General features: G+C 60.4%; 50 protein-coding genes and 2 tRNA genes (1 of these 52 running past the window's edge). 24 read left to right on the top strand and 28 right to left on the bottom strand.

Annotated features, from left to right (window positions below):
- The 3 genes from G5380_RS05870 to G5380_RS05860 form a co-directional block, all read right to left on the bottom strand.
- Positions 1–333: the beginning of a methyl-accepting chemotaxis protein gene (locus tag G5380_RS05870; RefSeq protein WP_421210118.1), read on the bottom strand. 1194 nt of this gene lie to the left of the window's left edge; 333 of the gene's 1527 nt are visible here — the first part of the coding sequence; it begins with the start codon at positions 331–333; its stop codon lies off the left edge, out of view.
- Positions 334–373: 40 nt separating this feature from the next.
- Positions 374–1105: a substrate-binding periplasmic protein gene (locus G5380_RS05865; protein WP_227342193.1), complete on the bottom strand. Its 732-nt coding sequence runs from the start codon at positions 1103–1105 to the stop codon at positions 374–376.
- Positions 1106–1655: 550 nt separating this feature from the next.
- The gene (locus G5380_RS05860; protein ID WP_005347636.1) at positions 1656–2894 is read right to left on the bottom strand and encodes a uracil-xanthine permease family protein; all 1239 of its coding nucleotides are present in this window, start codon (positions 2892–2894) and stop codon (positions 1656–1658) included.
- A 305-nt stretch (positions 2895–3199) separates the two neighbouring features.
- Here G5380_RS05860 and G5380_RS05855 point away from each other — a divergent pair, with 305 nt between their 5' ends.
- Both G5380_RS05855 and G5380_RS05850 read left to right on the top strand, forming a co-directional pair.
- Entirely contained in the window at positions 3200–4396 is a 1197-nt protein-coding gene (locus G5380_RS05855) for a hypothetical protein (protein WP_421352510.1), read from the top strand.
- Entirely contained in the window at positions 4393–4734 is a 342-nt protein-coding gene (locus G5380_RS05850) for an RT0821/Lpp0805 family surface protein (RefSeq protein WP_216953134.1), read from the top strand. Before G5380_RS05855 ends, G5380_RS05850 begins: the two co-directional genes overlap by 4 nt.
- Before the next feature lie 87 nt (positions 4735–4821).
- On the opposite strand, the gene G5380_RS05845 is transcribed toward G5380_RS05850, so the two are convergent.
- Positions 4822–6537, bottom strand: a complete 1716-nt coding sequence (locus G5380_RS05845) for an NAD-dependent malic enzyme (RefSeq protein WP_064339679.1) — start codon at positions 6535–6537, stop codon at positions 4822–4824.
- Positions 6538–6811: 274 nt separating this feature from the next.
- Between G5380_RS05845 and G5380_RS05840 the strand changes: the two genes are divergently transcribed.
- Positions 6812–7576, top strand: a complete 765-nt coding sequence (locus G5380_RS05840; RefSeq protein ID WP_421265247.1) for a substrate-binding periplasmic protein — start codon at positions 6812–6814, stop codon at positions 7574–7576.
- A gap of 87 nt (positions 7577–7663) precedes the next feature.
- On the opposite strand, the gene G5380_RS05835 is transcribed toward G5380_RS05840, so the two are convergent.
- The 10 genes from G5380_RS05835 to G5380_RS05790 form a co-directional block, all read right to left on the bottom strand.
- Positions 7664–8074 carry a hypothetical protein gene (locus G5380_RS05835; RefSeq protein WP_013723543.1) on the bottom strand — a complete coding sequence of 137 codons (411 nt, stop codon included), beginning with the start codon at positions 8072–8074 and terminating at the stop codon, positions 7664–7666.
- 159 nt (positions 8075–8233) lie between these two features.
- The gene (locus G5380_RS05830; protein ID WP_421352509.1) at positions 8234–9202 is read right to left on the bottom strand and encodes a formate dehydrogenase subunit gamma; all 969 of its coding nucleotides are present in this window, start codon (positions 9200–9202) and stop codon (positions 8234–8236) included.
- A complete protein-coding gene (gene fdh3B / locus G5380_RS05825; protein WP_005353752.1) occupies positions 9199–9858 on the bottom strand; it encodes a formate dehydrogenase FDH3 subunit beta in 660 nt (219 codons plus the stop codon). Before fdh3B ends, G5380_RS05830 begins: the two co-directional genes overlap by 4 nt.
- A 4-nt stretch (positions 9859–9862) precedes the next feature.
- Positions 9863–12739: a formate dehydrogenase subunit alpha gene (locus tag G5380_RS05820; protein WP_374879105.1), complete on the bottom strand. Its 2877-nt coding sequence runs from the start codon at positions 12737–12739 to the stop codon at positions 9863–9865.
- A gap of 23 nt (positions 12740–12762) precedes the next feature.
- Entirely contained in the window at positions 12763–12966 is a 204-nt protein-coding gene (locus G5380_RS05815) for a transcriptional initiation protein Tat (RefSeq protein WP_005303194.1), read from the bottom strand.
- Between the two features lie 131 nt (positions 12967–13097).
- The gene (locus tag G5380_RS05810; RefSeq protein WP_421338298.1) at positions 13098–13715 is read right to left on the bottom strand and encodes a TorD/DmsD family molecular chaperone; all 618 of its coding nucleotides are present in this window, start codon (positions 13713–13715) and stop codon (positions 13098–13100) included.
- 10 nt (positions 13716–13725) lie between these two features.
- Positions 13726–15498 (bottom strand): 4Fe-4S dicluster domain-containing protein, encoded by a 1773-nt coding sequence (locus G5380_RS05805; protein ID WP_421352508.1) that lies wholly within the window; start codon positions 15496–15498, stop codon positions 13726–13728.
- A 103-nt stretch (positions 15499–15601) separates the two neighbouring features.
- A complete protein-coding gene (locus G5380_RS05800) occupies positions 15602–16195 on the bottom strand; it encodes a DUF3306 domain-containing protein (protein WP_421352507.1) in 594 nt (197 codons plus the stop codon).
- Positions 16188–16742, bottom strand: a complete 555-nt coding sequence (locus G5380_RS05795) for a DUF3305 domain-containing protein (protein WP_236356184.1) — start codon at positions 16740–16742, stop codon at positions 16188–16190. Before G5380_RS05795 ends, G5380_RS05800 begins: the two co-directional genes overlap by 8 nt.
- Before the next feature lie 425 nt (positions 16743–17167).
- Entirely contained in the window at positions 17168–17836 is a 669-nt protein-coding gene (locus G5380_RS05790) for a hypothetical protein (RefSeq protein ID WP_236342529.1), read from the bottom strand.
- Between the two features lie 265 nt (positions 17837–18101).
- Between G5380_RS05790 and G5380_RS05785 the strand changes: the two genes are divergently transcribed.
- Together G5380_RS05785 and G5380_RS05780 are read left to right on the top strand one after the other, a co-directional pair.
- Positions 18102–18959, top strand: coding sequence for a formate dehydrogenase accessory sulfurtransferase FdhD (locus G5380_RS05785; protein WP_421352506.1), 858 nt, complete (start codon positions 18102–18104; stop codon positions 18957–18959).
- A gap of 15 nt (positions 18960–18974) precedes the next feature.
- Entirely contained in the window at positions 18975–19841 is an 867-nt protein-coding gene (locus G5380_RS05780) for a helix-turn-helix transcriptional regulator (protein WP_104014986.1), read from the top strand.
- 79 nt (positions 19842–19920) lie between these two features.
- Here the strand turns inward: G5380_RS05780 and G5380_RS05775 are convergent, their stop codons facing one another.
- Both G5380_RS05775 and G5380_RS05770 read right to left on the bottom strand, forming a co-directional pair.
- Entirely contained in the window at positions 19921–21999 is a 2079-nt protein-coding gene (locus tag G5380_RS05775) for a sensor histidine kinase (protein ID WP_421352505.1), read from the bottom strand.
- 25 nt (positions 22000–22024) lie between these two features.
- A complete protein-coding gene (locus G5380_RS05770) occupies positions 22025–23380 on the bottom strand; it encodes a sigma-54-dependent transcriptional regulator (protein WP_111900509.1) in 1356 nt (451 codons plus the stop codon).
- A gap of 251 nt (positions 23381–23631) precedes the next feature.
- On the opposite strand from G5380_RS05770, the gene G5380_RS05765 reads away from it, so the two are divergent.
- From G5380_RS05765 to G5380_RS05740, 6 genes are all read left to right on the top strand, one after another.
- Positions 23632–24474, top strand: a complete 843-nt coding sequence (locus tag G5380_RS05765; protein WP_421352504.1) for a substrate-binding domain-containing protein — start codon at positions 23632–23634, stop codon at positions 24472–24474.
- A gap of 64 nt (positions 24475–24538) precedes the next feature.
- A complete protein-coding gene (locus tag G5380_RS05760; protein WP_005347674.1) occupies positions 24539–25240 on the top strand; it encodes an ABC transporter permease in 702 nt (233 codons plus the stop codon).
- A 34-nt stretch (positions 25241–25274) separates the two neighbouring features.
- Positions 25275–25970 carry an energy-coupling factor ABC transporter ATP-binding protein gene (locus tag G5380_RS05755; RefSeq protein ID WP_201907221.1) on the top strand — a complete coding sequence of 232 codons (696 nt, stop codon included), beginning with the start codon at positions 25275–25277 and terminating at the stop codon, positions 25968–25970.
- A complete protein-coding gene (gene mobA / locus G5380_RS05750; protein ID WP_421352503.1) occupies positions 25942–26586 on the top strand; it encodes a molybdenum cofactor guanylyltransferase MobA in 645 nt (214 codons plus the stop codon). Before G5380_RS05755 ends, mobA begins: the two co-directional genes overlap by 29 nt.
- A complete protein-coding gene (locus G5380_RS05745; RefSeq protein WP_421352502.1) occupies positions 26583–28346 on the top strand; it encodes a bifunctional molybdopterin-guanine dinucleotide biosynthesis adaptor protein MobB/molybdopterin molybdotransferase MoeA in 1764 nt (587 codons plus the stop codon). The genes mobA and G5380_RS05745 overlap by 4 nt, the downstream gene beginning before the upstream one ends.
- Before the next feature lie 62 nt (positions 28347–28408).
- On the top strand, positions 28409–29467 hold the full coding sequence (locus G5380_RS05740; RefSeq protein ID WP_236319186.1) for an FUSC family protein: 1059 nt from the start codon (positions 28409–28411) through the stop codon (positions 29465–29467).
- 58 nt (positions 29468–29525) lie between these two features.
- On the opposite strand, the gene G5380_RS05735 is transcribed toward G5380_RS05740, so the two are convergent.
- The 8 genes from G5380_RS05735 to G5380_RS05700 all read right to left on the bottom strand — a co-directional run bounded on the left by G5380_RS05735 (position 29526) and on the right by G5380_RS05700 (position 35223).
- Positions 29526–30080, bottom strand: coding sequence for a DUF3332 domain-containing protein (locus G5380_RS05735; RefSeq protein WP_421352501.1), 555 nt, complete (start codon positions 30078–30080; stop codon positions 29526–29528).
- Positions 30081–30260: 180 nt separating this feature from the next.
- A complete protein-coding gene (locus tag G5380_RS05730; RefSeq protein ID WP_236563661.1) occupies positions 30261–31562 on the bottom strand; it encodes a methyl-accepting chemotaxis protein in 1302 nt (433 codons plus the stop codon).
- 91 nt (positions 31563–31653) lie between these two features.
- On the bottom strand, positions 31654–32133 hold the full coding sequence (locus G5380_RS05725; protein ID WP_421352500.1) for a GNAT family N-acetyltransferase: 480 nt from the start codon (positions 32131–32133) through the stop codon (positions 31654–31656).
- Positions 32134–32230: 97 nt separating this feature from the next.
- Positions 32231–32674 carry a DoxX family protein gene (locus G5380_RS05720; protein WP_257124548.1) on the bottom strand — a complete coding sequence of 148 codons (444 nt, stop codon included), beginning with the start codon at positions 32672–32674 and terminating at the stop codon, positions 32231–32233.
- A complete protein-coding gene (locus G5380_RS05715) occupies positions 32671–33423 on the bottom strand; it encodes a putative DNA-binding domain-containing protein (RefSeq protein WP_421352499.1) in 753 nt (250 codons plus the stop codon). Before G5380_RS05715 ends, G5380_RS05720 begins: the two co-directional genes overlap by 4 nt.
- Positions 33416–34264 (bottom strand): DUF692 domain-containing protein, encoded by an 849-nt coding sequence (locus G5380_RS05710; protein WP_421352498.1) that lies wholly within the window; start codon positions 34262–34264, stop codon positions 33416–33418. Before G5380_RS05710 ends, G5380_RS05715 begins: the two co-directional genes overlap by 8 nt.
- Before the next feature lie 72 nt (positions 34265–34336).
- Complete coding sequence (locus G5380_RS05705) at positions 34337–34600, bottom strand: DUF2282 domain-containing protein (RefSeq protein ID WP_005334862.1); 264 nt, start codon at positions 34598–34600, stop codon at positions 34337–34339.
- A 422-nt stretch (positions 34601–35022) separates the two neighbouring features.
- A complete protein-coding gene (locus G5380_RS05700; RefSeq protein WP_005334863.1) occupies positions 35023–35223 on the bottom strand; it encodes a YbfA family protein in 201 nt (66 codons plus the stop codon).
- A 212-nt stretch (positions 35224–35435) separates the two neighbouring features.
- On the opposite strand from G5380_RS05700, the gene G5380_RS05695 reads away from it, so the two are divergent.
- Positions 35436–35729: a hypothetical protein gene (locus G5380_RS05695; RefSeq protein WP_005347702.1), complete on the top strand. Its 294-nt coding sequence runs from the start codon at positions 35436–35438 to the stop codon at positions 35727–35729.
- Between the two features lie 48 nt (positions 35730–35777).
- Here the strand turns inward: G5380_RS05695 and G5380_RS05690 are convergent.
- Both G5380_RS05690 and G5380_RS05685 read right to left on the bottom strand, forming a co-directional pair.
- Positions 35778–35851, bottom strand: a tRNA-Cys gene (locus G5380_RS05690).
- Positions 35852–35908: 57 nt separating this feature from the next.
- Positions 35909–35984: transfer RNA gene (locus G5380_RS05685), tRNA-Gly, on the bottom strand.
- A gap of 249 nt (positions 35985–36233) precedes the next feature.
- Between G5380_RS05685 and G5380_RS05680 the strand changes: the two genes are divergently transcribed.
- From G5380_RS05680 to G5380_RS05630, 11 genes are all read left to right on the top strand, one after another.
- Positions 36234–39671: an ATP-binding protein gene (locus G5380_RS05680; RefSeq protein WP_421352497.1), complete on the top strand. Its 3438-nt coding sequence runs from the start codon at positions 36234–36236 to the stop codon at positions 39669–39671.
- A 415-nt stretch (positions 39672–40086) separates the two neighbouring features.
- Positions 40087–41772, top strand: coding sequence for an ABC transporter substrate-binding protein (locus tag G5380_RS05675; protein WP_005362139.1), 1686 nt, complete (start codon positions 40087–40089; stop codon positions 41770–41772).
- A 118-nt stretch (positions 41773–41890) separates the two neighbouring features.
- Complete coding sequence (locus tag G5380_RS05670; protein WP_005334871.1) at positions 41891–42874, top strand: ABC transporter permease; 984 nt, start codon at positions 41891–41893, stop codon at positions 42872–42874.
- 46 nt (positions 42875–42920) lie between these two features.
- Complete coding sequence (locus tag G5380_RS05665) at positions 42921–43841, top strand: ABC transporter permease (protein ID WP_005353820.1); 921 nt, start codon at positions 42921–42923, stop codon at positions 43839–43841.
- Positions 43838–44857, top strand: a complete 1020-nt coding sequence (locus G5380_RS05660; RefSeq protein ID WP_005334876.1) for an ABC transporter ATP-binding protein — start codon at positions 43838–43840, stop codon at positions 44855–44857. Before G5380_RS05665 ends, G5380_RS05660 begins: the two co-directional genes overlap by 4 nt.
- An 11-nt stretch (positions 44858–44868) precedes the next feature.
- Complete coding sequence (locus G5380_RS05655; RefSeq protein ID WP_139410701.1) at positions 44869–45861, top strand: ABC transporter ATP-binding protein; 993 nt, start codon at positions 44869–44871, stop codon at positions 45859–45861.
- Positions 45862–45975: 114 nt separating this feature from the next.
- Positions 45976–47709, top strand: a complete 1734-nt coding sequence (locus G5380_RS05650; protein ID WP_421352496.1) for a glycoside hydrolase family 9 protein — start codon at positions 45976–45978, stop codon at positions 47707–47709.
- A gap of 128 nt (positions 47710–47837) precedes the next feature.
- A complete protein-coding gene (locus G5380_RS05645) occupies positions 47838–48710 on the top strand; it encodes a BadF/BadG/BcrA/BcrD ATPase family protein (protein WP_164536303.1) in 873 nt (290 codons plus the stop codon).
- On the top strand, positions 48695–50560 hold the full coding sequence (locus G5380_RS05640) for a beta-N-acetylhexosaminidase (protein ID WP_164536302.1): 1866 nt from the start codon (positions 48695–48697) through the stop codon (positions 50558–50560). Before G5380_RS05645 ends, G5380_RS05640 begins: the two co-directional genes overlap by 16 nt.
- Positions 50561–50772: 212 nt before the next feature.
- Entirely contained in the window at positions 50773–52326 is a 1554-nt protein-coding gene (locus G5380_RS05635; RefSeq protein WP_421210232.1) for a methyl-accepting chemotaxis protein, read from the top strand.
- 66 nt (positions 52327–52392) lie between these two features.
- Entirely contained in the window at positions 52393–52749 is a 357-nt protein-coding gene (locus G5380_RS05630) for an MGMT family protein (RefSeq protein WP_019446729.1), read from the top strand.
- A 16-nt stretch (positions 52750–52765) separates the two neighbouring features.
- Here the strand turns inward: G5380_RS05630 and G5380_RS05625 are convergent, their stop codons facing one another.
- Positions 52766–52930, bottom strand: coding sequence for a hypothetical protein (locus G5380_RS05625; protein WP_005334891.1), 165 nt, complete (start codon positions 52928–52930; stop codon positions 52766–52768).
- A gap of 108 nt (positions 52931–53038) precedes the next feature.
- The gene (gene topA, locus G5380_RS05620; RefSeq protein ID WP_421205502.1) at positions 53039–55660 is read right to left on the bottom strand and encodes a type I DNA topoisomerase; all 2622 of its coding nucleotides are present in this window, start codon (positions 55658–55660) and stop codon (positions 53039–53041) included.
- Positions 55661–56015: 355 nt separating this feature from the next.
- On the opposite strand from topA, the gene astB reads away from it, so the two are divergent.
- The gene (gene astB / locus G5380_RS05615) at positions 56016–57353 is read left to right on the top strand and encodes an N-succinylarginine dihydrolase (protein ID WP_421352495.1); all 1338 of its coding nucleotides are present in this window, start codon (positions 56016–56018) and stop codon (positions 57351–57353) included.
- The last annotated feature ends 318 nt before the right edge of the window (positions 57354–57671 follow it).

Below are 57671 nucleotides of genomic sequence, written 5' to 3'. Positions count from 1 at the left end.
GGGTATGGCCGTTACAGGGGAAATAGTGCCCGCTGCATCGCGGGCAAACCCGGCCACCAGCTTCTCCTTGTTGACCACCAGCAGTGTGCTGAGCATATCGGCCGCCAGCTCGGATTTGAGCGATGCCTCGATAAAGGCCGACTCATAATTCCACAAAGGGCCAGGCAAGGAGAGCTGCAGTCGCTTGATCGCCTGCTCGACCAGCTGAGCCTGTTTGCTGTAGCTCTCTTCCCTCACCGAGCTGTAGTTATAACCACCAAACAGTACCAGTAGCAGACTCACCGAGAGGGAAGTCAGTACGGCAATCCTGAACTTCAGACTTTTCCAATCCATGACTTCCTCCCGGTATTAACGGCAGCAGGAACAGTACAACTTACTGGTACTTGGCGTTGATTTTCTCGATGGTGCCGTCGGCTTTCATGGCTGCCAGAACCTCGTTGAGCTTGTTGATGAGTTCATCGGGCGTATCCTTGTTAAACGCCAAACTCATCTGGGTTTCCTTGAACACGAAGACCGGCTTGGGTGAAGCCACCTTCTCCTTGCTGGCCAGATAAGGCGCCAGATACTGGCCGGTTGCCCAGAGATCGATACGACCGGCCTCCAGTTTTTTCACGTTGGCGGTGTCATTGGCTGCCAGCTGCAACTTGGCAAATCCCTGTGCCTTAAGATACTCGGCTGCCGCATCACCGTTGTAGCCCCCCACCGAATACTGCTTGGCCTCTTCCAGTGAAGAGACTGTGATATTGGCCGTCGAGCTGGAGAAGAACACCCAGTTGTTATTGACCAGCGGCCCCACCCATTTGAACAGCGCCTCACGCTCCGGGGTACGAGTCGTGGAGTAGAGTGCGGTGTTGGGAGTGCTGAGGGTATCTTCATACGCCCGCTTCCAGGGCATCAGGGTCAGCTTGTATTCGACGCCGGCACGCTTGAGCAGCTCTTCGACCACCTCGGTCGATAGCCCGACAATCTTGCCCCCCTCCCCCTGCATGTTGAACGGAGGGTAATCCTCGGTCATCACGTTCAGTGGCGCAGCCTGAACTGCGCTTATCGCCATCATGGAAGAGACTGAAAAAATTGCACTTTTCCACAGCAGTTGATAGTTCATTGCAACCTCGCTTTGCTTGCCATTCATCCCTGAACATCCGCCGTTACCGATGGCGGTGCACATCTGACCCGCTGGGGTCATGCCGGCTTTCACGGCTCGCCGCCCACCCATGTGCAGCAGCAAACAGATCCGGATTTTGCCAGTGCGCAACGAAACGCAATCGGCGGGGGAGGCTCACGACAAATCGAGGTGGAAACATGCCAGGGCAGCATGAGGGGAGTGTGGAGGGGGCGGATAAACCTCTGCCATACAACAGCGCTGTGGCGAAGCAGAAGCGCATCGTTTAATGACCAGGGTCTGAGAGAGAAATGATAGAAAACGCCAACATCCATTTTCCCATACTGCTCGAGGAGACCTCAGAGCCAAACCTGTCCTTTAGCTAAGGTCACGAAAAGAGATACGTCAAATGAGAGTGCTAACCCCCTCATCTACTTCCAAATTAGATTCCAGATGAGCTCCGCAGAGCCGAAAAGTGGCGCGAGAGAACCGAAACAGAGAAGACCACCGCGAGGTGGCCTTCTACAAGTTAACGATGAACGTCTGGCGATACTCAATCCTTGGCGGCGTCCATCACACCTTCTTCGGAGTGCGCAGGCAGGATCAGGTTGAGCAGGATGGCGGCAACGGAGGCCAGGCCAACACCGGCCAGCGCGAAGTCGCCAATCTTCATCTCCAGCGCACCGACACCGACAGTAAGAGTCACGGCGACGATGGCGATATTGCGCGACAGTCCCAGATCCACCTTGGATTCCACCAGCGTCTTGAGACCGATGGCAGCGATGGATCCGAACAGCAGCAGCATGATACCGCCCATCACCGGCATCGGGATGGAGGTGAGCAACGCATTGAACTTGCCGAAGAAGGCCAGAATGATGGCAAACACCGCAGCCCAGGTCATGGTGACCGGATTGAAGTTGCGAGTGATCATCACGGCACCGGTCACTTCGGCGTAGGTGGTCACGGGTGGGCCACCGATGAAACCGGCGAAGCAGACTCCGATACCGTCACCGGCCAGCGTACGATGCAAACCCGGATCCTTGGTGTAATCCTTGCCAGTCACGCCACCAATCGCCAACACGCCACCGATATGCTCGATACAGGGGGCGATGGCTACCGGCAACATGAACAACGCAGCAGCCCAGTTGATCTCCGGGGTTTCGAAGTGGGGCAGCGCCAGCCAGGGGGCGTTCACCATGCCATCGAAACTCACCTGGCCCATGAACACCGCCGAGACATAACCGGCAATCACACCGCACAGGATGGGGATCAGCTTGATCCACCCCTTGCAGAACACAGCTGCAATCAGGGTGACCGCCAGCGAGATACCGGCCAGCGTCAGCGCAGTCCCCGCAGGAACCACCTGCTCACCACCGGCGCGGCCCATCGCCATGTTGCAGGCAACCTGCGCCACAGAAAGACCGATCACCATGATCACCGGGCCAATCACCACCGGGGGCAGCAATTTGTGCACAAAACCCATCCCTTTTGCCCGGATCAGCGCAGCCAGAATGAAATACATGAAACCGGCGGCAAACAGGCCAAACATGGTGGATGGCAATCCCCAAGTCTGGGTGGCGTAGATGATGGGAGCGATAAAGGCAAAGCTGGAACCGAGGAAAATCGGGACCTGGCGGCGGGTGCAGAGCTGGAACAACAGGGTGCCCACACCGGCGCCAAGCAGGGCCATGGAGGGGTTCAGTCCGGTGAGCAGGGGCACCAGAACCATGGCACCGAAGGCGACAAACAGGATTTGCAGCCCGGCGACACTTTGCTTGACTAAGGAAAACATGGATGTCCTTAATTTTTTGATAACTGATGGGGATATTTATCACTTTTCAGTCATCACAAGACTTTTTCAAGGCACAAAATGAACACAAATGCGTCACCTGTTACCTTTTACTGCTTGGGAAGGGCATGAAACTGGCTTTTTAGGCGGGATTCGTTGCTACAAGCATCGAGTATGCGATTTTACGCATTATTGTGACGAACGCCAATCGTTTTTCCATCATGTTTATTGTGTTCATGGTCAAAGATGCCACCGCCAGGGGGCGCTCTATAATGGATCCTGTGAATCAAGATGGACAAGGAGTCCCCATGTCACAGCCCCCATTCAAGGCCAGCCAGCGCAGATTGCTTATTGGCTCGGCCATCGCACTCGCCCTGTTTGCAAACCCGTTCAGTTATGATTTCGCCCACAATGAGTGGCAAATGAATCAGGCCTATGCCAAGTCCTGCTTTATCGCCGGCACTCGCATCACGATGGCCGATGGCTCCACCCGCCCCATAGAGACGCTCCGGGTCGGTGAACGAGTGCTGGATCAACACGGCGGCAGTAACCGGATCCTGGCGGTCGAACGGGTCATACTGGGCAAACGCAGACTCTACGGGATCAATGATCTGCCCCCGTTCTTTACCGCAGAACACCCTCTGCTGACCACGCGGGGCTGGGCAGCCATCTCACCGGCCATGACACGAACCGAAAACCCGCAACTGGCAGTGCTGCCGCTATTTACCGGCATGCAGATAATGTGTCGCCCGGCACCTGTCATGGTGACGGGCAATCTGGCCCTGCAATCCCAGCCGGAATTACTGCTGGTTGAGTCACTCTGCTGGATCGAGGCGCCTCCCACTACCGCACTCTTCAATCTGCTGCTCGATGGCAGCCACAGCTACATCGCCAATGAGCTGATCGTTCACAACAAAGATGGCGATGGTGGCAGTGGGGGCAGCAGCAGTGGTGGTGGCAACAGCGGCGGAGGCAGCAACAGCGGCGGAGGCAGCAACAACGGCGGAGGCAGCGACAGCGGCGGTGGCAGCGATGGGGGCAGCGATGACAGTGGCGGCCAAGGCGAGCATGCCGGCGGAGAGCAGCATGGTGGAGGTGAACGGCATGCTGGTGGAGAAAAACATGCAGGGGGAGAACGCCATGGGGGTGGCCGCGGGTTTGGCAATGGCGTTGATGACAACGGTGTGGATGCCGTCGATGCCAACGGCAACAAGCTCAGAGGCGATGGCACCATCGATGACAACGGCGTAGATGCCGTCGATGCCAACGGCAACAAGCTCAGGGGGGATGGAACCATCGATGACAACGGTGTGGATGCTGTCGATGCCAACGGCAACAAACTAAGAGGTGATGGCACGGTCGATGACAACGGTGTGGATGCTGTCGATGCCAACGGCAACAAACTAAGAGGTGACGGCACGGTCGATGATCGCCAGCAAGTGCTTACCGATGAGCAGGAGCGGGTGCTGCTCAACAACGGTTTTCGCCAACAGGGGCAACCATGATGCGATATCTGTTACCACTCCTCCTGCTCGGCCTCACTGGCTGCGCCACGGTCGACACTCCGCCGCTTTACCATCAGATGGATAAGGCAGATGTTCAACTGGCCAATCAGGCCCTTGCCAAGGCGCTGGAAACCCGTACCAAAGGGCAGAGCCTCACCTGGTTCAATCCGGCTAATCGTCACTCGGGCAGCGTCACGCCGCTACGCACCTTCCGCCATGCCAGCGGGGAGTGGTGTCGCGACTATCGCGAGCAACTCTATATCGGCCAGGCCAGTCAGCAGTGGCAGGATACCGCCTGTCGCAATCAGCAAGGGCGCTGGCGGCCATTGCGAACTTAGTGAATGCCACGGGATAAACGAAAGGGGGTAGCAGCGCTACCCCCTTGTCATCTTTTCCGACCCGTTATCCGAGCGGTGAATACGCGGTTATACCCGACGATAGGGCAGGTAAACCGGCTCCCACATGTGGTTGAGGATATGCTGCTGCAGATCCTGACCGATCAGCGGGTGGGAGGGATCCCGGCGCACGATATCCTTGAGCACGGCGGTCGCCACATGCACCGAGATGCTGCGCAGCTCGCGAATGCGGGGATAGACGGCCCCTTTAGCCAGGTCCACCTCACTCACGCACTCGGCCAGCGCAAAGGCGGCGGTCGTGAAGACATCGGGTGTGATCTCGCGGATCTGGCTGACGATGGCCGCCAGACCTACACCGGGGAAGATAAAGACATTATTGCCCTGCCCGACCCTGAACTCCTGCCCCTCGTAGCTCACATCCTTGAAGGGACTACCGGTCGCCACGATCGCCTTGCCCTTGCTCCAGCGGTAGATATCCTCCGGCAGCGCTTCACAGTTGGCGGTCGGGTTGGAGAGCGGGAACACCATGGGGCGCTCGCAATGCTGCAGCATCAGCTGGATGTGTTCTTCCTGGAAGGCCCCGCCCGAGCCGCTGGTACCCAGCAACACGGTAATGGGCACATGACGCAGTACATCGGCCAGATTGGCCTTGCCGGGCACCTCGGTATCCCAACCCGCCAGCAGCAACCCCGGTTTGGCGTAGCGACGTTTGTACTCGTCAAGCCCGTCCCGGTTGTCGCACACCAGCCCCTGGGTATCCAGAATGTAGATGCGATCGCGGGCCGCCTGCGGATCCATCCCTTCGCGGATCATCCCCGCGCAGATCTGATCCGCGACCCCAACCCCGCCGGCGCCAGCGCCATAGACCAGATAGTTCTGCTGGCCCAGGGTCTCCCCCTTGACCTTGACCGCGCCGATAATACCGGCCAGCACCACGGCACCGGTGCCCTGAATGTCATCGTTGAATGACGGCAGTGCCTGCTGGTAGCGGGCCAGATTGTTGAAAGCATTGGATTTGCTGAAGTCTTCCCACTGCAGCACGGCGTTGGGGAAGTGGCGCTTGACCCCCTGCACGAACTTGTCGATGAACTCTTCATACTCCTTGCCGCGAATACGCTTGTGCGGGCGGCCCAGATACATGGGATCATCGAGCAGTTTCTGATTGTCGGTGCCCACATCCAGCGCGATGGGCATGCAGCAGGCGGGGTGAATACCGGCCCCTAGGGTATAGAGCGCCAGCTTGCCGATAGGGATCCCCATGCCGCCAACACCCTGGTCGCCGATCCCCAGAATGCCCTGGCTGTCGGTGACGACTATGATGCGGATCGATTTGGCATCGAAGTGACGGGCCTGACTGCCCATGTCATCCACGTTGTCCGGGGTGATGTAGAGGCCGCGCGGCTTCTGGAAGCGGTGGCTGAACTCCTGGCACGCCTTGCCCACGGTCGGGGTATAGATGTAGGGAGTCATCTCCTCTACATGGCGTGACAACAGGGCATAGAAGAGAGTCTCGTTGCGATCCTGCAGGGCACGCAGGTTCTGGTACTTCTCGATATCGCTGCAAGCGCTCTTGAACCCCTCATACACTCGCTCGAGCTGGGCTTCAAAAGTTTGCACCTGAGGCGGCAGCAAACCATCGAGATCAAAATCGGCCCGCTCCTGTTCGGTGAAGGCCGTGCCCTTGTTGAGGTATCGATTGTTAAGCAGATCAGTGCCGGTCAGTGCAACGGGGCGAAAATCCTGTCCCTGTGCATCTTTCCACAGCAGATATTGTCCGGTAGCCATAGTCATTCTCTTTGATTTACGTGAAATTGCCGTTCGGCAGGAGAGCAAGACTCATAATGAAATCAATCATATGACGTTTACTCGATCGGTTTTGTGAGCTTGGGCATACCCTGCGGCCAAAATAGGCGCCCGGCGACCCCGGCGAGACAAATATCCACGGCAAGGAATGAGACTCATGTTAGCATTGCGGGCAACCCAGCCCCTTTCACCGCATCACAGCCGGGAGTGATCTGATGCCCTCACCTCTGCCAGCCTGCTCCCCCTTCTTCCTGCCATGCGCCTGATCCCGCTGCTTGCACTGTGGCTATTTCTGACCTGCCAGTCGGCTCTCGCCGCACCGGGCCGGGTACTCAACATCATCGTGGGTGAATGGCCCCCTTTCGTCTCCGAGCAGTCAAAACAGCACGGGCCAGTGGCCCACCTTATCAGCGATCTGTTCAAAGAAGCAGGCTATGAGGTGAAGTTCCACTTCGCCCCCTGGGGTCGGGTCTATTCGCTGGCGGCCAACAGCCAGCTCTACGACGCCACCGCCGTCTGGATGCACAAACCGGAGCGGGAACAGGATTTTCTGTTCAGCGAAGCGGTGCTGCAGGAGCAGTTTGTCTTCTTCTCCCTCAAATCACGGCAGCTGCGGGCCGAGCGCCTTGAGCAGATCATCGGCATGCGGTTGGGGGGTGATATCGCCTATAGCTACGGGCCCGAGCTGGACAAGATGGTGGCCGATGGCAAGGTAACCCAACAGAAAGTCACCGACGTGAAACAGAATTTCGGCAAGCTGCTGCGCGGACGGATCGACCTCTATCCGCAAGAGCTGCGAGTCGGTCTGGCCGAGTTGCAGAGCCAGCTCGACCCCGCCAGCGCGGCACTCATCACCCACAGTCAGACCCCTTTTCTGCGCAACGACAGCTTCGTGATGTTCCCACGCAAGATGCCGGATTCAGCCAAACTGCGGGATCAGTTCAATCAGCAGTTGCAGCAGGCCATCGCCAGCGGACGTTATCAGCGCTACTTCGAACGGCTGGCCCGGGGGGGCTATTAACCTTGGCGAGGCAAAAACAGAGGGGATAAAACAACGGTGACGGCCCTTTGTGGCCGCCACCTCTGTGATGCTTGTCAGCTGCTGGCATTAGCCGCTGATGCCCACCTCCAGCTTGAACGGCGTCTTGGCCTTGCTGCTCTCGGCCGCCCCCATCTGGTAGACCCGAATGGTATAAGTGCCCTTGGCGGGCAGGGTCGCCTCAAAGTTGTTCCCTTCCGTAGAGCCGATAAACATCGCCTCCCCCTTGCTGCCCGGCGGCAGAATATTGAAGTAGGGCTTGCCGGTCAGGATCACCACCATGCTCTGGCCCTTGTTGGCCGTCAGCTTGTAATCGAGGGTCTGGCTACCTTGAATGGTGCCGTTGATGGTTGCCCCTGACTCCCCTTTTTTGAACTGTACCTGCTGGGTCTTGATCCCGTCAGCCGCCTGCGCCACGCCCGCAATACCACCGAAGAGCGCAGATGCACATACCGCTGCCAGCCATGCTTTTCTCATCATTTGTCATCCCTTGTGTGAATGGACCCCCTGTTACTGTTGCTCAAGGTGGCCCAAAAAACCATCGCCGTTTGCGGCATCGCTCAATCAATTTGCCATCACCATCGACCCGCCATCAAAAGGGGCGCCTCAGCGCCCCTTCCCTTTACTCTTTGTCGACCATCATGATTTACCCGCCTTGGGCTCATCGAGAGTGTGTTTCACCTCTTCATACCAGAGGTCGTGGTGCTCCTTGGCCCAGGTCTCGTCCACCTCACCGGTCACCATCCCCTCCAGCGCCCCTTCCAGCTGGAACAGGCCCATGTAAATATGGAAGATAAAACCGCAGATAAGGATCAAGGCGCCGACGATATGGATAAAGCTGGCCCACTCCATCTGACGGCGCAGCTGGCCGAAGATGGGAAAGTCCAGAAACAGCCCGGTCGCCACGACTATGCCGCCAAACCAGATGAGCAGCCAGAAGATCGCCTTCTCGCCGCCGTTGGAGAAGCCCGCCGAGGGGTGACTCCCCTTGTGGGGCCCCAGCATGCCGCCAGCCTTCATAAACCACTGCACATCCACCATGTTGACGATGTTGTGGCGGAACCACTTGATGAGTACACCGAGCAAGCAGAGGAAGAAGAGCGGCCCCACGTAGTTGTGGAACACCTTGGCGAACCAGATCCAGTTCTCCCACACCCCCATGCTCACCACCGGCTTGATGAAGTACTTGCCATAGATGATGGCCAGCCCTGACCCGGAGAGGGTCAGGAACATGGCCGCCGTGGTCCAGTGCAGCGCCCGATCCAGCCTGCTCCAGCGCTTGAGCTTGCGCCCGGTGCGCGGTTTGGAGAGCTTGGTCTGCCCCACCACCAGATACATCAGGCCGCACATGGCCAAGGAGCCGAAGATGGCGATGGCGCCGAGCGGCGACACCCACTTGGTCTTCACCTCGAACCAGAGCTGGCCCGGCACCGAGATAAGCACTCCGTGCTCCGGCGAGCGGGAGGTGGTCACCCCCTCCTGCCCATCCTTCACCGCCCGCCAATAATCGGCGCCGGCAAAGCCGACCGCCTCTTTCTGCGCATCAGCGAAGCCGGGCGCGCTGAACAGCAGCAAGGCCGTCAGCAGCGCTGTCAGCCAGTGTCTCATTGACCATCCTCCTGCTTGCCAAGCTTGAGCCCCTTGCCTCTGCCATCGTGAGGTTTGCTGGCGTCGCGATAGAGCGCCTGTTCATCAGCCCCCCAAGCAGCATGAGGGGCACCGCGATAGGCAACCCGCTCGCGGAAGATATCGGAGATCACCTGCGCATCCCCTGCCAGCAGTGCTTTGGTGGAGCAGAGCTCGGCACACATGGGCAGCTTGCCCTCGGCGATACGGTTGGCACCGTACTTCTGGCGCTCCGCCTCGCTGTGATCCTCTTCCGGGCCGCCGGCGCAGAAGGTGCACTTGTCCATCTTGCCCCGATCGCCAAAGGCGGCGGTTTTCGGGAACTGGGGCGCCCCGAACGGGCAGGCAAACAGGCAGTAGCCGCAACCGATGCAGAGATCCTTGTTGTGCAGCACTATGCCGTCGTCGGTGTGATAGAAGCAGTCGGCCGGGCAGACCGCCATGCAGGGGGCGTCGGTGCAATGCATGCAGGCGACCGAGATGGAGGTCTCACCTGGCAGGCCGTCGTTGAGGGTTACCACCCGGCGGCGCTGGATGCCCCACTCGAGGGCATCGTCGTTCTCGTTCTTGCACGCCGTCACACAGCCGTTGCACTCGATGCAGCGCTTGGTGTCACACATGAATTTCATTCTGGCCATGGGATCAGGCTCCTACTTTGCGAAAACGGCACAGGGTGACCTTGGTCTCCTGCATCTGGGTGACCGGGTCATAACCATAGGTGGTGACTATGTTGACCGACTCCCCCAGCACATAGGGGTCAGACCCTTCCGGATATTTGGATCGCAGATCCTTGCCCTCGAAGTGGCCGCCGAAGTGGAACGGCATAAAGGCGAGCCCCGGTTTGACCCGCGGAGTCACCAGTGCCTTCACCTTGACCCGGCCCCCTTCCGGCCCCTCGACCCACACATCCTGACCGTCGCGCACCCCGACGTCGTTGGCATCCGCCGGGTTCATCTCGACAAACATCTCCTGCTGCAATTCAGCCAGCCAGGGGTTGGAGCGGGTCTCGTCGCCGCCCCCCTCGTATTCGACCAGACGGCCGGAGGTGAGGATGATGGGGAACTCCTTGCTGACATCCTTCTCCTGCACCGAGGCGTACTGGGTCGGCAGGCGCCACAGGCTCTTCGAATCAGGCCAGGTGGCGTAGTCGGCCAGCAAGTCGCGGCGCGGGGTGTAAAGCGGCTCGCGGTGCTTTGGCACCTGATCCGGGAAGGTCCACACCACGCAGCGCGCCTTGGCGTTGCCATACGGCACAAAGCCGTGCTTGATGGCGACACGCTGGATGCCGCCGGAGAGATCGGTCTTCCAGTTCTTGCCCTCGGCCTCTTTCTTCTCGGCCTCGGTCAGCTCATCCCACCAGCCGAGCTGTTTCATCAGGTCGGCAGTGATCTCGGGATAACCGTCTTCCACCTCGCTCCCTTTCGGCCAGGAGTCTTCGGCGAGCAGCGAGACGCCCTGATACTCGATGCCGAAACGTGCGCGGAAACCACCGCCCCCTTCCGACACCGGAATGCTGGTGTCGTAGAGGATATGGCTGCCGGGATGTTTCATCTCCGGGGTGCCCCAGCAGGGCCAGGGCAGACCGTACACTTCGCCACTGACCGGGCCGCCTTCGGCCTTGAGGTTGGTCTTGTGGAAGGTGTGCCAGTTCTGCTGGTGCGCCTTGAGCCGCTCCGGGCTCTGGCCGGTGTAGCCCACGCTCCACATGCCGCGGTTGTATTCGCGGGTGATGTCTTCCAGCAGTGGCTGATTGTTCTCTACCTTGATGTGCTTGAACAGCTGGTCGGCAAAACCGAGCTTCTTGCTCAAGAGATACATGATCTCGTGGTCGACCTTGGATTCGAACAGGGGTTCTATCACCTTGTCGCGCCACTGCATGGAGCGGTTGGTGGCGGTGACGGAACCATAGGTTTCGAACTGGGTGGTGGCCGGCAGCAGGTAGACGCCGTCGGTGCGATCGTTCATGACGGCAGCGACTGTGGGATACGGGTCGACAATCACCATCATGTCGAGCTTTTGCATCGCCTTCTTCATCTCGGGGCCGCGAGTCTGGGAGTTGACCGCATGGCCCCAGTAGAACATGGCGCGGATATTGGAGCCCTGCTCGATGAGATCGGCGTTCTCCAGCACACCATCAACCCAGCGGGAGACCGGAATGCCGTTGTTGTTCATCGGCAGCTTGCCGTTGTAGGCCTTGTTGTCGAAACGAGCCTTGATCCACTCGTAATCCACATCCCACACCCGGGCCCAGTGCTTCCAGGAGCCCTCTTCCAGCCCGTAGTAGCCGGGCAGGGAATCGGAGGTGACGCCAAAGTCAGTGGCGCCCTGCACGTTGTCGTGACCGCGGAAGATGTTGGTGCCCGCCCCGCTCTTGCCCACGTTGCCGAGGGCCAGTTCGAGGATGCAGTAAGCGCGGGTGTTGTTGTTGCCTGTGGTGTGCTGGGTGCCGCCCATGCACCAGACCACGCAGCCGGGGCGGTTGTCGGCCAGCAGCTTGGCGGCACCATGAACCTGCTGTTCGTTGAGACCGGTCACCCGCTCCACTTCCGCCGGGGTCCAGCGCGCCACCTCTTTTTGTACCTCGTCCATGCCATAGACGCGGGTGCGGATGAACTCTTTGTCTTCCCAGCCGTTCTTGAAGATGTGCCAGAGCATGCCCCAGATAAAGGCGACGTCGGTGCCCGGACGCAGGGAGAGGTACATGTCCGCCTTGGCGGCGGTGCGGGTGCGGCGCGGGTCGACCACCAAAATCTTGCAGCCGTTGCGCTCTTTCGCCAGCAGGATGTGCTGCATGGCGACCGGATGGGCCTCCGCCGGGTTGGAGCCGATAAACATGATCGACTTGCTGTTGTGCATGTCGTTCAGGCTGTTGGTCATGGCGCCGTAGCCCCAGGTGTTGGCGACGCCAGCGACCGTGGTGGAGTGGCAGATGCGCGCCTGGTGATCCACGTTGTTGGTGCCCCACAGGGACGCCATCTTGCGAAACAGATAAGCCTGCTCGTTGGAGTGCTTGGCGGAGCCGAGCCAGTAGACGCTGTCGGGGCCGGACTCCTTGCGCAGGCGCAGCACTTCGTTGCCCACCTCTTCGATGGCCTGATCCCAGCTGATGCGCTGCCACTTGCCGCCCACCAGCTTCATCGGGTACTTGAGGCGACGCTCACCGTGGCCGTGCTCGCGCAGGGCAGCCCCCTTGGCGCAGTGGCCGCCAAGGTTGAAGGGGTGATCAAAGGCAGGCTCCTGACCGGTCCAGACGCCGTTTTGCACCTCGGCATAGACGCCGCAGCCCACCGAGCAGTGGGAACAGATGGTGCGCTTCACCTCGACCGGCACGTCGGCCGCCACGGTTTTGGCCTCGGCCCGCTGCATCATGGCTGGCGCCAGCCAACCGGCGGCCACGGCGCCACCGGCCACCAGACCGGAATTGACCATAAAGGCGCGACGGGTCAGCCCCTGACCGCGAATGGCCTCATTGCCCTGCTCGCCCACTTGGGGCTGCTCGGCACGTTTTGTCAGTTTCATGAGTTCTCCTTCACTGATCCGGCTCAGTCGGTGCCGCGCAGGGTGCGATAAAAGTCGTGAACATGGGGGGTCTCCCGATAGCCCTTGTCAGGCTCGGTGTCGTGGGTCAGCACCTCTTTGCCCACCACCCGACCGGTGGCACCGGCCAATACGCCTATGGTGGCGACCACGCCAACTCCCTTGATCAGATTGCGGCGGGACGGGTCTTTCAGCTGTTCATCGCTCATTCTTGTGACCTCTGTTGTTGTTCTTGCTGGCGCCTGCGCGCCAGCTTCGCGTCCAATGGGATATCTCGTCTGCTCGTTTTGTTATGCGCAGAACTTGTTATGCACAGCGTGTTATGCACAGATAAGGGCGTTCAGCCCGGCACCACGCAGGCGCCAAACGGCAGGCGCAATTCGTTTTCCAGCTTGAAGAAATCTTCGGCAAGGGCGCCGACCGCCCGGTAGAAGCTGCCCCCTTTCGCCTGTTGCTGATCGCGGCAGCAAGCGAGTACCCAGGGGGCAAGGTGGCGCTCATAAAAGCGGTTGCGCTCCGGGTGCTGCTCGGCAATCAGTACCGCCATCACCTCACAGAGGGCGGCCAGATGATCTTCCGGCTCGCACACTCCGCTCTGGCGCTCGAAACCGAGGGACTGCAGATCTGCGCGCAGCACCGCCAGCGGCAGCTCCATCAATGAGCCGGTGAGATACCAGGAGGCAAACGGCACAATCTCCCCGCGCCCCAGCCCGATAAAGAGATCCTGATACTCCTCGGCAAGCTCGTTTTCGTGGTGGCTACTGGCTGCCAGCTGCACCAGCCCCAGCCCTCTGGCAAAGGGGCCAGGCATGACCTGCAACCCTTGCAGCCAGGCGAGCTGTTCGCCACGGGGAGCGGCGCGCCAGAGACTCGCCAGCAGGGCGTAGAGATCGGCGCTGCTCTGTTCCAGTTCGGTCATGGTCAGTTCGCCAGCCTTTTCGTTATGTTGTTCACTCATCACTGGCCCCTCATACCTTGAGCTGGGAGACGGGATCCGCCGCCAGCGCTGCAAACACATCCTTGACCCGGCAATCCTCACACATCAGCAGCCGCTGGGCGGCCTCGTTCTGGAAGTGGGAGTGACCGGCCAGTTTTTGCTGGATGCGGCGGATCATCGAGGCGGGCGCGAACGGCTTGCCGCAACGAATGCAGCAGGCGGCCTCTTCGGCTTTCAGGCTCTGCACCGCGCGGCGCGCTTCGGGCACCGGCTGCAGACGGGGCGTGAGCACGATGGCCTGCTCGGGGCACGCCTTTTCGCACATGCCGCACTGGATGCAGTCCTGCTCGATAAAGTTGAGGCCGGGCGTGTGCCCAACCGCATACAGGGCGCGGCTCGGGCAGACCGCCACGCAGCCCATGCAGAGGGTGCAGTCAGACTCTTTGAGTTCCACACTGCCGTATGGGGCACCGTGGGGCACCGCCAGCGGCTCGCGGCTCCCCTCATTGGCCTGCCAGAGGGCATCGAAAGCGGCAAACAGGTTCTCCCGTTTGTCCCCTTTGAGCGGCTTGTCCAGCAGGGCAACGGCTGGCTCAACGGAGATCGGCTTATCTTGTTCGGCATCCGGGTTAAACAGGGCAATACGATTGGCAGCAAGACCGGCGCCCGCCAGCAGCACGGCGGCGCTGGCCAGTTCCCGCTCAACCAGTGCACGGACGCTGGCGGGGGCGTCATCGACCAGCGCAATGCGCACCGCGCTGGCGCCATAGGCAAGGGCGGCAAACCAGCTCTCGATGCCTAAACTGGCGCTCTCCTCCACCCAGACTGGCAGCCAGTTGGCAGGCAGAGCAGCAAGCTCGGCTTCCACCCATTCCCGCTCGTTTTCACCGGCGAGCAGCAGTCGAGGCACTTCGCCGCCCGCCTCCCGGTAATGCTTGAGCAGGCGCAGCAGGTAGTCGCCGCTGGTGTTGGCATCGGGCTGGTGGTAGGCAATCGCCCCGGTCGGACAGGCAGAGGCGCAGCTGCCGAAGCCCTGACAGAGATGGGGATCGATCTGGATGCGACCATTGATGGGCTTGAGGGCATCGGTCGGGCAGACATCGAGGCAGCGGCTGCAACCGGGTACGCCGCGGGCGGTAAAGGCGCAGGCCTCGGGGTCGAGGCGAAAATAGCGCGGCTTGTCGAAGATGCCGGTCAGCGCACAAAGCTCGGCGAGCCGTTCGGCCAGCCCTTGGTCATCGGCAAGATGCAGATAACCGACCGGCGGACGCTCCAGCGCAAAGAGCGGGGCGCGGCCCAGATCGGCCACCAGATCGAAGCGCGGTTCGCGTGGCTGTTCACTAACAGCAGCCGCTTGTTGTGGAAAGCCTTGTTGTGGGAAGCAAAGCCCAGCCAGATTAACCCGCTCACCCTGCCCATTGAGGCCGGTAAGCTGGAACTGGCCGAGATACCCTGTCAGGCCCGGTTCGCGCAGGGTCAGGGCCGCGAGGGATGCGGTGGCATCGAAAATGGCTTCGAGATCGGCCGCCTCGGCATCATGGACCGCTTCGGTCACCAGCAGGGTGGGCTTCACCCCGGCGGGCAGCAGGCTGGCAGCGCGGCGAATGCGATCTTCCGGGCCGACCAGCAGCAGGCGCCCCTGACTCTGGTAAGAGACAGTGGCCGGGATCAGGTTGTCGGTCTTGACCGTATGCTGCAGGGCATAGGCGCGAGCGCGCGCGTTATGCTCGGCCGTCCCCGCCTCGCGGGCTAGATTTGGGGTCAGATTTGGGCTCAGATTTGGCAATGTTTGTTCAGTGCTCACATACACTCCTGCGCGCGCCACCTCATGGGATGGGCGCTTGTTGGTAAGCCGAGAGAGCAAGAGGCGAGCCAACTCCCCCGGAAAAAAAGTGACTGACAGGGAGTCAGGATCCTGAGGGTTCCATTCCCCCACCTTTGGCTGGGACATTTTGTCCACCACAGGAAACCAAAATGTCCCGATCGTCGGTGTGGGTTTGAGAATGGTTATCAGCCAGCTCGTCGGCGGCAGGTTCGCTGGCAACCGCCACCGGTTCAGCGGAGCCGCTGGCCGGATTGGCCGATTCGCTCTCCAGGGCGATCACCTGATCCACCAACCAGTTGCGCAGCCCGGCGGTCAGGGCCGCGGGCAGCAATTCCGGCTGGCTGAAATCCTGGGTGTAGTCGTCGAGCCCATCCGGTTTATGGCTGCGAAACATAGTCCGCAGCGCCTCCTTGTCGGGGAGTTTGGCCTTGCCCGGCTGGGCCGTTTTCAGCGGCGGTTCGCCACTCTCGGCCCTCTCAATGGCAAGGGATTCACAGCTCCCCTTGTCAGTGCTGACTACGGGGCTATCCAGCGCAGTATCTGGAGTTTCAGCTTCACCACTGTCTTCGATGGGGGCGGCAACCGCCTCGGGAATGGCCTCTTCCCGTGGCTGCAATACCTGATGCTTGCGCGCCTCACTCTTGCGAGACGACCAGCGTTTGAGGAACTCACTCATGGGCGCGATTTCCGCTGTCACTGCCACGCTCGCGGCCATCGGGGCCGGTGGCTTTAACGGCACCGCAGCTGGCTTGATCCTGGCTATCGACACCCAACTGATCCTGCGCCCGCCCCTTGCCCTTCTTGCCCTTGCGACGGGCCTCCAGCAGCTCGCCGTGGCGGCCGATAAAGGCCTCCACCCAGGCTTGCAGCGCCTCGGGCAGCGGGCAGGAGAGCACCTGCCGCTCGCCATCCATATAGGCAGCGGCCACAGTCTGGCTCAGGGTCAGACCATCAGCCACAAAGCCAGTGTCCACACGGCTTCCGGTGACAAACAGGCGGGGCGAGCCGGAGCTCAAATTAAAGCGATAATCCCCCCGCTCATCGCGAAACAGGGTAAGGGGCAAGGCACCGGCAGCCTCAGGTTCAGCGGGGTGGAGCGCTGCTATCTCAAAACGGCGGCTCTGCCAGCGGCCAACCTGGCTGTCGATGGCCTTTAACTCCAGTTGCAGCCAGCGCTGCGGGGGCAAGGTATTGGTTGTCTCTTGCACTGTCACGGCTCCCATCAGAAGGTCTCTGCCGGGCCGCCCTCCCCCGTGCGCCACCCCGTTCGGGGCAGATCAGAGCAGAACATTCAGGGCGGCCACGGCCATCAATGGGATAAGACTTAGCAAGAGTGGGGCCAAGGCCGGTTTGGTGGCCGATGGGGGCTTTGATGCTGGTTGGGACGTCGTGCGGAGTATGGGTTGGCGCGGGCGTAGGTTGGTGCTGAGCGCAGCGAAGCCCAACATGCGGCGTAAAACCAATCCGCCAGAGCCTGATTGAGGGAATGGTAATAATCGAATAATGCTGAATTATCCGATTATTACCTTGATAAAGTGTTCGCGGTAAACGTTGGGCTTCACTTCGTTCAGCACCAACCTACGAGTTGGCCCAACATACGAGATAAACATAGCGATATAATCATAAATATCTACCAATCATTTACCAACTAAACCATTTTGTATAACGTTAAAAATACAGCTAAAACCCCAATTATATATGGACCTATTAGATCTAAATTCTCTCTATATTTTAGAAATGCAGATAGTTGATATTTTAACTCAAGCGATAGCAACTCTAAATATTTACGACGACTCCAGTTGTCATTTTTAAAGTCAGTTAGCGTTATGACATCTTGATATTCATCAATACTACCATCTTCACATCTATGATATGTGGGATACAAAAGCTCTCTCTTAAATAAACCAGAAATATGATATTTTGATGCCTCTATACCTGGCTCCTCTTCACCCCAAACAGTTACAGCATATCCAAGCAATCCCCTTACGATTTTTGCATCTTTATCATAATAAAAGACATTTCTGTTTTTAAGCATTCTATTAGACCACAACTCATATAACTCTTGATGATAACTATGAGCGTATGCGTAATAGCGCATAAGTAGAAATAGTATTGACAAAAGCAAAAATGTATTTAATCCAGACTGATTGGTAAATTCAATTTTAAAAATAAATGTATTTGCTTCCTTGAAAACTGCACCTGTAAAATTAATTGCCAGCACCAAAACAGACAAAATTACCAACAGCTTTCTTTTCCCCTGCAGACCTTCATCTTCGTCTAACTTTTTCCTATATTCAGACAATACATCATCTGACATAACCCACCCTTCCTTATTTATTTAAAATGAACAACAGCAAATACAAACAGACTTAATTAGAACAAAATATCTATACAATACCTTTCCTGTGATATATAGATAAACTCACCAATTAACAGACGGTTTATATCATACAGAAAAGAGCATTTAAAATAATATAATGATTTAACATCCCCTCACACCCGATATCAATAGCCACAATATCTTGGAACAAAACTTGCTGTATCCCTCTCCTTAGATCCCGGCAACCGGTCGCGAGGGGCCCATGACACCGACCTTTATCAAAAGCAATGCCGCAGCCCAGCTCACCATGGCCGTCGAGGTGATGGATGAACAGGGCACGATGAACACCCGCCAAATCGCCTGTGAGCGGCCACTGACGGTCTACCTCAACTGGAAGGAGATAGTAACCCTGATGACGCTGGGTGCCCGCCCCGAGGCGCTGGTGCTGGGTTATCTGAAAAATCAGGGATTTATCGAGGATATCTCGGCCATCGAGTCGGTCATCGTCGACTGGGATAGCGAGGCCGCCGCCGTGGTGAGCAGCCAGCAGGCTGAAGATCTCGACAAATCGCTGGAGAAGAAGACGGTCACTTCCGGCTGTGGTCAGGGCACCATGTATGGCAGCGTGATGAAGAAGCTCGAAGGGGTAGTCTTGGCGGCGCCCGAGCTTAAACAGAGCACCCTCTACGCCCTGCTCAAGGCGCTGTCGGCCCATAACGAAACCTACAAGATGGCGGGTGCGGTGCATGGCTGCGCCATCTGCCGCGGCGCGGAGATCCTCTCCTTTGTCGAGGATGTGGGGCGCCACAATGCGGTGGATACCCTGGCGGGCGAGCTCTGGATGCGCGGCGAGAGCGGCCACGACAAGATCTTCTACACCACAGGGCGGCTCACCTCGGAGATGGTGATAAAGGTGGCACAGATGGGCATTCCGGTACTGCTGTCGCGCTCCGGCGTCACCCAGATGGGGCTGGATCTCGCCCGCCAGCTCGGCATCACCATGATTGCCCGCGCCAAGGGGCGCCACTTCGAGGTATTCAGCGGCCACGATCAGCTGGTGCTGGACGAGAAGCCGCCGGTGCTGGCGCCCGGTTCGGCCGGTCGCGGGATGCGAGATTAAACCATGAACGAGTTTATGAATGTGAAGCAGGTGGCCGAGTACCTCGATCTCAACGAGAAGAAGGTCTACCAGCTCGCCAACGAGGCGCGTATCCCCGCCACCAAGGCGACCGGCAAGTGGCTGTTTCCGCGATCCCTGCTCGATCGCTGGCTGCTTGGCAGCTGCCACGAGGGGGTGATGAACGACCGGCTGCTGCTGGCGGGCTCGGACGATGTGCTGCTGCACTACGCCAGCAGCCGTTTGGCCCGGCAGCTCGGCACCCAGGCACTGGTGGGCTACACCCCGTGCGGCACCCGTCAGGGGCTGGCGATGCTGGCGCGCGGCCATGTGGATCTCTGCGCCATCCACTGGGGGCAGGCCGAGGAGGCCCACCTGCGCCACCCGGCGCTGGTGCAGCAGTATCAGGGCCACCGGCAATGGGTGATCGTTCATGGATTCAGGCGGGTGCAGGGGCTGGTGCTGCGGCAGGGGTTGCAACCCAAAGAGGCGAAAGAGGCGCTCGACTGGCGCTGGGCCATGCGTCAGGAGGGGGCTGGCAGCCAGCGCGCCCTGCAGGAGTGGCTGCAAACCCAGGGGGAGTCGCTGACCCGGCTGGAGCGCACCCTCGAGGTCAACAGCGAGCGGGAGCTGGCCGCCGCCATCAGTCGCGGTGATGCCGACGTCGGGCCCGGCGCCCAGAGCACTGCCACCGAGTTTGGCCTCGGCTTTATGCCGCTGTCGCAGGAGTGTTTCGATCTGGTGATGCCGCAGGGGGTCTTCTTTCGCACCCTGCTGCAACAGCTGATCGGCTGGCTGCAATCCCCAGAGGGGCGCGAGCTGGCGGCCCGCCTCGGCGGCTATGACCTGACCCAAAGCGGCAAGCTGGTGTGGAGTCCGCAGTAAAGAACCACTTACCCCCGACAAAACAGCCCGCCAACCATGTTGACAGGCTGTTTTTATCACGGGCCTTTTTTAAGCAGCATCAATCGCTTGTCTCACGCCCCTCGGCATTGAGGGCAATGCGCCACCCTTCCAGTTTCGCGGGCTCGCTGCCGCTTGGCAGCTGGGCGTGGCTGCGCAGCCGCACGGTAAAGCAGCTCCCCTGCCCCGGGGTGGAGTCCACCAAGAGCTCGCCGCCCCAGCGGCTGATGATGCGGTGGCTCAGGGCCAGCCCCAGCCCGGTGCCGGTGGCGCGGGTGGTGAAGAAGGGGTCGAAGATCTTGTCGATAATGGCCGCCTCGATGCCGCTACCGTTGTCGATCACCCGCACTTCTGCCCCGCGCAACTGACCCAGTTCATCGACCCAGTCGCGGCTCTCGACCCGGATCTCCCCCTGCTCCCCCAGCGCGTGGCTGGCGTTGACCAAGAGGTTGATCAGCACCTGCAATAGCTGCTGGCGATCCGCCTCGATGGGTTGCTGGGCCCTAAGATCGGCCACCAGCTCCACCTGCTGCTGGCGCAGGGCGGCACGCACCAGGGTCAGGCTCTCCTCGATGATGGGGTTGAGGTGCTGCCACACTGGCGCCGTCTCGTAATCGCCAGGGCGAGAGTATTGCAGCAGGCTGCGGGTGATGGCACGAATGCGCTCAATCTGGGCCAGCACCAGCGCCAGCTCCTCGCTGACCGGCTCGGCCGCCTCTCCCAGCTCCAGCTTCATCAGCTCCACATTGCCGAGGATCACCGCCAGCGGGTTGTTGATCTCGTGGGCCACCCCGGCCGAAAGCTCGCCAAGGGCCGCCAGCTTCTCGCTGATCAGCAACTGCTGGCGCGCCTCGGTCAGCATATGGATATGATCTTCCAGCTCCGCAGTCTTGAGCTCGAGGCTCTGGGTGCGCTCGGCCACCTTCTGCTCCAGCTCGTCGGCGCTGCGAGCCATCTGCTGCTGGTGCGCCTCCTGCCTGTCCAGCATGGCGTCAAACTGGCGACCGAGCTGGGCCAGCTCGTGGTCGGGGTCGAGGGCCAGCGGGCCGATGCGAGCCGACTCCCCGGCCTGCACCTGCCGCACCACCTTGTGCATCCGCTCGATGGGGGTGAAGAGATCCCGCGCGCCGCGATAGACCAGCAGGCCGGAGAGCAGCAACAGCAGCACCACGCCGGAGCCCAGCTCCACCAGATTGGTGAGGTAGGTGCGGATGATGGGCCACTCGAGAAAGCCGACATAGAGCATGCCGAGCCGTTCGCCCCTGGCCCCCAGCAGCGGCTCGTAGCCGGAGACATACCAGGCGTCGTGGACGAAAGCGCGGTCTATCCAGATATCCCCCTGCCCCAGCACCTGTTCGCGCACCGGGGGCGAGACCCGGGTGCCCACCGCCCGGCCAACCTGACGGCTGCTGCTGACCGGCACATTGGTGCTCACCCGCAGATCGTCGAGAAACAGGGTGACCGTACCTATGCTCCCCTCTGGCAGGGTGTTTTTGGCAAACACCTGACCCTTGATCTCATCCACCAGCCGGGTGCTGCCGTTAATCAGCTCCCCCCCCTCCAGCACTGCCCAAAGGGATCCGTCGCGCCCCATCACAGGCGTCAATGACAGACTGATCAGCCCCCGGCTCTCCACCGCTTTGGTGCCATCCCGCTGCCACAGCACGGCTCGCTTGGCCAGTTGCGGGGAGAGGGTGAGCATCTCCTGCTGCGACCAGACCACGAAGTGACTGAGGCTGCGTCCGGCACTCAGGGTCGTCAGCTCCTGCGCCGTCAGAGCCTGAAGCTCGGCGCCGCTACGCAGGCGCAGAAAATCGAGACCATAGTTGGCAGCCAGCGGCATCACCCACTCGTCCAGCCGGGTTGGTGACTCACGCAGCCGCAGCTGAAAAGCCCAGGCATCCCGAAGATGTTCGAGGTGCTCGGCCTGACGCTGCTGCTGCACGCTGACCGCATGATGGGCGACGCCAAGGTCGCTGCGCACCGTGGTGAGCAAGTTCTGCCAGCTGTAGGTGAGGGTCCAGTAGAGGGTGAGCGCGATCATGCCCACCAGGGTGAGCATGATGGGTACCGAGGTGAGCAACAGCAGGCGCCAGCGCACTTTGGTTCGCACGCAGCGGGGGAGCAGAGTCAGTTTCATCGCCACCACATCCGATCACCCTTTATCATTCGATGGCCCACTCCTTGAACTTGCGATCCAGCGTCTTGCGCGCCACCCCGAGCACCCGGGAAGCGGCCGACTTGTTGCCATCATGGCTCGCCACCACTTGCAGAATATGAGCCTTCTCCACCTCCGCCAATGGCCACTCCAGCGGGTAGCCCGCCTCGCTCCCGCCGGCTTCGGCAGGCTTGACGCTCTGCCAATATTCAGCGGGCGGCTTGCCCAGCAGCAGGCAGCGCTCAATGAGGTTGCGCAGCTCGCGCACGTTGCCGGGCCAGGGATAGGCCTGCATCGCCACCACATCCTCGTGGGTCCAGCTCAAGGAGCCCATCCCCATCTCGGCGGTGAGCTGGCGGGTAAAGTGGTGTACCAGCGCGGGGATGTCGTCAATGCGATCCCGCAAGGGTGCAACCGGCAGCGCCACCACGTTGAGGCGATAGAAGAGGTCCTCGCGAAAGCGGCCCGCCTCCACCTCGGCCTTGAGGTTGCGATTGGTGGCGGCGACGATGCGCACATCCACCGACAATTCGCGCTCGGCCCCCACCGGGCGGATGGCCTTCTGCTCCAGCGCCCGCAGCAGGGAAGCCTGCATGGCAAGGGGCATCTCGCCGATCTCGTCCAAGAAGAGCGTCCCCTGATGAGCGACCCGGAACAGGCCGTCACGCCCCTTGCGGGCGCCGGTAAAGGCCCCCTGCACATGGCCAAACAGCTCGCTTTCCAGCAGTTCCGGGGCGATAGAGGCGCAGTTGAGGGGCACAAAGGCCCCCACCCGGCCGGAGAGCTGATGCAGGGCGCGGGCCACCAGCTCCTTGCCGGTGCCGGATTCCCCCTCCACCAATACGGCGGCGTTGGAGGGGGCCACTCTGGCGATGAGCGTCTTGAGCTCGCGGGTCTTGGCGCTGTCGCCGATCAGAGTGGGCGGGAACAGCTTGCTCACCTCCCGGCGCAACAGCAGGTTCTCCCGCTCCATCTGACGGCGCTCGATGACCCTGTCCACCGCTTGCACCATCTGCTCCAGGTTGAAAGGCTTGAGGATAAAGTCGCAGGCTCCCAGACGCAGCGCCTTGAGGGCGGTCTCCATATCACCAAAACCGGTCATGAAGATGATGTCGCTGCGACGGGTGCCGGGCTCGATAGCCTCGTGCCACTCGATACCGGAGCGTCCCGGCATCCGGATATCGGCGATGATGAGATCGAAGTGAAGGCGGCAGCGCAAGGCTTCCGCCTCCTCCACACTGGCGGCTGTCTCTATCTGGGCGAAACGCTTGGCCAGCGCCTTGGCCAGAAAACTGCGCATGCCGGGCTCATCGTCAACGATAAGCAGGGAGAGGGCAGACCAGAGACCGGGAGAGGCTGTCATGGAAAAAAGTACCTCGAATACAGGTAAGGTCGAAGAATGTCCCGATAACCGGAACCTTTGTGGGACATTTTGTCCTTCCCGCAGCATAATCACCAACACCAATTATTAAAAGCGATAACCGGCTCACCTAATTGCCACCATTAAACAACTGTTTTTTAAGGGCAAAGAGCTAATCTCTGTTATCAGAATCAGTTTGGCACCCCGCTTGCTTGGTCGTTTCCTCTCTCACCGACCCTGAAAGTTGCATCACGATGACGATTAAAACCAGCCTCAAACGTTTTGCCCTCTCCCTCGCTGCCAGCCTGCTGATCGCCGGTGCGGCCCACGCCGAAGCGGATACCAATGCCACAAAAGCGCCGATCCGCCTCGCCACCACCACCAGCACCGAGCAGTCCGGTCTGCTGGGCTGGCTGCTGCCCCAGTTCACCAAGGAGACCGGTTATCCGGTGCAGGTGATGGCGGCCGGTACCGGCCAGAGCCTGAAGATGGGCGAGAATGGCGACGCGGATCTGGTGATGACCCACGCCCCCTCTGCCGAGAAGAAGTTCGTTGATGCGGGCTTTGGCATCGAGCCGGTGCACCTGATGTACAACGACTTCGTTATCGTCGGCCCGGCGAAAGATCCGGCGGGTCTCGGCAAACTGCACGACGCGGCCAAGGGGCTGCAAGCCATCAAGGAGCAGGGCCAGATCTTTATCTCCCGCGGTGACGAGTCCGGCACCCACATCAAGGAGAAGACCCTGTGGCAGGCGGCTGACGTCAAACCCGAGTTTGCCGGTTACAAGTCCATCGGCCAGGGGATGGGGCCGACCCTGACCATGGCCTCGGAGCTCGGTGCCTACACCCTGACCGACCGCGGCACCTGGCTCGCCTACCAGAGCAAGCTGGATCTCGCCGTGCTGCTGGAGGGTGACAAGCGCCTGTTCAACCCCTATCAGGTGATCCTGGTCAACCCCAACCGCTACCCGGATCTCAACACCGAAGGGGCCCGCACCCTGAAGAACTGGCTGGTCTCCGAGCATGGCCAGAAGCTGATCGGTGACTTCAAGGTGGCGGGTCAGGCGCTGTTTGTAGCGGATGCCAACGGGAAATAATGGTAACCCTGACCCCTGCGATGACCTTGCTGGCCCTCCCCCGGTTCGCTGAGGGAGGCGCCTGATGCCGACCCTGCTCGACACTACGTTGGCTGCCCTCGCCCTGCTGTTCAGTGGTGACACTGAACTGTGGCAGGTGGTGGGGGTCTCCTTCTCCGTCTCCTGCATCGCTCTGCTGCTGGTGCTGCTGCCCGCCTTGCTGCTGGGCTTTGCGCTGGCCTATCTGCCGCTGCCCGGCCGCTGGCTCTGGCTCTCCTGCATCAATACCCTGCAATCGGTGCCGACCGTGGTGATTGGCCTCTTGCTCTACATGCTGCTGTCGCGGGCCGGCCCTTTTGGCGACTGGAAGCTGCTCTTTACCCAGCAGGCGATGGTGGTGGGGCAGATGCTGATCGCCTTTCCGGTGATCGCCACCATGGCCCACGCGGCGTTTGTCCAGAGCGACCGGCGTGCCTGGGAGACCGCCCTGACCCTGGGGGTCTCCTGGCCCAAGGCGCTGATCGGCCTGATGCACGAGTGCCGCTTTGGCCTGCTGGCCGCCATCATCGGCGCCTTCAGCCGCATCGTCACCGAGGTGGGCTGCTCCATGATGGTGGGGGGCAATATCCTGCACTTTACCCGCAATATCCCCACCGCCATCGCGCTGGAGACCCAGAAAGGGGCCTTCACTCAGGGGGTGGCCCTCGGCATAGTGCTGCTCACCCTCGCCCTCTTGCTCAACCTGCTGCTGACGGCCTGTCGCGGCCACAGCTATCTGAAGAACTGACCATGCCCCCACTGTGTACCAACAGGAGTACCCCATGGCCCTGACCGCCCACCAGCTAACGATGCGCTTTGGCGAGCGCCAGCTGTTCGAGATTGACCGGCTCGCCATCGCACCGGGGGATGCCATCTGGCTGCATGGAGCCAACGGGGTGGGCAAGACCACCTTGCTCAAGATCATGGCGGGGCTGCTGGCACCCACACGCGGCCACACCAATCTGCCGGGGCGCTGGCAACAGCGGCTCAACCGGTTGCTCAAGCGGGATCTGGGGCCGGGCCGGGTTACCTATCTGCACCAGACTCCCTATCTGTTCGATCGCACGGTGCACGATAACGTGGCCTGGGCGCTGGATAAACAACTCGGCAGCGAGATCCGGGTGTTCGAGGCGCTGCGCCGGGTCGAGCTGGAGGGGCTGGCGCGGGAGCACATCAGCATTTTGTCCGGTGGCGAACGGCAACGGCTGGCGATGGCCCGAGCCTGGGCACTGCAACCGGCCTTTCTGCTGATGGATGAGCCCACCGCCAATCTCGACACACATTCGGTTGCCCTGATGGCCGCATTGGCGCAAGATCTGCGGGAACATGGCAGCGGCTTGGTCGTCATCAGCCACCAGAGCAACGCCCTGACCGACCTGTGCGAGCGGCAATGGACCCTCGCCCGTGGCCAGCTGCAAGAGACGACCCCTTTAAAAATCATCGAGCGACATGACTTCAAAAAGCGACAGCCACTCTGATCCCGTTGCCGTATCAGCAGTGATCCTGGCAGGAGGCCGCGCCACCCGGATGGGGGGCGAAGACAAGGGATGGGTAGCACTGGCGGGACGCCCTCTTATCGACCACGTTCTGGCACGGCTGCGCCCCCAGGTGGACGAGATCCTCATCAATGCCAATCGCAGCCACGACCGCTATCAGGCACTGGCTCCCGTCATCAGCGATGACAATCGCGACTACCTCGGCCCGCTGGCGGGCATGCAGGCTGGCCTTGCCGCCGCCCGCCACGACTGGGTGCTGTTCGTCCCCTGTGATGGCCCAGCCCTCCCCCCGGATCTGATGAGCCGCTTTCGCGCCGCCCTGACCCCGGATACCGAGCTGGTAGTGGCCCACGATGGCGACTGGCTGCAACCCGTGGTGGCCCTGCTGCACAAATCCCTGCTCCCCTCCCTCACCGCCGCGCTGGCAGAGGGTGAGCGCAAAATCGATATCTGGTTTGCCCGCCACAATATGGCGGTGGTGAGCTTTGCCGATCAGCCGGATGCCTTTATCAATCTCAACAGCCCTGCCGAGCTGGCCGCCTACGAGGCCCGTCTGCTTGCCCCGGCTATCGACCCCCAACAAGGAGTCACCTCATGACCCCGGCCCCCACTCTTCCCCTGCTCGGCTTCGCCGCCTGGAGCGGCACCGGCAAGACCACCTTGCTGGAGCAGTTGATCCCCCTGCTGGTGGATCGTGGCCTGCGCATCGGGGTGCTCAAGCACGCCCACCACGACTTTGATATCGACCAGCCGGGCAAAGACAGCTATCGCCTGCGCAAGGCGGGTGCCCAGCAGATGATGGTGGCTTCCCGCTGTCGTCATGCTCGTATCATTGAGACGGAACTGGCCGAAGCGGACTTTCGCCAGCTGCTGGCCAGCTTCGATCAAACAGAGCTCGATCTGCTGCTGGTCGAGGGGTTCAAGCACGAACACTTCCCGAAAATCGAGCTGCACCGCGCCGAGATTGGCAAGCCGCTGCTCTTCCCCGAAGACAGCGACATCATCGCGCTGGCCAGCGATCAGCCCCAACAGAGTGGCGAACAACAGCAGACAAGCCTGCCCCGCCTCGATATCAACGATCTGGCGGCCATTGCCGACTTCGTCTGCCGCTGGCTTGACAGCTGCCAGAGCAAGGAGCCTGAAGCAGGCAAGGGCTTTCTCTCGGTCGAGGCTGCCCGCAACGCCATTCTGGCGGCCCTCACCCCGAGCACGGCCTGCAGCGACAAACCGCTGGCCCAGTGCCACGGCGTCGTGCTGGCCGCCGATCTGATAAGCCCCATCAATGTGCCCCCCCACGCCAACTCGGCGATGGATGGCATCGGCCTTCGTAGCGACGATCTCGCCGCCGGTCGCTGGCAACTGGTGGGGGAAGTGCTGGCGGGCCAGCAGCGCCACGAGCCTGTGCTGGCCGGTCAGGCGGTGCAGATCATGACCGGCGCTCCGCTGCCCCCCGGTGTGGATACCGTGGTGATGCGGGAAGAGACGCTGATTGAAGGTGAGTGGGTCACCGTCACTGCCCCGATCCGGGCGGGGCAGAATGTGCGCCTGGCCGGCGAAGATCTCGCCAAAGGTGCGGTCGCCATCCCGGCCGGGACCTGGCTTGGTGCCCCCCAGCTGGGGCTGGCAGCATCACTCGGTCAGGCCTGTCTCACGGTGCGCACCCCGCTGAAAGTGGCGCTGTTCAGTACCGGCGACGAGGTGCAGGCGCCGGGCGAGCAGCTCGCCCCCGGCCATATCTTCGACAGCAACCGCTTCACCCTGATGGCCCTTATCCGCGCCGCCGGATGCGAGGTGATGGACCTTGGTATCATTCCCGATGACAAGACCATTCTGCGCCAGCAGCTGGAGCAGGCCGCCGCCAGCGCCGATCTGGTGCTGAGCTCGGGCGGGGTCTCGGTGGGCAATGCCGACTTTATCAAGCTGGTGCTGGCAGAGCTCGGCCAGATCGATTTCTGGCGCATCCAGATGCGGCCGGGCCGCCCGCTCGCCTTTGGCAAGCTGGGGCAGACCCCCTTCTTCGGCCTGCCGGGCAATCCGGTGGCGGCGATGATCTGCGTGCTGCAGTTTGTCGAGCCCGCCATCGCCCGCCTACAGGGCAAGCGGTGGCAGCCGCTGCGCCTCTCGGCACTGGCGGACGAGAAGATGAAGAGCCGCCCGGGGCGCACCGAGTTTCTGCGCGGCATCTTCCATCAGGATCGTAACGGCCAGTTGCGGGTGCGCACCACGGGGCCACAGGGATCGGGTATTCTCAGCTCTATGGCCGATGCCAACTGCCTGATTGAAATCGTACCGGATCAACCCGGGATCGCCGTTGGCGAGCGGGTCTGGATCCACCCCCTGCAGGGACGACTGGCCTAAATCCCGACGGGGCGTTGGCCGGATGCACGGCGCCCCGTCACCCACCTGACAGGAGGCAGACCGTGCGTCTTGATGCCCCCCTCTCCCGACTCGATCTGCTGGTCTATGGCCGCTACCGGATCGTACATGGCCTGCGCATTGCGCTCGCCTTTATGCTCACCTTTCTGCTGACCCGCGAGCTGAAACTGCCGGAGAGCACCTGGCCGCTGATAACCTTGGTGGTGGTGATGGGCCCCATCTCGTTTTGGGGCAATGTGCTCTCCCGCGCCCTGCAGCGGGTGGTGGGCACCATCTTCGGCGCCAGTTGCGGGGTGGTGGCGCTCTATCTCGAGATCTACTCCCTGCCACTCACCCTGATCTGGTGCGGGTGCATCATGTTCCTCTGCGGCTATCTGGCCCTCGGCAAGCGCCCCTATGTGGGGCTGCTGATCGGCATCACGCTGGGGGTCACCATGGGGGCCATGCCGGGGGATATAGAGACGGCGCTGTGGCGCAGTGCCGACGTGATACTGGGCTCCCTGCTGGCGCTGCTCTTTTGCAGCATCTACCCCCAGCGGGCCTACAGCCACTGGCGGCTGCAACTGCACCAGATCCTGCAGCAGTCGGGGCGGCTCTATCACACTCACCTCTCCCCCAATGTGCTGGAGCGCCCGCGCCTCAAGCACAATCTCTCCCAGCTGCTGGCACAGACCGGCAAACTGCGGGCCCTGCTGGCCCCTGCGGCCAAGGAGACACGCCACAGCGTCGCCCTGTTTGATGCGGTGCAGGTCACCATGCGCAATACCCTCTGCACTCTTGAGATGCTGGCCAACACCTACTGGAATGATCGGGATAGCCACTTCCTGATGCAGAGCACGGCTGCGCTGCAAGCCTGCCATCTGGCCACCGAGGAGGCGATCAACCAGCTTGCCCTGATGATGCAAACCGGTGACGGGCGTGGCGCGGATGCCGCCATCGCCCGCCTGCACGAGGTGGCGACCCAGGTATCGCTCCCCCCCAATACCGAGGCGGCCATCAATGGCTACCTCTGGCTCAACGTGCAGCTGACCGAGCAGCTCACCCACCTGCGCCGCCTGCTGGGACTGATCCTCACCCCGCCCCATCGCAAGCAGCCGGACTAGACCAAATGCAAAACGCCCCGCAGTTGCGGGGCGTTCTTGTCGGCATAGGCACTGATGATCAAGCCGCCGTGCGGGCGTTCTCGCTCATCTGCTCCAGCTCTGACCGGGTCAGGGTAGAAACAAACTTGCCATCAAAATAGATATCCATCAGCTCACCACGCTTCTCGCCGCGCATCATGCTGCTGCGACCATCCAGATAGTGCACCTCCATCTGGGCGGTATGCTCGTCCGGGTAGCTGATCTCTACCTCACGCACCCCTTGCGGCAGCATGGCCAGCGGCACCGTCTTGAGGGCCGGATCCAGGTGCTGGTTCACCTTGATCACCGGATTGGCCTTCATGTCCACCACAGCCGGAGATTTGCCGGTGATGGGGTTCTTGCCAGACCAGAACTCAATGGTATTGAAGACGAACAGGTCAGCGGTCGCGGCCAGACCGTAGACAGGGGAGAGCAGCATAAAGACCCCGGCACGAGCGTAGCGGTTATCCACCACGCTCAGGTTGCCCTTGGTGACCATGCCAGAAAGCCCCATCTGCCCCATACAGCCGCCCAGACCCATGCTCGCGACCATAACCAGCAGGGCCATTGCCCGCCCCTTCTGTTGTAATGCCATCGTGTTCTGTTCCTGCTCGGAAATAAATGAGGCGGCAAGCCTAATCAAGGGGCCAGAAGAGGACAATTCACAATGGCGGGGTGATACAGGAAGAGTTCAGATTGGCGTGCCAAGTGAGCAATAAATAAGCACCGATGGAATAATCATCCATTCGGTGCCTCGTTCAACAACCAATAACCGTCAGGAGCCGATGGCCAGATTGGAGACTGTCTCGGTCACATTGATGGCGCCCTGCTCGATCTGTGACATCACGCCACTCACTTCGCCGATCTGCTCCTTGCCACGCTGGGCACTGGTGGCCACCTCATTGATGTTGCCGGTGATCTGGGCCGTCAGTTCGCGGTTTTTCTGAACAACGCTGGCGATCTCGCCGGTCGAAAGGGAGGTGCGCGCAGCCAGCTGACGTACTTCGTCGGCCACCACCGCAAAACCGCGCCCCTGATCGCCGGCCCGGGCTGCCTCAATGGCGGCGTTAAGGGCCAGCAGATTGGTCTGCTCGGCAATACTGCTGATGGTCGAGACTATGGCTTCAATGCTTTTCGACTGCTCATTGAGCTGGCCAATCAGGCCGGAAGTGCGACTCACCTGTTCGGAAATTGCGCTGGAAATAGTGACCGATGCGGTCAACAGTTCAGAACCTGTCGCAGCAAAGCGGGTGGTCTCCTGCGAAATGGTCTGGGCTATGTTGGCCGCCTCGCTCACTGCCTGGGCGCGCTTGATCCGCTCTGTCACCTCACTGGCAAACTTGATCACCTTGACCACCTTGCCGCTCTCATCCTTGATGGGGTTGTAGGTAGCCTCCAGCCAGATCTCGTTGCCGTGGCTGTCACGACGACTGAACAGCCCCGACTTGAGCTGGCCGTGGGCCAGATCGTCCCAGAAGTGGGGTTGCTCGCGATAGAAGCTCTCATCGCAAAACAGCCTGTGATGCTGCCCCTTGAGCTGCGAAAGGGAGTAACCGACGCAGGAGAGGAAATTCTGATTGGCCGTCACAATCTCCCCCTTGGGGGTGAACTCGATAATGGCGAGCGCCCGATCGAGTGCCGAGATGATCGCTTTCTGACGACTCAACTGCTGATAACTCTCGGTGATATCGGAGGCTATCTTGACGACCCTGACCACCTTGCCCTCAACCTTGACCGGGAAGTAGGTAGCCTCCAGCCACAACTCCCTGCCATGTTTGTCAATGCGCTGGTAGATGCCACTGTGGGAATGCCCCTGACGCAACTGTTCCCAAAACTGGGCATAGGAGGATGACTGGGCGTAGTGGGCATCACAAAAGATCCGGTGGTGTTTACCAATCACCTCCTGCTCGCTATAGCCCACCACACTCAGAAACAGCGGGTTCGCCTCGAGGATCTCGCCGCTTGGAGTGAAACTGATGGTAGCGACACCGACTTTTACTGCATCAATAAATGCCTGGGCCTGGGCCAACTGCATTTGACACGCTTGTAATTCCGCTTTGATTTTGAAGTTGAACATCTTGCCCTGCCCCTCTGTTACCTGTTTACAACTACATCACATCTGCATGAACTTTAGACGAGAAAGCAGAGGGATAACGGGGTCCCATCGATTAAGGTGCCAGATCCCACTCCAGATAGGCCGGATTGGCGACAAAGCCGATCCGCTCATAGAGAGGGCGCCCCTGCTCGCTGGCATGGAGCCACACCTTGCCCAGCTGACGCGCGCTGGCAAAGGCCGTTATGGCATCGAGCAGCGCCGTGGCGATCCCCTGCTGGCGCCATTGTGGCCGCGTATACATGTTGAGCAGATACCCCTCCATCCCCGCCAGATTGCCGGGATAGGGCGGCCGTTCAAATAATGCCAGCGTCCCTGCCGCCACGATCTGTTTGCCGCCCTCTTGCGTATCGGCCTCAGCCAGCCAGGATAAAGCACTCTCTTCACTCATCGCCCGGGTAAAGTAGTCAAGGGTGGCATGCCACAAGGCCGGGTCTGCCTGCGGCGTCACCAGCTCACCGACCTCACAAAACAGCTCCATGCGCAGCGCCACCAGTGCTGGTATATCTGCGGCCCTTGCCTGACGAATGATCATTGGCTGCTCCTTTTCTCTCATGGGAAATTTCGCCGGCCGTCATTATGACAAAGAGCGCCTTGTGGCGCTCTTTGTCATTGGGAAAATCACTGATAAATCAATGGTTGCGACGTGTCAGCCAATAATCCAGGCTCAGCACACCGCCGCCCCAGATGATCAGGGTCAGCAGCATCCAGCCCCACAGCTGGTGATCGTAAAAGCCACCCGCCCAGAGGGTCGGGTAGGAGATCACCGCCATGATATTGAAGCCAAACAGCAGCAAGGCGGCCGGGCGAGTAAAAAGCCCCGCCAGCAGGAAAAGCGGCAGCAGCAGCTCGGTCGCCGTACCCAGATAGGCAGCCCACAACCAGGGCAACAGGGGAACCTGATACTCGGATTCAAACAGATAGAGGGTTGAATCCCACGCCGTCAATTTGAGCCAGCCTGAGGTGACAAAGACCGACGCGACCCACAGCCGCGCCAGCAACAGCACACCGGCACTGCTCCAGCGCGGCAAATCACCACTCGAGCTGGCCAGCGCCAGCCATTTGTTTGCCATCATGGCATTACCTCCATATCCACCAGCAGACCAAGGGTTATCAGGCGAGTGAGATGTTCACTAGCCGCAGGGTCGGCCGCCAGCAGATCGACCAGCGCCGTACCAGCGAGACATCCCTGTAGCAGCGCCCACTCACCCGCCGTCAGGGGCAAGGGCGCAACCCGGCAATCCGGCTGTTTCTTCAATGCCAGCCAGACGGGGGCATCAAGCACCTCCACCGCTTCACCACAGTGCAGCGCCATCTGCCACAGGGCCAGCACCGGATAATCGCTGGCAACCAGCAGCAGATCCGTGGCTGGCAACAGCCGCAGCCGCTCCCATTGTTGCGGCGATAATGCGGCCAGACGCTCGGCTGGCCAGCAGCGTGATTCCAGCGGCAGCAGACTGGCACGCTCAAGCTGCCATTCGAACTGCGCCAGCGCCTCCAGCCAGGGCAGCCAGGTTGTAGTTGGCAAGCGGGCCAACCATTGGCCAAATCCGGCGCCATAGTGCATGACGCTCCCTTCCCTGAGCGGATCGGCCAATACGAAGCCACGGGCCGCCGCTGCAAAAAAGTCATCCCCGACCATAGCCTTGACGGCGGGATAACTGCTCGCCAGCACCTCGCCAAGGCTCAGGATGAAGTGGTTGCGATAGACCTGCAGCACAGATTCGGCAGAAAAGAGCCGGGAGCTGATGTGAGGGGAAATGGCGTCAGGCGCTCCCAGCAGACCATCGGCAAAGTGCTGTTGCAGCTGTGCCAGTTCAGCCATGGGCCACCTCCCGTGGTGCACTCATGGCACGCGCCTCATCCAGAATGGCGCCGGCCTGCGCCGCCTCTGCCAGCAAGACCGGCAGCGGCGGGATCTCGAGGTCCCACTCAATCAGGGTGGGAATGGCCTGCTTGCGGCAGATCTGGCGATAGAGTTCCCAGACCGGCTCCACCACAGGGGCGCTGTGGGTATCGATATAGAGGGAGCCTTCCGGCAGCTGCTTCTCGGTATAACCGGCCAGATGGATCTCCCCGACGGTGGCGAGATCGATCTCCGCCAGATACTCATCGCAAGAGAAACCGTGATTGAAGGCACTGACATAGAGATTGTTGAGGTCGAGCAGGATGCCGCACTCGCTGCGCTGCTGCAGCTCGGCCAGAAATTCCCACTCGCTCATCTCCCCGGGCAGTTGCAGATAGGAGGAGGGATTTTCAATCAACATGCGGCAACCCAGGGTCTGTTGTACCTGCTGGATCTTGTCGCTCATGTTGCGCAGGGAGGCTCGGGTATAGGGCACCGGCAGCAGATCGTTGAAGTAACGCCCACCAATGCTGCCCCAGCTGAGATGTTCGGAGATCCGTACCGGTTTGATCGCCGCAGCCAGTGTCGACAACTGCTGCAGATGGTGCGGATCGAGCGGGTCTGCAGAACCGAGGGACATGCCAACGCCGTGAAGACTGACGGGGTAGTGCTGCGCCAGTTCGGCGAGCACCTGAAAACCGTGACTGTGCCGTTCGAAGTAATTTTCACTATGCACCTCCAGCCAACCGACTGCCGGCAGGGTTTGCCGGATCTCATCGTAATGGGGAGTGCGTAATCCGATACCAATCAAAGGGTTCATCGCAAGACTCGCTTTCGCCAATCAGAGAAGATGCAGGGGGCGACCCATTGGCCATCCCCTGCCCGATGTCTCTTACTTGGGTTGCAGCGAACCGCCGACCAGCTTCTCGCACAGCCCTTTGGGCATCACCACAAAGGCATCACCCTGAGCATCTTCCTTGGCAGTACCGGCGCAGGAGCTGCTCTTGGTCGCACAGTCATTTTTGCTGGCCTTGACCACGCCGTAGCACTTCTCCTTTTCATCGGCAGCCATTGCTGGTGCCGCGATAAACTGGGCGCCCAGCGCCAGCAGACCGGTCATGGCGGAGGCGATAGCAGTGCTTTTTTTAACATTCATGTTCATGTTCCTTTTGATGTCGTTGGATGTTGCTGATATCCCCGATTTGTCGCAACCGGGTACCTGCAATAGAACCGGCAAACGGGATATTCCCTTTCAAAAAAACACAAAAAGAGTTAAAAAACCCAAAGGCAAATATTCAATCAATTGATTTTAAACAGCTATTTCATCATTGAAAATGTCTCGACGACCACCCATTAATGAACGGGAAAAGTGCCATATGGTGCTTTCATCCCGTTAATCTTCTTCACTGCTTCCATCAAAAGAGATGCGTCAGACATAAAAAAGCCCCGCCAACAGGCAGGGCTGGATGCAACTTGCAAGAAACAAACAACAAACAAATGGGGACCAGGAGTTGCGGCAAGCAGATAAAAAAAGAGACAGCTTTGGCTGTCTCTTTTTGCACATGGTGCGAATGGGGTTTAGTAGAAGATCCGCTCGCCACGCTCGCTCATTTTGAGCCACACCGGTTTGGTGCTGGTTTTGTTCCAGATCCGGTGCAGATAGCTGTAGAAGCGGGCACGATCGCTGCGAAACAGCATCACGGGGAAAGCCAGAATGCCCACCAGCAATACATAAATGCGACGAAGAATAATCTGAGTCAGGGAAAAGGGATGAAACATGATGTAACTCCTTACTGGTAAGACCACTGAGCAAAGATTACCCCACTCCATGTAGGATTACTACATCACCAACGCATTTTTTTTATAAAAAATGGTGAAAAACGGGAAATACTGAAAACGGGTTACGTCATTAACCAACAGTTAACAAACTTGCGAAAATCGTGCGCTTTGCCACAGTTATCAGGGGAAAAACATGCAGTAGGGAGACACGCATGAAACTGCCGGAAGTGGCACTGCTGGTGCTGATGGTTGCCCTGACACGAGCACAACTGGAGGAGTGGCAACTGAATCGGGAAGATGCCATCGTGCTGGCCGAACGGGGCGTGCCCACCGTCAGCCTGTGGCAATGCGGCACACTGAAGCAACGGATTGCGGATCTCAACCAGCACAGTGCCGAGGTGCAGTTTCAATATCGGGGGCAAAACATGGCGGATGTGAGCCACTATCTCGAGCGCGAGTGGAAACAGGCTGGCTGCGAACAGTTACTGGTACAGCAAGGATACTGACCAAAGCTCAGACTCGAAGAGTGATGATTGAGATAAACAGAGAAAATATGGAGGCACGTTCCGGAGTCGAACCGGACTAAACGGATTTGCAATCCGCTGCATAACCGCTTTGCTAACGCGCCATGCTGACAAGACTGATTGTCTTGAAAGTGAGTTCCATCGTTGGTGCGATGGAAAATTGGAGCGGGAAACGAGACTCGAACTCGCGACCCCGACCTTGGCAAGGTCGTGCTCTACCAACTGAGCTATTCCCGCGTTACTGCTTTCGTGCCAGTTGCCTGACAACGAGGCGCATTATACGTACCACGAGCGCCAGCACAACCCCTTTTTCGCAATTTAAGCCCTGATGCAGACTGTTTGCTCAGGGTTTAAACGCCTTGCTGCATTTTTCTCCAGCCAGCTGTGACCCACCAAGCGAATTTGGGATAAAGTCGTTGAAATGATTACGCTTTCGTTCGAGACTTGAGCGGCTTAATAACCGGATTCTCAATTGAAAATCACAAGATGAAAGGGATCTTCACGCTTCGTGGGCTCAGGCCGCAGTTAATGCTGGCTTTTTTCATGTTGGGCATGGTGCCCTTTTTGGTCATCACCCTCTTCTTCCTATACAGCCACGGCAAGGATCTCACCACCCAGACCTCCAACCATCTGGTCTCCGTTCGTAATATCAAGAAGAGTCAGCTCGAGGATTACTTCAACAACCTCAAAGAGCAGATCATCAACTTCTCCCAGCAGGATTTTGCCGGCAACAGTATCGGCCGTTTCTATGGCTTTACCGGCGCCTTCGAGAAGTTGGGCACCACACCGCAGGAGGCCCGCAGCCGTGCTCAGGCCCGCTATCTGCCAGGCTCCTGGGATCAACTGCGCAAACCGGACAGTCAGGTGGAGATCGAACCCTCCATCACGGCGCTTATCCTCGCCGACGAGATGTATGGCCGGGTGCACCAGCGCTTTCATCGCGGCTATGCCGACATGGTGCGCAAGTCCAACTACAGCGACATCTTTCTGGTGGACCTCAACGGTGATGTGGTCTATTCGGTCACCAAGCACCCTAACTTTGCCACCAATCTGCTCTCCGGCCCCTATCAGGGCAGTGGCTTGGGCCAGACCTTTGCCAAGATCAAACGCCGCCTTGATGGCGGCCAGAAGCCGCAGCAGATCTTCGAATTCACCGATTTTGGCCGCAACGAGCTGACCGGGCAGGTGGTCGCCTACATGGCCGCCCCCGTGATGCAGTACGACTATGTGCGCGGTGTGGTGATTTTCGAGCTGCTGCCGGACAAGCTCAACCAGATCATGGCGGAGCGGGAGGGGCTGGGCGAGACCGGCGAGACCATCCTGATCGGCCCTGACAAGCGGATGCGCGCCGATGCCTGGCTGGCACCGGAGTTCAGCGTAGAGAACAGCTTCAGCCCCAACTTCCGTCCACTGCAAACGCCCCTCATCACCAAGACGCTCTCCGGCGAGCAGGGGGTCGGGCTGTTCCACTCCTATCAGGATGACGAGGTGCTGGCCGCCTACACCCAGGTGAAGGTGTTCGATACCGAGTGGGCCTTTATCGCCGAGATCTCCACCCGGGAAGCCTATGCCCCGATCCGCCAGCTGGAAACTCTGGTAATTGTGCTGGGGGCGGGCTCGGTACTACTGCTGATCCTCTTCTCCCGCTGGCTCTCCCACTCCATCACGGCGCCGCTGCGCTCCCTGACCGAAGCGGCCGAGCAGGTGGCCGACGGCGCGCTGGATCACCCCATCGCCATCGAGCGCACCGGCGATGATATCGACCGGCTGGCCGAGGCGTTTCGCCATATGCAGCGCTCGGTGAAGGACAAGATCGAACTGATCGAACAGCAGACCCAGGAGCTGCAACAGCAGGTCAAGCTGACCCACAAGCAGAACCTCAGCCTGCAGCAAGCGGACAAGCTCAAGGATGAACTGCTGGCCAACACCTCCCACGAGCTGCGTACCCCCATTCACGGCATCAAGGGGATGGCCGAGTCGATGCTCGCCAGCCAGCAGGATTTGACCGAAGGGCAGCAAAAGCAGCTCGGCCTCATCATCAAGAGTGCAGACGGCTTGGCCCGTCTGGTTGACGATCTGCTGGACTACCACCAGATGCGCTACGGCCAGCTGGAGATCCACTCCCAGCCAGTCTCATCCAAGGGGGTTATCCGGCTGGTGCTGGACCTCTGCCAGCATCTGGTGCAGGCCAAACCCCTCACCCTGGTGGATATCAGCCCGGCCGAACTGCCGCCGGTACTGGCCGATGAGCAGCGGCTCGAACAGGTGCTCTACAACCTGGTGGGCAACGCCATCAAGTACACGCCGCAGGGCAAGGTGGTGCTCAGTGCCATCGTCGAGAACAACTTCCTGCGCATCAAGGTCACGGATACCGGCATCGGCATCGCCCCCGACCATCTGGAACATATCTTCGAGCCGCTGGTGCAGATGAGCCCGGAGGTAAGCAAGCAGGGGGCCGGCCTTGGCCTCTCCATCACCCGCCAGCTGGTGCACCTGATGGGGGGCGAGCTGTTTGTCGAGAGCGAGCCGAGCGTTGGCTCTACCTTCGCCTTTACCCTGCCCCTTGCCACCGGCAAAGCGGCCAATCTGACTCTCGACAGCCGCCAGATCGAGCATCAGCTGGTGCGCCAGCAACCGCTGATCCTGCCTGACTGGGAGAGCGACGATCTGCCCCCTCCCCCCGAGGATGCGCCGCTCATTCTGGTGGTGGATGACGAGCCCATCAACCTGCACATCCTGCGCCATCTGTTGCAACCCTGCGGCTACCGCATCCTGCCCAGCAGTGACGGCCACGATGCGCTGGCCAAGCTGGCCGAGGAGCAGGTGGACCTCATCCTGCTCGATGTGATGATGCCGACCCTTTCAGGTTTTGACGTCTGCCGTCGCCTGCGCCAGCAACACCCGAAAGATATGCTGCCGGTGCTGCTGCTCACCGCCCTCAACCAGCCCAAGGATATCGAGGAGGGCTTCGGGGCCGGTGCCAACGACTATCTGGTCAAACCCTTCTGCAAGGAAGAGCTGTTTGCCCGGGTCAAGGCACTGCTGGAAGCCAAGGCCGGACGCGCCTCGCTGGTGGAAAACCGACTATTGAAGCAGGAGATCGAGCACCGCCTCACCCTGCAGGATCGGCTACATCAGGATCAGCAGCGGCTGCTGGCCCTGCTCGGCGAAGGGGCCGATCCCATGATCTTTATCGACGAGCAGGGCACAGTGCTGTTTGCCTCCCGGGTGCTGGCGCGCCTGCTGGGACAGGAGCCGGAAGCCATGGAGGGGCAGCCCCTCAATGAGTGGCTCGCCACCCCGCTGCAACAGCAGTGGCCCGACCTTGCCAGCGAGCGGGAACACAATCTGGAGTTTCTGGTGGCCGGGCAGAAGGACGTGCTCAACGCCCGTGCCCTGCCCATCGCGCTCGGGGGACAGGCCGCTTTCGCCCTCACTCTGAGTACCGAGCTGCGTCAGGATGAGAACCGGGTAATGGCGCTGGAGAACGCCCTCAAGAACCTCTCGCGGCAAGCCATCATCGAAGATGAACAGCTGCTGGGCGAGCTGAGCCGCCTGGGTGGCGAGTTCCGTTCGCTGGCCGACGACCTTATTCGCCAGCAGGATGACGAGCCGCTGCGCCGGGCGCTGGTAGAGACCATGCAGCTCACCCTGGATGCCTGGCAGCAGGGGACCGGCAAGGGCAAAATCGTGCTGGCGGAGAAGAGCAAGCTGTGGCGGGTCTATATGGACAGATCCAGCCCGCAGACCCGTACCCTCGACAAATACCTGAGTCTGGACACCCTGCCCAAGTCGCCACGCTGGAAGACGGTGGTGGCCACCACCGAGTATGTGCTGGGCCACTGCCCGCTCAATGACCACCAGCGCCAGCAGTTGCAGCACAGCGCCCAGACCCTGCGTCAACTCGCCAACCGCAAGCCGTGACACGGCGCCCTAAACGGGCGCCGGATCACAATTGGCAATCTGGTTTCTTTTTGCGCAAAACAAAGCCCCGTACAACCCCGAAACCGAGAGCAGATCCAATTCACAAATTTGTCATATACGCCATTTTCACAGCCACTTCCTACGCGAGAGCAAATAACGCAAACCAATGATTTTAAACAGATAAAAAAGCATTTTGACGAGATTGACGTAACACCGTCAATTTTTACGAAAACAACGAAATCAATAGTTGTTGTTTTCCTGTTAATTCTGGTTTGCTTAGGGCGTTGGAAAACAGAACGACAAAGGTTAGACACCTGACCAACACAGAGGGCCGATTTCATCAGCATGCGAAACCGGTGCTCACACAAAACAAGGCGAACCCTCGGGAATGCCAAAAAATAAGAAAGGAAAACATATGCTTGCCAAAGTATCCAAAATCTCTACCGCTGTAATGCTGGGAACCATGATGCTTGCCGGTGCCGCCGGTAACGCCATGGCCGCAGAAAACAAAACCGTGCTGACCATGGTCGCACAGCAGGAAACCGCCTGGGTCAAGAACTTCAACCCCTTCCTGCAAGCGGGCTTGCTGCACACAACCCGTCACTTCATCTATGAGCCGCTGGTGATCTTCAACGATATGCAAGGGGGCAAACCCGTCTATCGTCTGGCCACCAACTATGCGTTCAGCGATGACCTGAAATCCGTCACCTTCGATCTGCGTGACGGCGTGAAGTGGTCTGACGGCGAAGCCTTTGATGCCGATGACATCATCTTCTCCTTCAATCTGGTCAAGGCCAACAAGGCGCTGGATGAGCGCTCTATCTGGACCCAGATCAAGAGCGTCGAGAAGCTGGCCCCCAACAAGGTCAAATTCGACCTGACCGAGGTCAACACCAACGTGGTGAACGATCTGGTGTTGGTACCTATCGTGCCGGAGCATCAGTGGAAATCGGTGAAAGATCCGGTTGCCTTCACCAACGACAAGCCGGTTGGTACTGGCCCCTTCACCGAAGTGGACAACTTCTCTGCCCAGCTCTATACCCAGTGCCGCAACCCGCACTACTGGGATAACGCCAACCTCGCTATCGACTGTCTGCGTATGCCGCAGATGGCCACCAACGACCAGGTGCTGGCAGCTGTCATGAAAGGTGACATCGACTGGTTCGGCTCCTTCGTACCGGATATCGAGCGCCTCTACGTCGGCAACGATCCGAAGAACAACAAATACTGGTTCCCGGCCTCCGGTACCGTGGCGTTCAACGTCAACTTCCAGACCAAAAACCCGGGCAATAACGAAGCCTTCAACGATATCAACTTCCGCCGGGCCTTCTCCATGGCGATGGACCGCCAGTCCATGGTGGATATCGCGGGCTACGGCTACCCCACCGTCAACGAGTACCCGTCAGGTCTGGGCAAAGCCTTTGACTCCTGGAACAACCCGGAAGTGGACAAGAAGTACGGCAAGTACAACAAGTTCGACCTGGAAGGGGCCAAGGCCCTGCTGAAAGAGGCAGGCTACAAGGATTGTGACGGCGACAAGTTCCTCGACACTCCGAGCTGCAAAAAGATCGAGTTCAAGGTACTGGTACCGAACGGCTGGACCGACTGGGTCAACACAGTTCAGATTGGTGTAGAAGGGCTGCAGGCGCTGGGCCTGAACGCCAAGACCGCCACCCCGGAAGCGACCGTCTGGACCGAGAACCTGATCACCGGTGACTTCGATGTCGCCCTGCAGGGTTACTTTGCCGGTGCCAACCCGCACAAGTACTTCGAGACCGCGTTCCACTCCCGCAACATGGGCGACCGTGGCAACCGCTTCGCCGCGCCCCGTTACAAGGATCCCGAGCTCGACAAGCTGATCGATGACTTCACCCAGACCGCCGATGCGGCCAAGCAGAAGGAGATCATGTTCGCCATCCAGGATCGTGTTGGTGCCAACCAGACCATCATTCCGGTCTTCAACAACCCGACCTGGTATGAGTACAGCACCAAGCGCTTCAACGGCTGGTTCAGTGCTGATAACCCGGTAGCCAAACCTCAGCTCCACCCGGACACCCCTGAGCGTCTGCTGCACGTGTTGTCCCTCAAGCCAAACAGCTAAACAATCCCGGCCCCCTGCGGGGGGCCATCTTCCCCGTTAATCCCCTTCTTGCCCGGCACCGCCGGGGTTGGGGTAGCTATACCCGACGCGGGGCAGACTTGCAGTAAAAGGTACTATCATGGGATTCATACTGAGACGCTTTTCCTTCTATCTGGTTGCCTTTCTGGTAGCCGCCACCATCAACTTCCTGTTACCCCGTGCCATGCCAGGGGATCCTGTCTCCGTGATGTTTGCCCGCGCTGGCGCCATGATGGAACCCGCCGCCCTGGAAGCCCTCAAAGCCACCTTCGGCTTTGTCGACGGCCCCATCGGCACCCAGTTTCTCACCTATGTGAAGAGTGTCTTCACCTGGGATCTCGGCACCTCGGTGCGCTTCTACCCACAGCAGGTCTCTGACGTGCTGGGCCGTGCCATCGGCTGGACCCTGTTTCTGGTCGGCACCTCCACCATCCTGAGTTTCTCCCTCGGTTCCATAGTCGGCATCTTCGCCGCCTGGTATCGCGGCGGCCGGATGGACAGCATTCTCTCCCCGCTCACCCTGGTGATGCAGGCCATTCCGCCGGTGGTGGTCTCCCTGCTCGCCCTGTTCCTGTTCGGGGTCAGCCTCGAGTGGCTGCCCATCGGCTACGCCTACAGCCCGGAGATCAAGGCTGACTGGGGCTGGGAGCACATCAAGAGCATCATGACCCACGCCATCATGCCGGTGCTGACTCTGGCCGTGGTGCAGGTGGGGGGCTTTCTCATCACCATGCGCAACAACATGATCAACCTGCTGGGCGAGGATTACATCACCATGGCCAAGGCCAAGGGGCTCTCCAGCAACCGGGTGATCTTCAACTACGGCGCCCGCAACGCCATTCTGCCCAGCGTCACCGCCCTCTCCATGGCGCTCGGTTTCGTTATCGGTGGATCTCTCATCACCGAGGTTATCTTCAACTATCCCGGCCTGGGCCTGACCCTCTATCAGGGCATTCTGGCCCGCGACTACCCGCTCATTCAGGGGCAGCTGCTCATCATGACCATCACCATGCTCAGCTTCAACTTCCTGGCCGACGTGCTCTACGTTTTCCTGGATCCCCGTCTGCGTACAGGAGGCAAATAAGATGCGTATGCCGACCATGCTCAAAATTCTGTTACCGGACAACAAGATGCGTATGCCCACAATCCTCAAAATCCTGCTGGGCAACAAGAAGGCTGCCTGTGGCCTCGCCATCGTGGTTGCCTTCGTACTGATGGCCCTCTTTGCCCCCATTCTGGCCAGCAACGAGCCGACCAAACGGGTGGCTCGCCCGCACCAGCCGCCCAGTGCCGAGTTCGTGATGGGTTCCACCCGCATGGGCCACGACATCTGGGCCCAGTTCACCAACGGCGCCCGTATTTCGCTGCTGGTGGGCTTCAGCGCAGGCCTGCTGGTTTGCACCCTGGCCGTCGCCATCGGCATCACCGCCGGTTACTTCGGTGGTCTGGTGGACGAGTGCCTCACCTTCCTGATGAACGTGGTGCTGGTGATACCCAACCTCCCCTTGCTACTGGTGCTGGCGAGCTTTATCGGGGAGGCGTCACCGGCGGTGATTGCCGTGATAATAGGGTTGACCTCGTGGGCCTATGGCGCGCGGGTCATCCGGGCCCAGACCCTGGCGCTGCGCGAGAAGGAGTTCGTCATCGCCGCCGAAGTGCTGGGGGAGCCGGCCTGGCGCATCATTCTGGTGGAGATCCTGCCCAACCTCATCTCCATCATCGGGGTGAGCTTTATCGGTTCCATCATCTACGCCATCGTCACCGAAGCGACCCTGGAGTTCCTGGGGCTTGGCGACCCGACCGTGGTGAGCTGGGGCATCATGCTCTACAACGCCCAGACCTCCAGCGCCATTCTGGTCGGCGCCTGGTGGGAGATCCTGGCTCCCTGCTTTGCCATCGCCACCCTGGGTGCCGGTCTGGCTCTGCTCAACTTCGCCATCGACGAGATTGCCAACCCGCAGCTGCGCTCCCACAAAGGGTTGAGCCGCTGGAAGAAACTTGCCACCCCGGTCGCAACACCACTCTCTGCCGCACAGGAGAAGACAGCATGAACAAGCATCCCCTGCTGTCAGTACGCAATCTTTGCGTTGACTACATCACCGAAAATGGCGACGTGCGCGCCGTCAACTCGGTGAGCTTCGATATCAGACAGGGCGAGATCTTCGGTCTCGCTGGTGAGTCGGGCTGCGGCAAATCCACCGTCGCCTTCTCGGTGGCCCGGCTGCACAAGCCGCCCGCCTACATCAGCGGCGGCGAGATCCTGTTCAAGGGGGAGAACATCCTCCACTACAACGACGAGCGGCTGCGCTCCTACCGCTGGCAACAGGTGTCGGTGGTGTTCCAGTCCGCCATGAACGCCCTGAACCCTGTGCTGCGGATGGAGGAGCAGTTCTGCGACGTGCTGCTGGCCCACAACCCCGGCATGACCCGTTACGAGGCGATCAAGCGCGCGCAGGAGTTGCTCACCATCGTCGATATCCACCCGAGCCGGCTCAAGGATTACCCGCACCAGTTCTCCGGCGGCATGCGCCAGCGGCTGGTGATTGCCATCGCCATGGCGCTCAACCCCGAGCTGCTCATCATGGATGAGCCGACCACGGCGCTCGATGTGGTGGTGCAGCGGGAGATCCTGCAGAAGGTCTATGCCCTGAAAGAGAAGTTCAACTTCTCCATCCTGTTCATCACCCACGACCTCTCCCTGATGGTGGAGTTCTGCGATCGCATCGGCATCATGTATGCCGGTGAACTGGTGGAGGTGGCTCCTTCCAAGGCGATCCTGACCGCGCCGCTGCACCCCTATACCAGAGGGCTCGGCAACTCCTTCCCGCCCCTGCACGGGCCGAAGAAGGTGCTGGAGGGGATCCCGGGCACACCACTCAACCTGCTGGAGGTGCCGGTCGGCTGCCGCTTTCAGGCCCGCTGCGGCAAGGTGCACGATCGCTGCCGTCAGGAGTACACCAGATTGGCCGAGATCCGCCCCGGGCAACAGACCGCCTGCCACCTCTATGAAGAGCAGGGGCTGCAACAAGATTCCGTGATCTATCTGGACAAGGCCGCTGGCTGTTAAGGATGTCTGTCATGCAAATCGCCAAAACCGATGCACCCATCATCGAAGTCCAGCACCTCTACAAGGACTTCCCCATCAACTCCAATGCCATCAAGAGTGGCAAGATGCGGGCGCTCTCCGACATCACCTTCAACCTGCACCGGGGCCGCGCCCTGGCGGTGGTCGGGGAGTCGGGCTCCGGCAAGAGCACCATCGCCAAGATCATCGCCAAGATGTACAAGCTCAGTGCCGGGCGCATTCTCTATCGCGGCCACGATCTGGAGGAGTTCAACAAGGGCACCGCCCTGCTGGACTATCGCCAGAGCGTGCAGATGGTGTGGCAAGATCCGTTCGGTTCGCTCAACCCGACCCACACCATCTATCACCACATCGCCCGCCCCCTGCTGCTGCACAGCAAGGTGATCGACAAGAAAGAGCTGCCCGACATGGTCTACGCCCTGCTGGAGAAGGTCGGCCTGACTCCTGCCAAGGCGACCGCGGCCAAGTATCCGCACCAGCTCTCCGGCGGCCAGCGCCAGCGGGTCAACATCGCCCGCAATCTGGCGGTGGAGGCGGAAGTGGTGCTGGCGGACGAACCCACCTCCATGCTCGACGTCTCCATTCGCATCGGCATCCTCAACTTGATGGAGCAGATGAAGAACGAGCTCGGCGTCTCCATGCTCTACATCACCCACGACATCGCCACCGCCCGCTATGTGGCGGAAGATCTGGCAGTCATGTATGTGGGACACATGGTGGAGTGGGGCGAGGTGGATGAGATCCTGCACCACCCGCAGCACCCCTACACCCAGCTGCTCATCTCGGCTGTGCCCGACCCCGAGAAGAGTATCCACGCCGAGCTGGAGGGGGGCCGCAAGGGGGAGATCCCGCTCTGGACGCCGGAATCCTGCGGTTGCCCCTTTGCCGGGCGCTGCAATCAGGCGATGCCCCGCTGCAAGGAGGCGCTGCCCCCCATCACCAGGCTTGCCGACAACCACTTCGTGCGCTGCTATCTCTACGAGTGAAGGTGAGACTTAGATCGGCCGGACAACCCTGTCCGGCCATGCCTCGATACGGGGCGGCCACAGCCCCGTGATGTGCCTCACCGCCCGGCGGTGAACCACAGGAGTAATACCTTGATGGAACTCTTGATCAATCAGGTGGGCTACGAGTGCGACGGACACAAGATCGCCCTGTTGCAAACCTCCCCCGCCCCTGATCTCGGCGGCTATGTCAGGCTGCAACGCCTCGATGATGGCCAGATCCTGTTTGAAACCCCGCTGCAACCGGCTGGCAGCGTCCCAGGCTGGCAAGGCCGCGCTTACTGGCGTGCCGACTTCTCCGCCTTCAAGGAGCCCGGCGACTATCGGCTGGAGGCGATCACTGCCCAAGGCATTGTCCGCTCGACCCGCTTTGCCATCGGCCAGGATCTGCTGGCCAGCCGCTGCCTCTCCGATGTCATCCACTACTTCAAGGGGCAGCGCGCCAGCGGCACCTTCGATCGGGCCGACCGCAACGCCCGCCTGTTTGGCACCGACCAGCACAAAGATGTTCACGGCGGCTGGTTCGATGCCAGCGGCGACATGAGCAAGTACCTGAGCCACCTCTCCTACGCCAACTACCTCAACCCCCAGCAGACCCCCATGGTGGTGTGGGCTCTGCTCAAGTGCCGGGAACTGCTGGCCCCGCGCCGCGATATCGACGGGGTGAACCTCCGCAAGCGGCTCAATGACGAGGCGCTGCACGGCGCCGATTTCCTCTGCCGGATGCAGGATGAGTCGGGCTTCTTCTACATGACCCTGTTCGACAAGTGGAGCAAGGACCCGGAGCAGCGCGAGCTATGCGCCTATGCCACCCAGCAGGGGCTCAAGTCCGCCAACTGGCAGGCAGGTTTTCGCCAAGGGGGCGGCATGGCCATCGCCGCGCTGGCCCGCGCCGCCCGCGAGAGCGTCAGCGGCGACTTCGATGCCAGCCGCTACGCCGAGGCCGCCAAACGCGGCTACCTGCATCTGCGTGAACACAACCTCTCCTATCTGGATGACGGGGTCGAGAACATCATCGACGACTACTGCGCCCTGCTGGCAGCGGTAGAGCTGACCGGCACCTTCGGCGCCGAGTGGCTGAATGAGGCGAGAGCTCGCGCCAGCAAGCTTTGCGCCCGCCAGCGCCCTCATCCTGAGCTGGGCCACTACTGGTCGGCCAACGAGGATGGCTCGCGCCCCTACTACCACGCCGCTGAGGCGGGTCTGCCGGTGCTGGCGCTGCTGGAATATCTGGGCGTAGAGCCGGATCAGGAATACAAGGCTAGGGTACAAACCGTGGTGGAGCAGGCGCTGGCCGCCGAGCTGGCGCTCTGCGCACGGGCGGGCAACCCCTTCTCCCTCGCCCGCCAATATGTCAAAGGGGTGGATGAAGCGCCGCACGTCAGCTTCTTTATGCCCCACAACAACGAATCCGGTTACTGGTGGCAGGGGGAGAACGCCCGCTTGGCCTCGCTGGCGACCATGGCCTTTGCTGGCGCCCGCCACTTCCCCCGCCAGAGCCAGCCGCTCATCACTTACGGTCAGCGCCAACTCGACTGGATCCTCGGGCAAAACCCCTTCAACGCCTGCATGCTGGCGGGCCACGGCATCAACAACCCCGCCTATACCGCCGGGTATCCCAATGCGCAGGGAGGTATCTGCAACGGCATCACCTCAGGGTTTGATGACGAAAATGAGGTGGCCTTTATTCCGGAGGAGTACAAGGATCGGCTGGATCAGAACTGGCGCTGGGGCGAGCAGTGGATCCCCCACGCCGCCTGGTTTGCCCTTGCCATCAGCTGGCAGAGTGCACTGGGTGATCGGAATGAGCAGGGGGGTCGCCATGATTGAGATGTACAGGAATCGGCACGATCATAACTGGCACAGGGAAGAACAGCGGATCCTCCATGCAGTCCGGTTTGCCCTGGCCATCAGCTGGCAGAGTGCTCTGAGTGATCGAAATGAGCAGGGAGGTCGCCATGATTGAGTTCTGGGTCGGCGTCGATGGCGGGGGCACCCACACCCGCGCCCGCATTCGGGATCGGGCCGGCAAGCTGCTCGGAGAGGGGCGCGCTGCTGGCTCCAATCTGGAGCTGGGCATCCCTCACGCTCATGCCAATGTGCTGGCCGCCATCGCCAGCGCCCGCCTTACGGCTGGACTGGGCATAGAGTGCGAACAACAGATGGGGGTCGGGCTGGCGCTCGCCTCCGCCGAGCTGGCCGACTGCTATCACGCCCTGCTCGAGATGCCCTTCCCCTTTGCCAGCGTCAGGCTCACCTCCGATGCCTTCGGTGCCTGCCTCGGCGCCTTTGGCGGCCGTGAGGGGGCCATTCTGATCGCAGGTACCGGCTCGGTGGGGCTGGTCTATCAGGAGGGGCAGATCCGCACCTGCTCCGGCCGCGGCTTCCCCATTTCAGACATAGGCAGCGGCGCCTGGCTGGGGCTGCGCGCCATCCAGCAATCCCTGCTCTGCCACGATGGCATTCTGCCCCCCAGCACCCTCGCCATCCGCTTGATGGATCGCTTCAAGCGGGATCAGGCCGAGGTGGTTCGCTGGGCCGCCCGCGCCATTCCGGCGGACTATGGCCACTTTGCCCCCTGGGTATTCGATGCCGCCAGCGATGGCGACGAGCTCGCCAATCAGCTGCTGGACGAAACCTGCGAACAGCTGCGGATCCTGCTGGAGGGAATGACCCAGCTCGGTGCCAGACAGATCGCCCTGCTGGGGGGTATTGGTACCCGCCTCGCTCCCCGTCTCGGCCAGCTCAACCTGATCCCCCCCCAGGCAGATGCGCTCGATGGCGCCATCCTGTTTGCCCAATCAGAGGATTTTCCATGTCTACACCCCTGATCCACACCCAGGTCGCCCGACGTGACGGCGAGGATGTCTGGTTCACCTTCACCCTATCCCGCATGCCGGATACCCGGTGGAAGCTGCACTTCTGTCTGGCTCGCCATATCGACCCCGACTCCTTGCAAGGGGGCGAGCTGGAGCGCCAAAGCGGCAGCTACAAGGTGATTGTCCCGAACGCTGACAGCTGCGAGCTGCGCTTTTGCTGCCGCCAGACGCCCATCAAGAAGCTCTCCGACATGCCGCAGGGCTTTTTCCTCAGCTTGCCAGAGGCGACCACGGGTGCCCAGCTGCTGCCGGTGACGCTGGCGGCGCAGGATCTCGGACTGGAGAACCCGCCGGTAACCCGCCCCGACCTGCCGGATGTCGAGCCCCTGCCCGGAATCGTGCCACAACCGGCCCATCTGGTACTGCTGGAGGGGAACTTCCGGCTGGCCGAGCGGGCTCATGTCAGCGCCCCCCGCGATGTACCGAAATTGCTGGCCCACTTCAACGAGCTGACGTCGCTGGCGCTGGAGCAGGATCACGACGCTGAAATCCGGCTAACCGAGGCCAAACTGGCCCCCGAAGCCTACCAACTCACCATCACGCCGCAGGAGGTAGTGATTGCCGCCGCCGACGAACCGGGCTGGCGTCATGGGCTGGTCACGCTGGCCCAGTGGTATCTGCAACATGGCGAGAGCATGCCCTGCGTCACGCTGGAGGATGCCCCGCGCTTTGGCTTTCGCGGCATTTTTCTCGACTGCGCCCGCCACTTCCACACCCCGGCCACCATCAAGCGCCTGCTCAAGCTGATGAGCCTCTACAAGTTCAACCGCTTCCACTGGCATCTGACCGATGACGAGGGGTGGCGACTCGAGATCAAGGCCTTCCCGGAGCTGACCGACGTGGGAGCTTGGCGCGGCCACGATCTGGCGATCGGCCCCCAGCTCAGCGGCGGCGCCGAACCCTATGGCGGTTACTACACCCAGAGCGAGGTGAAGGAGCTGGTGAGCTATGCCGGTGAGCTCGGCATCACCGTCATTCCCGAGATCGACATCCCGGGCCACTGCCACGCCGCCATCAAGGCGCTGCCCGAGCTGCTGATCGAAACGGCGGATCACTCCCGCTACCGCTCGGTCCAGCATTTCGATGACAACGTGCTCAACCCCGCCCTGCCTGGCACCTACCGCTTTCTGGAGGCAGTGCTGGACGAGGTATGCGAGCTCTTTCCCGGCCCGCAGATCCACATGGGGGGTGACGAGGTGCCGACCGGGGTCTGGACCGACAGCCCCGCCTGCCAGCAGCTGATGGTCGATCAGGGCTACGCCGACTGCCGCGAGCTGCAGGGCCATCTGCTGCGCCACTGCCAGCGCTATCTGGCCGCCAGAGGCAAACAGATGATCGGCTGGGAGGAGATCCTGCATGGCGACAAGGTGAGCCGCAAAGCGGCCATCTGTGCCTGGACCAGCTTTCAGGCGGGGTTGGATGCTGCCGCAGCCGGTTATCCTGTGGTGATGGCGCCCGCCCAGTTCCTCTATCTGGATCTCGCCTGGAGCGCCGATATTCATGAACCCGGCCTCTACTGGGCGGGGACCCTCAATCTGGAGCAGATCTACTCGTGTGACCCTGCCCCAGCCGATTTCCATGCCAACGATAACATCCTCGGGGTGCTGAGCCCCTTGTGGTCAGAATTGATCACCAGCCGTGATCGTCTCGACTACATGTTGTTCCCGCGTATGCTGGCCACGGCCGAGGTGGCCTGGAGCGATCCCGCCCACAAGGGCTGGGAGCACTTCGCCGCCCGCCTGCCGGGTCAGCTGCAGATCCTCGATCAGTTGCAGGTGCGCTACCGGATGCCACAGAGGTAATGTTGTCTCTACTTTGGCGGCCAATTGGCCGCCTTTTTTACGATTAACCAACAAAACATCAACTTCCCCCTACCATTCATCCGCCATTATTGGCAAAATCCAGCCCCCAATGAAGCTGGTCTGCCTCCTGCTGGCGCGAGCCTGCGGCCACCTCCAGATCTGCCACAATAACAACGACAACATTATCAACAAGAACATCGGAGCGTATTCCTATGGCCCGCAGAGACGTCCATACCCTGGACAGCGAAGTGGAGTTTCCTGCCGACGTACAACTGGTCTCCACCACTGACCTGCGCGGGGTGATCACCTACGCCAACCCGGCCTTTTGCACCATCGCCGGCTATAGCGCCGACGAGCTGGTCGGTCACAACCACAATCTGGTACGCCACCCCGACATGCCCAAGGCCGCCTTCGCCGATCTCTGGGCCCGCCTCAAGGAGGGCAAACCCTGGCGCGGCATCGTCAAGAATCGCTGCAAGGATGGTCGTTACTACTGGGTAGATGCCTATGTGACCCCCATCTATGAAGGCAACAGGATCAGCGGCTACCAGTCGGTACGCTGCAAGCCCGAGCCCCAATTCAAGCGCATCGCCGCTCAGACCTACCAAGCCCTGCTCAAGGCCGAGCGCGGCAACAGCAGCAACCTTCCCTCTCTTGCCAGAGTGCGCACCCCGGCCATTACCCTGCTTCTGCTCGGCCTGATGGGCTGGGCCTTCGCCAGCCAAGGGGCCATGACCGTCCTGCTGATGCTGCTGCCCCTGTTGCTTCTTGGCGGAGCCTACTGGCGCGAGCTCTTTGCCCTGCCCCACTATCTACGGCAGCTGGGCCGCGAATATGACAGTCTGACCCGGCTGGTCTACTCCGGTGACAACCCCGGCGCCATTGCCGATTTTCATATCAAGATGCTGCAGGCCCGCATCCGAACCGTGTTGGGGAGGATCAACGATGCCACGGCACCTCTGCAAACCCTGGCCATCAATTTGAAGCAGGCCTCTCATCAGGCCTGTCTCGATATCAACGAGCAAGATGCCCAGACCCAGCAGATGGCTACGGCTATGACTCAGATGGCCAACACAGCTCACGAGATCGCCCGCAACATTCAGGACTCCAACGGTCAGGTCAACGAAGCTCGCAATCGTTGTGAACAAACCAACCAGCAGTTGAACCAGACAGAGCAACAGATCGAACAGCTTGCCAAACAGGCAGAGCTGGCGTTCAACTCGGCGGTAGAGCTCGCCAGCGAATCCGAACGGATTGGCAGTGTCATGGGCGAGATCCAGGGCATCGCCGAGCAGACTAACCTGCTGGCCCTCAACGCGGCCATCGAAGCCGCTCGCGCCGGGGAGCAGGGCCGTGGTTTTGCGGTGGTCGCAGACGAGGTGCGAACTCTATCGACCCGCACCCACAAGGCGACCGAGCAGATCCAGGTCAGCATCAAGCAGATCCAGCACACTCTGGGACGCTGGAAGGGGATGATGCAGGAGAACCTGCAACAGACCCGCGCATGTGCCGAGATGACCCGCCAGGGCGCCAGCAGCCTCCATACCGTGCTGGCAGAGATAGAGCTGGTCACCGAACACTCCACCCAGATCGCCACCGCTGCAGAGCAACAACAAGCTGTAGTGGAGGAGATCAGCCGCAGCATCCACCAGATCTCCGAGTACTCCCACGCCAACAGTCAGAAGATGCTGGATGTCGATCACTCCAGTCAGGCTCTGCTGGAACGGGCCAAGCAACTGAAGGGGCTTAGCCAGACCTTCGGCTGAATGATTGCCAGCCCCATGACAGAAGCGCCACAATGGCGCTTCTGTTGTTTTTGACGAATCGGGTCTATGAGCATTGAACCAAGTCCATCCCCATTGAACAAAACGGCCCGTATCGAAGCTATCATCGCCCTGATCCCGGCAGGCCGGGTAGTCAGCTATGGTCAGGTGGCCGATCTGGCGGGGCTGCCCGGACGGGCAAGACTGGTAGGCAAGGTGCTGCGGGAAACCGACAAGGTACTGCCGTGGCATCGGGTGCTGGGCGCTGCGGGCACTATCTCGTTACCGAAAGGATCGCCAGGCTTTGCCGAACAGACGGGACGCCTGCAGCAGGAGGGGGTCGTGGTGATCGGGGGGCGGGTCAGAATGAAGGAGTGGCAATGGCAGCCCGATCTGGCCGAGCTGCTTTTTCTACTGCCGTTTTGAGGGGGTCACAGCCGGATCACTCCAGCGGCGCCAGGATCTCGTCGCTGCGCACCTGCACCGGTATGGTCTCATCCGCGCGCTGCAGCAGCACCAGCAGACTCTGCCGGTCAACCTCCAGCACATAGGCCGCCCCTTCCCGAGTCATGCAGCTCATGCCCGGCCGGATCTCGTTAATCTCCATCTCAACCTCCTTGTCTACTTCGCGATTGATGACAGCTGCACTCCTTGCAGCTGTCTCAGTATACCGCTATCCATAAGCAAAGAGGCCCCGTGTCGGGGCCTCTTTTCATCAGGCTTTTTTAGCCTTTGGCAAACTCTCTTGCCAGGTACCGTTGTCGTAGTGAGCGGTCCAACCGGTCGCCTTGCCGTTGACCTCGCTCATCACGTACTGCTCCTTGGTCTTGCGACTGAAGCGCACGATGGCGGGATTGCCGTCTGGATCGGTGAGCGGGGCACCGGCCAGATACTTGTGCTTGGCGGAGATGCGATCCTTGAAGCGCTTGAGCTCTTCCACCAGCGGCGCGCGGGTCTCGCGGGATTTGGGGAAGTTGCTGGCCGCCAGGAACAGACCGGCAGCCCCGTCACGCAGCACAAAGTGAGCATCGGACTGGGTACACTTGAGCTCCGGCAGCGGCACCGGATCCTCCTTCGGCGGCGCGATGTCGCCGTTTTTCAGGATCTTGCGGGTGTTCTTGCAGGTCTCGTTGGTACAACCCATGTACTTGCCGAAACGGCCGTTCTTGAGCTGCATCTCGGCTCCGCAACGGTCGCACTCGATGCTCGGCCCTTCGTAGCCCTTGAGCTTGAACTGGCCCTTCTCGATCTCGTAGCCATCGCAATCCGGGTTGCGACCACAGACGTGCAGCTTGCGGCTGTCATCGATGATGTAGGCATCCATCGCAGTGCCACAGACACCGCAGCGGTGCTTGGCGCGCAGCGCTTCGGTTTCCGCCTCTTCGCCGTCAGTGGCGGAGACAAATTCGTCGGCAGAGACCAGGTTGATGGTCTTCTTGCAGCGCTCTTTCGGCGGCAAGGCATAGCCGGAACAGCCGAGGAACACGCCGGTGGTGGCAGTACGAATCCCCATCTTGCGGCCGCAATCCGGGCAGTCGATGTCGGTCATCACCATCTGGTTGGCACGCATGCCGCCCTCTTCGGGCGCCTTGTCAGCCTTCTCCAGCTCCTGGGTAAACTCGGCGTAGAAGGCGTCCAGTACCTTCTTCCACTCTAGGCTCCCTTCGGCGATGCCATCGAGCTTGTCTTCCATCTTGGCGGTGAACTCGTAGTTCATCAGCTCGACGAAGTTCTCCACCAGACGATCGGTGACGATCTCACCCATCTTCTCGGCGAAGAAACGGCGGCTCTCGACCCGCACATAACCACGATCAACGATGGTGGAGATGATGGAGGCGTAGGTAGAGGGACGGCCGATGCCGCGTTTTTCCAGCTCGCGCACCAGCGCAGCTTCGGTGAAACGGGCAGGCGGCTTGGTAAAGTGCTGGCGCGGATCCAGCTTGACCAGTTTCAGCACCTCGCCCACGGTGACCGCAGGCAGCTGGCTATCTTCACCCTTGCGACCCATCGGCGGCAGCGCCTTGGTCCAACCGGCAAAGCGCAGGGTACGACCACGGGCCTTGAGCTCGAACTCACCCGCCTTGACGGTCAGGGTGGAGGAGTCGTACTGAGCCGGGGTCATCTGGCAAGCAACAAACTGACGCCAGATGAGATCGTAAAGACGCATGGCATCCGGCTCCATCCCTTCCAGCATCTCGGCTGTCACCTGTACGTTGGAGGGACGGATCGCCTCGTGCGCTTCCTGGGCATTGGCCTTGGCACCATACAGATTCGGCTCGGCTGGCAGATAGGCAGCGCCATACTGCTCTCCGATATATTCACGCACCGCTTCAACCGCCTCTTTGCTGAGGTTGGTGGAGTCGGTTCGCATATAGGTGATGTAACCCGCTTCATAGAGACGCTGGGCCATCATCATGGTCTTCTTGACCCCAAAGCTCAGACGGGTAGAGGCCGCCTGCTGCAGGGTGGAGGTGATAAACGGCGCGGACGGTTTGGAGCCGGTCGGCTTGTCTTCCCGGTTAACGATCTTGTAGTCGACCCCTTCCAGGGCTGCGACAGCGGCAAAGGTCTCGGCCTGGGTCACCGGCTTGAAGTCGGCACCATTGCGGCTGACCACTTCCATCCGCAGATCGCTCTTGTCAGCGGTCAGCAGGTCGGCATTGAGATCCCAGAACTCGACCGGTACGAACGCCTTGATTTCGCGCTCTTTATCGACGATGAGACGCACCGCAACGGACTGCACTCGACCGGCGGAGAGACCGCGGGCCAGCTTTTTCCACAGCAGCGGGGAGACCATGTAACCCACCACGCGGTCGAGGAAACGACGGGCCTGCTGGGCATTGACGCGGTCAATATTGAGTTCGGACGGCTGGGCAAACGCCTCCTTGATGGCGCTCTTGGTGATCTCGTTGAACACCACGCGCTTGTAGCGGCTGTCGTCGCCACCGATGATCTCGCGCAGGTGCCAGGCGATCGCTTCCCCTTCTCTATCCAAGTCGGTTGCGAGATAGATGGTGTCGGCTTTCTCGGCCAGACTTTGCAACTCGCTGACCACCTTCTCCTTGCCGGGCAAAATCTGGTAGTTAGCCTGCCAGCCAGCGGTCGGATTGATACCCATCCGGGCAAACAGGGCCTTGCGATCCTTGGCAGCCTTCTCGGATTCACTCAACTTGATGCCGCGAATGACAGGTTTCTTGGGCTCGGTGCTGGCGCTGCCGCTGGTGGGCAGATCGCGAACATGACCAACGCTGGATTTCACCACGTAGTCCTTGCCCAGATATTTGTTGATCGTCTTGGCCTTGGCCGGAGACTCCACTATGACCAGTGATTTGCCCATGCTGTAACTATTATCCTCATTGCACCCGACGGGGTTGGTGTGCGGTTTTGTGGGGCTGTATAAGAGATTTGGCGCGAAAAAGCAATCTTGTGAGCAAATTTGCCTGACCAGCCCGAACCACACGGCTTCTTTTATTGCTTCTTTATTTATTAATGCGAAGGCAACAGGCCGGACGCAACCGCTTTTTCAATTTTCTGCCATACCGCCCCTCTTTTTATATCTGAAACGACATAAAAACGTCTGCTGGTTACCGGCTTGTTACAAAAACATAAAATCTCTTTATAATGGCCCAACCCCGACGCATTGCGCGCGGAAGGAACCGCTACCCATCATAAAAATCGAAAGGATGTACTCAATGAAGCACTTCGAGGTCAATTTCGACGGTCTGGTCGGCCCGACTCATAACTATGCTGGCCTCTCCTACGGCAACGTTGCCTCCCAGAGCAATGCCCAGGAGGCTTCCAATCCGAAAGAGGCCGCCAAACAGGGGCTGCGCAAGATGAAGGCGCTGACCGAGCTTGGCATGACCCAGGGGGTACTGGCGCCACAAGAGCGTCCCGACCTCGCCACCCTGCGCCGCCTCGGCTTCACCGGCAACGATGCCAGGGTGCTGGAGCAGGCCGCCAAACAGGCTCCCGCCATACTGGCTGCCTGCTATTCGGCCTCCAGCATGTGGACCGCCAACGCCGCCACCGTCTCTCCCAGTGCCGATACCCAGGATGGCCGCATTCACTTCACCCCCGCCAACCTGACCAACAAGTTTCACCGCTCCCTGGAGCCGGACGTTACAGGCCGTATCCTGCGCGCCGTGTTCAACAATGATCGCCACTTCAGCCACCACCTCCATCTACCGGAAAATGACCACTTCGGCGACGAGGGGGCAGCTAACCATACCCGCCTCTGCCGCGCCTATGGCGAGGCGGGTGTCGAGCTGTTCGTCTATGGCCGCAGTGCCTTTGACTACTCCCGCCCGGCGCCGAAGCGCTATCCGGCCCGCCAGACTCTGGAGGCAAGCCAAGCCATCGCCCGCCTGCATGGCCTTGGCGAGGAGAGCGTGGTGTTTATTCAGCAAAACCCGGAGGTGATCGATCAGGGGGTATTCCATAACGACGTGATCGCGGTGGGCAACCAGAACGTGCTCTTCTTCCACCAACAAGCGTTCCTCAACACCGAAGCGGTGCTGACCGAGATCAGCGACAAGTTTGGCGAGGGGGATTTGCACTTTATCGAAGTGCCGACTGCCGAGGTATCCGTGCTGGATGCGGTGAAATCCTACCTGTTCAACACCCAGATCCTCACCCTGCCGAGCGGCGAGATGGCCATTATCGCCCCCACCGAGTGCCGCGATAATCCGGCGGTGTCGGCCTATCTTGGCAAGCTGCTGACGCAGGAGACCCCGATCAAAGCAGTCCACTATATGGATGTGAAACAGAGCATGCGCAATGGTGGCGGCCCCGCCTGCCTGCGACTGCGGGTTGCCATGAACGATCAGGAACTCGCCGCGGTCAATCCGGCTTGCCTCATCAACGACAGCCAGTTTGCCCGCCTCGATGGCTGGGTCGATCGCCACTACCGCGACCGCCTGACCCTCGATGACCTGCGGGACCCGGCACTGGTGCAAGAGTCCCGCAGCGCGCTGGACGAGCTGACCCAGATCCTGAAACTGGGTTCGGTCTACCCGTTCCAGCGCTAGATGTGATGCCCGAGAAGACCGCCGACGCTGGCGGTCTTCTGCTATTTCCCTTCTCTTCAGCGCGATCGCCAACTTGCACGGATGCTGTTTTGTGCAGAAAAGCAGCGCACAACTTGCTGATAAGCTTGAATTTTGAGCTGGGTGTATCAAAAAATCGACGAACAGTCATTTTTTACTGCCAGATGCCTCATCAAGGGGTTCACAAAGCCTCTGGATCTGATAGTATGCGCCTCGCACTTGGGGAGGGGTTCCCGAGCGGCCAAAGGGATCAGACTGTAAATCTGACGGCTCTGCCTTCGAAGGTTCGAATCCTTCTCC

Origin of the sequence: Aeromonas sp. 604443 (assembly GCF_049170315.1) — a bacterium.
Classification (GTDB): domain Bacteria; phylum Pseudomonadota; class Gammaproteobacteria; order Enterobacterales; family Aeromonadaceae; genus Aeromonas; species Aeromonas veronii_A.
The sequence above is the reverse complement of the archived record's forward strand: the minus strand, read 5'-3'. Positions and strand labels throughout refer to the sequence as shown.

Excerpts from the sequence above, each read along its gene's own strand:
- G5380_RS05865 (WP_227342193.1), bottom strand. The coding sequence starts at position 1,105 with ATGAACTATCAACTGCTGTGGAAAAGTGCAATTTTTTCAGTCTCTTCC.
- G5380_RS05860 (WP_005347636.1), bottom strand. The coding sequence starts at position 2,894 with ATGTTTTCCTTAGTCAAGCAAAGTGTCGCCGGGCTGCAAATCCTGTTT.
- G5380_RS05855 (WP_421352510.1), top strand. The coding sequence starts at position 3,200 with ATGTCACAGCCCCCATTCAAGGCCAGCCAGCGCAGATTGCTTATTGGC.
- G5380_RS05850 (WP_216953134.1), top strand. The coding sequence starts at position 4,393 with ATGATGCGATATCTGTTACCACTCCTCCTGCTCGGCCTCACTGGCTGC.
- G5380_RS05845 (WP_064339679.1), bottom strand. The coding sequence starts at position 6,537 with ATGGCTACCGGACAATATCTGCTGTGGAAAGATGCACAGGGACAGGAT.
- G5380_RS05840 (WP_421265247.1), top strand. The coding sequence starts at position 6,812 with ATGCGCCTGATCCCGCTGCTTGCACTGTGGCTATTTCTGACCTGCCAG.
- G5380_RS05835 (WP_013723543.1), bottom strand. The coding sequence starts at position 8,074 with ATGATGAGAAAAGCATGGCTGGCAGCGGTATGTGCATCTGCGCTCTTC.
- G5380_RS05830 (WP_421352509.1), bottom strand. The coding sequence starts at position 9,202 with ATGAGACACTGGCTGACAGCGCTGCTGACGGCCTTGCTGCTGTTCAGC.
- fdh3B (WP_005353752.1), bottom strand. The coding sequence starts at position 9,858 with ATGGCCAGAATGAAATTCATGTGTGACACCAAGCGCTGCATCGAGTGC.
- G5380_RS05820 (WP_374879105.1), bottom strand. The coding sequence starts at position 12,739 with ATGAAACTGACAAAACGTGCCGAGCAGCCCCAAGTGGGCGAGCAGGGC.
- G5380_RS05815 (WP_005303194.1), bottom strand. The coding sequence starts at position 12,966 with ATGAGCGATGAACAGCTGAAAGACCCGTCCCGCCGCAATCTGATCAAG.
- G5380_RS05810 (WP_421338298.1), bottom strand. The coding sequence starts at position 13,715 with ATGAGTGAACAACATAACGAAAAGGCTGGCGAACTGACCATGACCGAA.
- G5380_RS05800 (WP_421352507.1), bottom strand. The coding sequence starts at position 16,195 with ATGAGTGAGTTCCTCAAACGCTGGTCGTCTCGCAAGAGTGAGGCGCGC.
- G5380_RS05795 (WP_236356184.1), bottom strand. The coding sequence starts at position 16,742 with ATGGGAGCCGTGACAGTGCAAGAGACAACCAATACCTTGCCCCCGCAG.
- G5380_RS05790 (WP_236342529.1), bottom strand. The coding sequence starts at position 17,836 with ATGTCAGATGATGTATTGTCTGAATATAGGAAAAAGTTAGACGAAGAT.
- G5380_RS05785 (WP_421352506.1), top strand. The coding sequence starts at position 18,102 with ATGACACCGACCTTTATCAAAAGCAATGCCGCAGCCCAGCTCACCATG.
- G5380_RS05780 (WP_104014986.1), top strand. The coding sequence starts at position 18,975 with ATGAATGTGAAGCAGGTGGCCGAGTACCTCGATCTCAACGAGAAGAAG.
- G5380_RS05775 (WP_421352505.1), bottom strand. The coding sequence starts at position 21,999 with ATGAAACTGACTCTGCTCCCCCGCTGCGTGCGAACCAAAGTGCGCTGG.
- G5380_RS05770 (WP_111900509.1), bottom strand. The coding sequence starts at position 23,380 with ATGACAGCCTCTCCCGGTCTCTGGTCTGCCCTCTCCCTGCTTATCGTT.
- G5380_RS05765 (WP_421352504.1), top strand. The coding sequence starts at position 23,632 with ATGACGATTAAAACCAGCCTCAAACGTTTTGCCCTCTCCCTCGCTGCC.
- G5380_RS05760 (WP_005347674.1), top strand. The coding sequence starts at position 24,539 with ATGCCGACCCTGCTCGACACTACGTTGGCTGCCCTCGCCCTGCTGTTC.
- G5380_RS05755 (WP_201907221.1), top strand. The coding sequence starts at position 25,275 with ATGGCCCTGACCGCCCACCAGCTAACGATGCGCTTTGGCGAGCGCCAG.
- mobA (WP_421352503.1), top strand. The coding sequence starts at position 25,942 with ATGACTTCAAAAAGCGACAGCCACTCTGATCCCGTTGCCGTATCAGCA.
- G5380_RS05745 (WP_421352502.1), top strand. The coding sequence starts at position 26,583 with ATGACCCCGGCCCCCACTCTTCCCCTGCTCGGCTTCGCCGCCTGGAGC.
- G5380_RS05735 (WP_421352501.1), bottom strand. The coding sequence starts at position 30,080 with ATGGCATTACAACAGAAGGGGCGGGCAATGGCCCTGCTGGTTATGGTC.
- G5380_RS05730 (WP_236563661.1), bottom strand. The coding sequence starts at position 31,562 with ATGTTCAACTTCAAAATCAAAGCGGAATTACAAGCGTGTCAAATGCAG.
- G5380_RS05725 (WP_421352500.1), bottom strand. The coding sequence starts at position 32,133 with ATGATCATTCGTCAGGCAAGGGCCGCAGATATACCAGCACTGGTGGCG.
- G5380_RS05720 (WP_257124548.1), bottom strand. The coding sequence starts at position 32,674 with ATGATGGCAAACAAATGGCTGGCGCTGGCCAGCTCGAGTGGTGATTTG.
- G5380_RS05715 (WP_421352499.1), bottom strand. The coding sequence starts at position 33,423 with ATGGCTGAACTGGCACAGCTGCAACAGCACTTTGCCGATGGTCTGCTG.
- G5380_RS05710 (WP_421352498.1), bottom strand. The coding sequence starts at position 34,264 with ATGAACCCTTTGATTGGTATCGGATTACGCACTCCCCATTACGATGAG.
- G5380_RS05705 (WP_005334862.1), bottom strand. The coding sequence starts at position 34,600 with ATGAATGTTAAAAAAAGCACTGCTATCGCCTCCGCCATGACCGGTCTG.
- G5380_RS05700 (WP_005334863.1), bottom strand. The coding sequence starts at position 35,223 with ATGTTTCATCCCTTTTCCCTGACTCAGATTATTCTTCGTCGCATTTAT.
- G5380_RS05695 (WP_005347702.1), top strand. The coding sequence starts at position 35,436 with ATGAAACTGCCGGAAGTGGCACTGCTGGTGCTGATGGTTGCCCTGACA.
- G5380_RS05680 (WP_421352497.1), top strand. The coding sequence starts at position 36,234 with ATGAAAGGGATCTTCACGCTTCGTGGGCTCAGGCCGCAGTTAATGCTG.
- G5380_RS05675 (WP_005362139.1), top strand. The coding sequence starts at position 40,087 with ATGCTTGCCAAAGTATCCAAAATCTCTACCGCTGTAATGCTGGGAACC.
- G5380_RS05670 (WP_005334871.1), top strand. The coding sequence starts at position 41,891 with ATGGGATTCATACTGAGACGCTTTTCCTTCTATCTGGTTGCCTTTCTG.
- G5380_RS05665 (WP_005353820.1), top strand. The coding sequence starts at position 42,921 with ATGCGTATGCCCACAATCCTCAAAATCCTGCTGGGCAACAAGAAGGCT.
- G5380_RS05660 (WP_005334876.1), top strand. The coding sequence starts at position 43,838 with ATGAACAAGCATCCCCTGCTGTCAGTACGCAATCTTTGCGTTGACTAC.
- G5380_RS05655 (WP_139410701.1), top strand. The coding sequence starts at position 44,869 with ATGCAAATCGCCAAAACCGATGCACCCATCATCGAAGTCCAGCACCTC.
- G5380_RS05650 (WP_421352496.1), top strand. The coding sequence starts at position 45,976 with ATGGAACTCTTGATCAATCAGGTGGGCTACGAGTGCGACGGACACAAG.
- G5380_RS05645 (WP_164536303.1), top strand. The coding sequence starts at position 47,838 with ATGATTGAGTTCTGGGTCGGCGTCGATGGCGGGGGCACCCACACCCGC.
- G5380_RS05640 (WP_164536302.1), top strand. The coding sequence starts at position 48,695 with ATGTCTACACCCCTGATCCACACCCAGGTCGCCCGACGTGACGGCGAG.
- G5380_RS05635 (WP_421210232.1), top strand. The coding sequence starts at position 50,773 with ATGGCCCGCAGAGACGTCCATACCCTGGACAGCGAAGTGGAGTTTCCT.
- G5380_RS05630 (WP_019446729.1), top strand. The coding sequence starts at position 52,393 with ATGAGCATTGAACCAAGTCCATCCCCATTGAACAAAACGGCCCGTATC.
- G5380_RS05625 (WP_005334891.1), bottom strand. The coding sequence starts at position 52,930 with ATGGAGATTAACGAGATCCGGCCGGGCATGAGCTGCATGACTCGGGAA.
- topA (WP_421205502.1), bottom strand. The coding sequence starts at position 55,660 with ATGGGCAAATCACTGGTCATAGTGGAGTCTCCGGCCAAGGCCAAGACG.
- astB (WP_421352495.1), top strand. The coding sequence starts at position 56,016 with ATGAAGCACTTCGAGGTCAATTTCGACGGTCTGGTCGGCCCGACTCAT.